48 protein-coding genes and 1 pseudogene (1 of these 49 only partly in view) are annotated in these 57,671 nt (G+C 44.4%); 23 read left to right on the plus strand and 26 right to left on the minus strand.

What is annotated here, in order from left to right; translation table 11 throughout:
* The first annotated feature begins 199 nt into the window (after nt 1-199).
* Nucleotides 200-451, plus strand: a complete 252-nt coding sequence (locus tag JMA39_RS09990; RefSeq protein ID WP_202721738.1) for a hypothetical protein — start codon at nt 200-202, stop codon at nt 449-451.
* A gap of 531 nt (nt 452-982) precedes the next feature.
* Here the strand turns inward: JMA39_RS09990 and JMA39_RS09995 are convergent.
* Entirely contained in the window at nt 983-1,321 is a 339-nt protein-coding gene (locus tag JMA39_RS09995) for a cytosolic protein (RefSeq protein ID WP_202721952.1), read from the minus strand.
* Between the two features lie 760 nt (nt 1,322-2,081).
* Here JMA39_RS09995 and JMA39_RS10000 point away from each other — a divergent pair.
* The 4 genes from JMA39_RS10000 to JMA39_RS10015 all read left to right on the plus strand — a co-directional run bounded on the left by JMA39_RS10000 (nt 2,082) and on the right by JMA39_RS10015 (nt 6,317).
* Entirely contained in the window at nt 2,082-2,522 is a 441-nt protein-coding gene (locus JMA39_RS10000; RefSeq protein WP_202721739.1) for a hypothetical protein, read from the plus strand.
* Nucleotides 2,523-2,560: 38 nt separating this feature from the next.
* Entirely contained in the window at nt 2,561-3,088 is a 528-nt protein-coding gene (locus tag JMA39_RS10005; protein ID WP_202721740.1) for a hypothetical protein, read from the plus strand.
* A gap of 396 nt (nt 3,089-3,484) precedes the next feature.
* Nucleotides 3,485-4,801, plus strand: a complete 1,317-nt coding sequence (locus tag JMA39_RS10010) for a DEAD/DEAH box helicase (protein WP_202721741.1) — start codon at nt 3,485-3,487, stop codon at nt 4,799-4,801.
* Nucleotides 4,802-5,102: 301 nt separating this feature from the next.
* Complete coding sequence (locus tag JMA39_RS10015) at nt 5,103-6,317, plus strand: tetratricopeptide repeat protein (RefSeq protein ID WP_202721742.1); 1,215 nt, start codon at nt 5,103-5,105, stop codon at nt 6,315-6,317.
* On the opposite strand, the gene JMA39_RS10020 is transcribed toward JMA39_RS10015, so the two are convergent.
* On the minus strand, nt 6,314-7,648 hold the full coding sequence (locus JMA39_RS10020) for a M20 metallopeptidase family protein (RefSeq protein WP_202721743.1): 1,335 nt from the start codon (nt 7,646-7,648) through the stop codon (nt 6,314-6,316). The genes JMA39_RS10015 and JMA39_RS10020 overlap by 4 nt on opposite strands.
* Before the next feature lie 383 nt (nt 7,649-8,031).
* On the opposite strand from JMA39_RS10020, the gene JMA39_RS10025 reads away from it, so the two are divergent.
* On the plus strand, nt 8,032-10,311 hold the full coding sequence (locus JMA39_RS10025) for a TonB-dependent hemoglobin/transferrin/lactoferrin family receptor (protein WP_202721744.1): 2,280 nt from the start codon (nt 8,032-8,034) through the stop codon (nt 10,309-10,311).
* 57 nt (nt 10,312-10,368) lie between these two features.
* Here JMA39_RS10025 and JMA39_RS10030 read toward each other — a convergent pair whose 3' ends face one another.
* The 4 genes from JMA39_RS10030 to JMA39_RS10045 all read right to left on the minus strand — a co-directional run bounded on the left by JMA39_RS10030 (nt 10,369) and on the right by JMA39_RS10045 (nt 13,744).
* Nucleotides 10,369-10,878: a hypothetical protein gene (locus JMA39_RS10030; RefSeq protein ID WP_237732758.1), complete on the minus strand. Its 510-nt coding sequence runs from the start codon at nt 10,876-10,878 to the stop codon at nt 10,369-10,371.
* Between the two features lie 97 nt (nt 10,879-10,975).
* Complete coding sequence (locus tag JMA39_RS10035; RefSeq protein ID WP_202721745.1) at nt 10,976-11,920, minus strand: choice-of-anchor H family protein; 945 nt, start codon at nt 11,918-11,920, stop codon at nt 10,976-10,978.
* 1,087 nt (nt 11,921-13,007) lie between these two features.
* Nucleotides 13,008-13,406, minus strand: a complete 399-nt coding sequence (locus JMA39_RS10040) for a hypothetical protein (RefSeq protein ID WP_202721746.1) — start codon at nt 13,404-13,406, stop codon at nt 13,008-13,010.
* A 14-nt stretch (nt 13,407-13,420) separates the two neighbouring features.
* Nucleotides 13,421-13,744, minus strand: coding sequence for a hypothetical protein (locus JMA39_RS10045; protein ID WP_202721747.1), 324 nt, complete (start codon nt 13,742-13,744; stop codon nt 13,421-13,423).
* A 1,676-nt stretch (nt 13,745-15,420) separates the two neighbouring features.
* On the opposite strand from JMA39_RS10045, the gene JMA39_RS10050 reads away from it, so the two are divergent.
* The 4 genes from JMA39_RS10050 to JMA39_RS10065 all read left to right on the plus strand — a co-directional run bounded on the left by JMA39_RS10050 (nt 15,421) and on the right by JMA39_RS10065 (nt 19,435).
* Nucleotides 15,421-15,741 carry a PepSY domain-containing protein gene (locus JMA39_RS10050; RefSeq protein ID WP_202721748.1) on the plus strand — a complete coding sequence of 107 codons (321 nt, stop codon included), beginning with the start codon at nt 15,421-15,423 and terminating at the stop codon, nt 15,739-15,741.
* 57 nt (nt 15,742-15,798) lie between these two features.
* On the plus strand, nt 15,799-16,488 hold the full coding sequence (locus JMA39_RS10055) for a response regulator transcription factor (RefSeq protein ID WP_202721749.1): 690 nt from the start codon (nt 15,799-15,801) through the stop codon (nt 16,486-16,488).
* Between the two features lie 4 nt (nt 16,489-16,492).
* The gene (locus JMA39_RS10060) at nt 16,493-18,043 is read left to right on the plus strand and encodes an ATP-binding protein (RefSeq protein ID WP_237732759.1); all 1,551 of its coding nucleotides are present in this window, start codon (nt 16,493-16,495) and stop codon (nt 18,041-18,043) included.
* A 93-nt stretch (nt 18,044-18,136) separates the two neighbouring features.
* Nucleotides 18,137-19,435, plus strand: coding sequence for a DUF3300 domain-containing protein (locus JMA39_RS10065; protein WP_202721751.1), 1,299 nt, complete (start codon nt 18,137-18,139; stop codon nt 19,433-19,435).
* Between the two features lie 91 nt (nt 19,436-19,526).
* On the opposite strand, the gene JMA39_RS10070 is transcribed toward JMA39_RS10065, so the two are convergent.
* From JMA39_RS10070 to rsmS, 3 genes are all read right to left on the minus strand, one after another.
* Nucleotides 19,527-20,906 carry a leucine-rich repeat-containing protein kinase family protein gene (locus JMA39_RS10070; protein ID WP_202721752.1) on the minus strand — a complete coding sequence of 460 codons (1,380 nt, stop codon included), beginning with the start codon at nt 20,904-20,906 and terminating at the stop codon, nt 19,527-19,529.
* A gap of 219 nt (nt 20,907-21,125) precedes the next feature.
* Nucleotides 21,126-21,860, minus strand: coding sequence for a DUF599 domain-containing protein (locus JMA39_RS10075; RefSeq protein WP_202721954.1), 735 nt, complete (start codon nt 21,858-21,860; stop codon nt 21,126-21,128).
* Nucleotides 21,861-21,965: 105 nt separating this feature from the next.
* The gene (gene rsmS / locus JMA39_RS10080) at nt 21,966-22,127 is read right to left on the minus strand and encodes a pleiotropic regulatory protein RsmS (protein WP_202721753.1); all 162 of its coding nucleotides are present in this window, start codon (nt 22,125-22,127) and stop codon (nt 21,966-21,968) included.
* Between the two features lie 330 nt (nt 22,128-22,457).
* Here rsmS and JMA39_RS10085 point away from each other — a divergent pair, with 330 nt between their 5' ends.
* Nucleotides 22,458-22,685 carry a hypothetical protein gene (locus tag JMA39_RS10085; RefSeq protein WP_202721754.1) on the plus strand — a complete coding sequence of 76 codons (228 nt, stop codon included), beginning with the start codon at nt 22,458-22,460 and terminating at the stop codon, nt 22,683-22,685.
* A gap of 94 nt (nt 22,686-22,779) precedes the next feature.
* Here the strand turns inward: JMA39_RS10085 and JMA39_RS10090 are convergent, their stop codons facing one another.
* The gene (locus JMA39_RS10090; protein ID WP_202721755.1) at nt 22,780-23,550 is read right to left on the minus strand and encodes an ABC transporter permease; all 771 of its coding nucleotides are present in this window, start codon (nt 23,548-23,550) and stop codon (nt 22,780-22,782) included.
* A 205-nt stretch (nt 23,551-23,755) separates the two neighbouring features.
* Here JMA39_RS10090 and pepT point away from each other — a divergent pair, with 205 nt between their 5' ends.
* The 4 genes from pepT (at nt 23,756) to JMA39_RS10110 (ending at nt 27,353) form a co-directional block, all read left to right on the plus strand.
* A complete protein-coding gene (pepT, locus tag JMA39_RS10095; RefSeq protein WP_202721756.1) occupies nt 23,756-24,979 on the plus strand; it encodes a peptidase T in 1,224 nt (407 codons plus the stop codon).
* A gap of 152 nt (nt 24,980-25,131) precedes the next feature.
* Nucleotides 25,132-25,872 (plus strand): Rossmann-fold NAD(P)-binding domain-containing protein, encoded by a 741-nt coding sequence (locus JMA39_RS10100; RefSeq protein WP_202721757.1) that lies wholly within the window; start codon nt 25,132-25,134, stop codon nt 25,870-25,872.
* A 127-nt stretch (nt 25,873-25,999) separates the two neighbouring features.
* Nucleotides 26,000-26,749: a tRNA (adenine(22)-N(1))-methyltransferase gene (locus JMA39_RS10105; protein WP_237732760.1), complete on the plus strand. Its 750-nt coding sequence runs from the start codon at nt 26,000-26,002 to the stop codon at nt 26,747-26,749.
* Nucleotides 26,750-26,822: 73 nt separating this feature from the next.
* The gene (locus tag JMA39_RS10110; RefSeq protein ID WP_202721759.1) at nt 26,823-27,353 is read left to right on the plus strand and encodes an NUDIX hydrolase; all 531 of its coding nucleotides are present in this window, start codon (nt 26,823-26,825) and stop codon (nt 27,351-27,353) included.
* 60 nt (nt 27,354-27,413) lie between these two features.
* Here the strand turns inward: JMA39_RS10110 and JMA39_RS10115 are convergent, their stop codons facing one another.
* The 3 genes and pseudogenes from JMA39_RS10115 to gltS all read right to left on the minus strand — a co-directional run bounded on the left by JMA39_RS10115 (nt 27,414) and on the right by gltS (nt 29,748).
* Nucleotides 27,414-27,806: a DUF6768 family protein gene (locus tag JMA39_RS10115; protein WP_202721760.1), complete on the minus strand. Its 393-nt coding sequence runs from the start codon at nt 27,804-27,806 to the stop codon at nt 27,414-27,416.
* A 29-nt stretch (nt 27,807-27,835) separates the two neighbouring features.
* A pseudogene (locus JMA39_RS10120) lies at nt 27,836-28,201 on the minus strand (RNA polymerase sigma factor); the annotation flags it as partial.
* A 317-nt stretch (nt 28,202-28,518) separates the two neighbouring features.
* Entirely contained in the window at nt 28,519-29,748 is a 1,230-nt protein-coding gene (gene gltS, locus JMA39_RS10125; protein ID WP_202721762.1) for a sodium/glutamate symporter, read from the minus strand.
* Between the two features lie 610 nt (nt 29,749-30,358).
* On the opposite strand from gltS, the gene JMA39_RS10130 reads away from it, so the two are divergent.
* A complete protein-coding gene (locus JMA39_RS10130) occupies nt 30,359-31,627 on the plus strand; it encodes a dicarboxylate/amino acid:cation symporter (protein ID WP_202721763.1) in 1,269 nt (422 codons plus the stop codon).
* Between the two features lie 110 nt (nt 31,628-31,737).
* On the opposite strand, the gene JMA39_RS10135 is transcribed toward JMA39_RS10130, so the two are convergent.
* The 6 genes from JMA39_RS10135 to JMA39_RS10160 all read right to left on the minus strand — a co-directional run bounded on the left by JMA39_RS10135 (nt 31,738) and on the right by JMA39_RS10160 (nt 39,533).
* Nucleotides 31,738-32,652, minus strand: a complete 915-nt coding sequence (locus JMA39_RS10135) for a pseudouridine-5'-phosphate glycosidase (protein WP_012278114.1) — start codon at nt 32,650-32,652, stop codon at nt 31,738-31,740.
* A complete protein-coding gene (locus tag JMA39_RS10140) occupies nt 32,646-33,737 on the minus strand; it encodes a PfkB family carbohydrate kinase (protein ID WP_202721764.1) in 1,092 nt (363 codons plus the stop codon). The genes JMA39_RS10135 and JMA39_RS10140 overlap by 7 nt, the downstream gene beginning before the upstream one ends.
* A 595-nt stretch (nt 33,738-34,332) precedes the next feature.
* Nucleotides 34,333-36,072 carry an aspartate:alanine exchanger family transporter gene (locus JMA39_RS10145; protein ID WP_202721765.1) on the minus strand — a complete coding sequence of 580 codons (1,740 nt, stop codon included), beginning with the start codon at nt 36,070-36,072 and terminating at the stop codon, nt 34,333-34,335.
* Between the two features lie 462 nt (nt 36,073-36,534).
* Nucleotides 36,535-37,929 (minus strand): glutamate decarboxylase, encoded by a 1,395-nt coding sequence (locus JMA39_RS10150; protein WP_202721766.1) that lies wholly within the window; start codon nt 37,927-37,929, stop codon nt 36,535-36,537.
* A gap of 653 nt (nt 37,930-38,582) precedes the next feature.
* Complete coding sequence (locus tag JMA39_RS10155) at nt 38,583-38,789, minus strand: AbrB/MazE/SpoVT family DNA-binding domain-containing protein (protein WP_202721767.1); 207 nt, start codon at nt 38,787-38,789, stop codon at nt 38,583-38,585.
* 288 nt (nt 38,790-39,077) lie between these two features.
* On the minus strand, nt 39,078-39,533 hold the full coding sequence (locus JMA39_RS10160) for a YaiI/YqxD family protein (protein ID WP_202721768.1): 456 nt from the start codon (nt 39,531-39,533) through the stop codon (nt 39,078-39,080).
* Nucleotides 39,534-39,698: 165 nt separating this feature from the next.
* On the opposite strand from JMA39_RS10160, the gene JMA39_RS10165 reads away from it, so the two are divergent.
* Entirely contained in the window at nt 39,699-40,376 is a 678-nt protein-coding gene (locus JMA39_RS10165; RefSeq protein ID WP_202721769.1) for a DUF2461 domain-containing protein, read from the plus strand.
* A gap of 128 nt (nt 40,377-40,504) precedes the next feature.
* Nucleotides 40,505-41,854 carry an RsmB/NOP family class I SAM-dependent RNA methyltransferase gene (locus tag JMA39_RS10170; RefSeq protein ID WP_202721770.1) on the plus strand — a complete coding sequence of 450 codons (1,350 nt, stop codon included), beginning with the start codon at nt 40,505-40,507 and terminating at the stop codon, nt 41,852-41,854.
* Nucleotides 41,855-41,995: 141 nt separating this feature from the next.
* Here JMA39_RS10170 and JMA39_RS10175 read toward each other — a convergent pair whose 3' ends face one another.
* Entirely contained in the window at nt 41,996-42,535 is a 540-nt protein-coding gene (locus JMA39_RS10175) for a YfaZ family outer membrane protein (RefSeq protein WP_202721771.1), read from the minus strand.
* A gap of 417 nt (nt 42,536-42,952) precedes the next feature.
* Between JMA39_RS10175 and JMA39_RS10180 the strand changes: the two genes are divergently transcribed.
* Both JMA39_RS10180 and JMA39_RS10185 read left to right on the plus strand, forming a co-directional pair.
* Nucleotides 42,953-44,029 carry a DUF4382 domain-containing protein gene (locus JMA39_RS10180; protein WP_202721772.1) on the plus strand — a complete coding sequence of 359 codons (1,077 nt, stop codon included), beginning with the start codon at nt 42,953-42,955 and terminating at the stop codon, nt 44,027-44,029.
* 172 nt (nt 44,030-44,201) lie between these two features.
* Nucleotides 44,202-44,684: a glutathione peroxidase gene (locus tag JMA39_RS10185; protein WP_202721773.1), complete on the plus strand. Its 483-nt coding sequence runs from the start codon at nt 44,202-44,204 to the stop codon at nt 44,682-44,684.
* 1,776 nt (nt 44,685-46,460) lie between these two features.
* On the opposite strand, the gene JMA39_RS10190 is transcribed toward JMA39_RS10185, so the two are convergent.
* Nucleotides 46,461-48,242, minus strand: coding sequence for a M1 family metallopeptidase (locus JMA39_RS10190; protein ID WP_202721774.1), 1,782 nt, complete (start codon nt 48,240-48,242; stop codon nt 46,461-46,463).
* Nucleotides 48,243-48,384: 142 nt separating this feature from the next.
* Between JMA39_RS10190 and JMA39_RS10195 the strand changes: the two genes are divergently transcribed.
* Nucleotides 48,385-49,257 carry a collagenase gene (locus JMA39_RS10195; protein ID WP_237732761.1) on the plus strand — a complete coding sequence of 291 codons (873 nt, stop codon included), beginning with the start codon at nt 48,385-48,387 and terminating at the stop codon, nt 49,255-49,257.
* Between the two features lie 495 nt (nt 49,258-49,752).
* Here the strand turns inward: JMA39_RS10195 and JMA39_RS10200 are convergent, their stop codons facing one another.
* The 4 genes from JMA39_RS10200 to JMA39_RS10215 all read right to left on the minus strand — a co-directional run bounded on the left by JMA39_RS10200 (nt 49,753) and on the right by JMA39_RS10215 (nt 54,164).
* On the minus strand, nt 49,753-50,724 hold the full coding sequence (locus JMA39_RS10200) for a PstS family phosphate ABC transporter substrate-binding protein (RefSeq protein WP_202721776.1): 972 nt from the start codon (nt 50,722-50,724) through the stop codon (nt 49,753-49,755).
* Between the two features lie 192 nt (nt 50,725-50,916).
* Nucleotides 50,917-52,227 carry a phosphate regulon sensor histidine kinase PhoR gene (gene phoR, locus JMA39_RS10205; RefSeq protein ID WP_202721777.1) on the minus strand — a complete coding sequence of 437 codons (1,311 nt, stop codon included), beginning with the start codon at nt 52,225-52,227 and terminating at the stop codon, nt 50,917-50,919.
* 69 nt (nt 52,228-52,296) lie between these two features.
* A complete protein-coding gene (gene phoB, locus JMA39_RS10210) occupies nt 52,297-52,986 on the minus strand; it encodes a phosphate regulon transcriptional regulator PhoB (RefSeq protein WP_202721778.1) in 690 nt (229 codons plus the stop codon).
* Nucleotides 52,987-53,213: 227 nt separating this feature from the next.
* The gene (locus tag JMA39_RS10215) at nt 53,214-54,164 is read right to left on the minus strand and encodes a porin (RefSeq protein ID WP_202721779.1); all 951 of its coding nucleotides are present in this window, start codon (nt 54,162-54,164) and stop codon (nt 53,214-53,216) included.
* A gap of 290 nt (nt 54,165-54,454) precedes the next feature.
* Between JMA39_RS10215 and rdgC the strand changes: the two genes are divergently transcribed.
* Nucleotides 54,455-55,366, plus strand: coding sequence for a recombination-associated protein RdgC (gene rdgC, locus JMA39_RS10220; RefSeq protein WP_202721780.1), 912 nt, complete (start codon nt 54,455-54,457; stop codon nt 55,364-55,366).
* A gap of 48 nt (nt 55,367-55,414) precedes the next feature.
* On the opposite strand, the gene JMA39_RS10225 is transcribed toward rdgC, so the two are convergent.
* Entirely contained in the window at nt 55,415-57,220 is a 1,806-nt protein-coding gene (locus JMA39_RS10225) for a M61 family metallopeptidase (RefSeq protein ID WP_202721781.1), read from the minus strand.
* Between the two features lie 124 nt (nt 57,221-57,344).
* Here JMA39_RS10225 and JMA39_RS10230 point away from each other — a divergent pair, with 124 nt between their 5' ends.
* Nucleotides 57,345-57,671: the 5' portion of a tetratricopeptide repeat protein gene (locus tag JMA39_RS10230; protein WP_237732762.1), read on the plus strand. Its footprint extends 1,854 nt past the window's final position; 327 of the gene's 2,181 nt are visible here — the first part of the coding sequence; the start codon lies at nt 57,345-57,347; its stop codon lies off the right edge, out of view.

Raw genomic sequence — 57,671 nt, forward strand, 5'->3', positions numbered from 1 at the left:
CATCATAAACTCGGTTACAAAAATGTTAAACCGTCATTCGAGTTTTATCCTCAAATCGATCAAATTCAGCGCATCCTACTAGTGATTGTCTCAATGACAGTTAACTGAACTTTTCTGCTGAGCAACAAAATAGCTTACTGCTTACGACCAATTTAAGGGGTATTTATGGCAAAATAGCGCCAATCAATGAGGGAGTAATATGGCGAAACCCAATAAGAAAGGGCCAACACAAACCGTCGAGATTTTCTGCGCTAAATGTAAAAGCCAACTGTTTAAGTATCGAAAAGGTGGCAAAGGTGCATTGGTTAAGTGTTTTAAGGAGCGCATTGTCGATGACTACACTCAAACACCTTGTCAATGCCCGAGCTGTGAGCAAATATTTGCCCGCGACACGCTTATTCGCGGTGCACCAGCGTTTAAGATGATTGGTGGCAAGGTCACAATGAAGTAGCTAACCTTCGAATGAAGGCTGATTACATTGTTCTTTGGGGTTGGTGCTACCGAGTAGCGAGTTTGAGTTTGGTACTTAGTCGCTATTAATCGCTTGCAGCGGGTGCTGAACAGGATGTCCGAATGTCGTGATCACATGGTCAATGATGTTCCCTACATCATAATGACATCTGACCCATATCCCTATGGGTCAGATGTGAAAGAACGACCTTATGTGCAGACACTGCTGAGACACGCCTCTAGTACGTCTGACCTCCATGGATGGAGGGAATGCCAAATTCAGTATGGAACTGAATTGGCCGTGTAGGCTCAACGAAAACAAACAACATCCATGTTTAAAGGCCAGTTCAGCATCCTGCTTCTCGTTCGAAATCTTGATAACTTTGTTACCTCTCACCATGTCATCGAAGCCCGCAGCCGTATCTGCACTAGGTTAGACAAGCAATATTCTGATGATTAGGAGTAATGGCTGCAAGGCTAGCTAATTATCTGTCTCTAAGTCACTTCGATGCTTTTATGCACTGAATAATTTTCACCCCATTTGGGTAATAAAGGTTTGCTCGTCATCCACAAAAGCCACAAAGCCGCCGTGATAGATAAATACCCGACCACGCCCCTCAACTAGGCAGGCAAGCTGTGGGTTCAAATCTTCTTCGTTATCCTGACTTTGAAAAGTGCCTGTATCGGTGATTACGCCGCTGAGTGTAGGCAAATATCCATAACTGCGCTTGGCTTGATCAATCAGGCTCAATTCACTGGCGGTAGAGAAGCAAAGTGGGATCGCACCAGCTTCTTCAATAAATAAAGTTTTCAGTTCTTCAAAAGCTGTAATCACCAGCCAGTCGATGCCGTTAACATGATGGATATGCATAGTGTTTCTCGGTAATTCTGATGCGGAGATTCTATCACTATCAGCGGCTGAACGTAGTAGAGATTTAGTTACTAAACGTGGTAATTCGGTGCCACTTCCGGGCATTAATTAGGCCAACTTGAAACACACTTTTGCCCCAAAGTTGGTTAGCCTTGGAATGAAGGCTGATTACATTTTTATCTGTGCTGTTGCTACAGGGAAGTGTGTTCTGCATTGTAGCTTCATGGTTGCTAATCGCCTCCAGCGGGGTATGTGCAGACACTGGGTTATTTGCGTACTGATTAGGGCTCGTGGTTTTGGGTCTAACTTGGAAATGCCCCAAAATCATTTTTACTACAACAAGTGTTGAGTAGCAGACGTGAACTTTTGCTTATAGAAAACCTAATATGAAAAGCTTATGCATAGTCTCATCTTTTGACGACATAGCGCATTTTTACACTAGCTGTACATATAAACAGTTATAATAAGCATTGTGAATTTTCAGTATTTTTTTGGTGTAAGAAGGAAAGCAATTTAGAGTTAATAACTGCTAAGTGGCTGTTTAATAAAATTTATCCCAAATAGTTAAATCAAATCTCGTCACAAATAAGTAAATTCTGGTTTTCACCATCAGAAGAGTCAGTGGGCTCACAAGACTATGTACATTAAAGTATTGATTAAAAAGACATTTAAAGTTACCTTGTTCGCATAGGATTAACTAGGCTAACTGTTCTTATTCGGAATTCAGCCTAATATACTGTTAAGTTTTAAGGAGGGTTGAGTGCAACTTAAACTTGAAGGTGCAAAGGAACATAAAGGTTTTCAATTACAAAACCCTATCCTTATCTATGACATTAATGGCTCAGGACTTGCTGATGATATAGATGAGTTTTCCATTGCTAAACTATCCAGCAGAGTTGGAGGTAGCGACTTTGATGGGTTGCTAACTCTAGATACTAACAATGATAATTTACTTACAGCTGAAGATTATAATTATGAATCTTTATATGCATGGTTAGCCAACGGAGATGGAATCTGTACCGAAGACGAAATGAAATCATTCAGCGAACTCGATATTGAAATGAATTTAGCTAGCAAGAAAGAAAAAATAATGTTAAAGAATGGTAACATAGTCGCAAATAAAATTACGTTCTCAATTTCTGGAGTAGAAAGAATTGCACATGATGTTTTTCTATATACAAAGTTAGAAGAAGTAAAATAATATAAAAATGTAATTATTTGATGGGATAACCATTTACTATGAACTTCATAAAAGAAAGCTCTAAAAAATATGTTTTTGCAATAATTTTATTGGTTGGCGCTATAACAATAGCCCTAACAGAGCGCTTGGGGTTCTCTAATCCTGATTATGCATTTAGAACATGGTTAACCATTATTGTAACTCCGTGGGCTCTTGGCTATTTAATTAATGAATTAATTAAATACCAAAAGCTCCCTTCAATAATAAAGTTAAAAAAGGATACAATTGAACACCTAATCGACGAGGAAAATAAAGAATATTCATTAACTGACTTAGAGTGGTTAATAATATACCAAAAAGATGACTGTTATAAATTCAATTTCAAAACAATTGAAGGTGAAAATTTAAAAACTGGGTTTGATTATTCCAAAAAAAACAGAACATTAGATCATGAAATAAAAGTGTCACCCAAAAATTTAGATGAAAAGATAGAAATAAATACCTTAGATAATCACCCATACTTTGAGTCTAATTCTAATTGGAATACAGATGAGGTGTTAGTCTATAAGCTAAAAACGGCAACCTAATTATACGTGTAATAATAAGGCCCGAATTCAACTGCACAAACATAGTATGTGGAGTATGTGGGGTCAGAGTAAACTTTATTTGCTTGCCATATTTTTTCTTATCCCACGACCTAGCTTTAGACTCCTTACTCTAACCAATTTCTGTCCAAAAATGAGTTAGTGCTTTAGTCATAACTCTACATGCCAAAGGTTATGTTGTTCAAACTACTTTTAGATACGGCTTAGACCTTCGAAAACAAGGATCTTTGCTGCGATAGCAAGCAACATCAATAAAGCGCACGGTGCAACAAGCTGTTATAATGGCAAACAGCAACACAGTTATCAGCGCCAATCAGCGTCTATCTACGCCAAACCGATAACTGCAATAGATAACCAGACACCTAATTGAGACTCACCATGCCGTTTTCTAAGCTTGGATTAAGCACACCTATCGTTAAAGCTGTTACCGAGCAAGGCTACACTAGCCCAACTCCGATTCAAGCTAAGACCATTCCCGTTATTTTAAGTCAGCGTAACTTAATTGCTGCAGCGCAAACTGGTACAGGTAAAACCGCCAGTTTTGTATTGCCAATTTTAGAGATGCTCAGCCGCGGCGAAACCCAGCGTAAGAAGCGTGTCCGCGCCCTAATTCTTACGCCGACTCGCGAACTCGCGGTGCAGGTTGAAGATAACATCAGCAAATACGGCAAGCATTTAGCGCTGACCTCTATGGCCATGTATGGTGGCGTCGACTCCAAGCCTCAGCGTGCACGCTTAATTGAAGGCGTCGATATTCTAGTGGCGACACCAGGCCGCTTGCTCGACATGTATACCCAGCGCGCCATCCATTTCGATGAGATAGAAATCCTGGTTCTCGATGAAGCCGACAGAATGCTGGATATGGGCTTTATTGAAGATATCAATAAGATCATCGAAAAGCTGCCTGTCGATAGACAGAGCCTACTTTTCTCGGCGACCTTATCACGCCAGGTAAAAGAGCTAGCAAGAGCCACGATTACTCGACCAATCGAAATTTCGGTCACTCATAACACCGACAATAAGCCCAAAATTGAACAGTGGCTGGTCACGGTTGATAAAGACAAAAAATCGGCCTTGTTAAGCCACTTAATTCAAGAGAATAACTGGCAACAAGCGCTTATTTTTATTGAAACTAAGCAAGGCGCTGCCAAGCTGGTCAGCCAGCTTGAAAAGCGCGGCATTACCGCTGAGTGTATTCACAGCGGCCGCAGCCAAGAGATCCGTGAAAAGATCTTAGCTGACTTTAAGTCGGGTAAAATAGGCCTATTGATTGCTACCGGAATAGCCGCTCGTGGTCTAGATATCGATGAGCTGCCATTAGTGATTAACTATGACTTACCTTACCCTGCGGATGACTATATTCACCGAATCGGACGTACAGGCCGCGCTGGTGCCAGCGGTGAAGCGGTTGCTCTAGTCTCGAAGGATGACTTTAAAAATCTGTGTATGATTGAAAGCCGTTTAGGCCACCTAATTGAGCGCAGAGAAGTTGAAGGATTTGCACCACGCAAAGAGGTGCCAGTCTCAATTTTGAACTATAAGCCTAAGAACAAGCCAAATGCTGGCGGCGATAAAAAGCCCCATCGTGAGGCTAAAGCCAAAGAGCCTGTGAGCCGTAAATCGAACCATAGCGGTGAGCGTAAAGAACACGCTAAAAACAGCAATAAGCTACCACCGAATCCGTGGAACTTATAAATTTTACCCACGAGTGACTCTCCTTAGGTTGTCACAAACTTTGTGCTAGCGGCTTATCAAAGCCGCTTATGCTACAGCCAGCAGCTAACTCATTTAGCAATGATCTATTGCCCTACAAAGCGGCTTAACCCTAAGCTGCTTTCCTCTCCTGCATGAATAACACTTTCTTTACAATATATTTCCCATAGGCTAGCTTACAGCTTCGGCTAATCTATACTCAGCTTATGCATGTATTTAATCTGTTTATCTTACTCTATGTCGCGAACCACTTTAGTTAGACTAGACTCAGCCTAGGAGCGTCATGCTTGCTTTTATGCAAAAAATCAATTCCAAACAACGGCTTTTAATCATTCTTGTCACCTTAGTTTGTGCCATTCTGGTTACAGCTCTTCTAGTCTTCAATAAATTTCAAGCTCAGCCAGTGCCTACTGGATCAATTATCGTGCTACCCATCAAAGCGCCACCTGCAGTTGGTGCCAACGACTGGCAAGAGTACGCGCAGATGGAGCAAGTGATCGCAAACCTAGGAACATCAGCCCAGTATCCGGTGCTACAAACTGAAGATGTGATTGCTATGCTTTCCCAAGCATCTAGCTTTATCCAAGATCAGCAAGCTATCGATCTTGAGCGACTCTTTATCGTTTCAGGAGCATCATTAATAGTAGAAACGACGCTCTCAATAAATGATAACAGTTACCAGCTCGACTACCGTTTATTAAGCGCAAAACAGGTAAAGAGTGGAACCATTATAGATAGATCTCTATCAGAGGCGAATACTCGGCTGGCTATGCGAATTCAACAGTTCGTAGACCTCCCTCCTAGCCAAATCAAGGGGAGCGCCAATGCTTGGTTTTCTCAGCCACAACTCATTCAAGCGCTTAAACAGATCCAATATAGTGAATTAGCCGATGCACAAACAAGCCTCAACGAGCTACTGACGCAAACGCCCAACAATCTTATCGCCATAAGACTATTAGCCGAGTTGCTCACGGCACAAGACAGCAGTGAAGACGGAACTGGCGATGCACTCATCCTAGCCAAGCGATGGCTTGATAAGGGCATAGCCCATGGGGTTGCGAGCGGTGACTCACGACAAGTAGCAAGATTAAGGCTCACTTTAGCCCAACTCCTACTGAAAAAAGGATTGCCAGAGTTAGCGATTACTCAGTTGTCTCAAGCAAGAACATTAGCCGCCAATAGCCAAGATTGGCTCTACCTAGGCTATATTTCCAACTGGTCAGGGCACATCTACCAACACCTTAATCGCTATCAAAACGCCAACGCACAATACCAATACTCTCTAAACTATCATCAAAAAGCAGGCTACCCCGCAGGTCAAGTTATGGCACTAAACAACCTTGCGGAGTTGGAAGTATTGCAACATAACTATTCGCTCGCATATAAAGCGATTAATCAGTCAGTAGCAATAGTGACTCAAAGAGACTTAACTCAACTTCGTGAACCAACATTTAAGCTATTAGCTCAGATTGAAAATAAGCTGCAACGCATCCGCTAATTGTTAGCCTGCTTTGTAAACAAGTCCATGGCGCTGTTTGTCATGGCTCTAACACCTGTATTAATCGTAGTCGGATAGTCTGGGGCAAATTTACTGGAGTGCAATGACGGCAAAGCTTCGCCAGATTTAAGGCTAGATTGATACTCGCTCAGCTCCACAGCGCCTAACCAGAAAAGTGTAATGGGACGCTTATCCTCAGTTAAACCGTAAAGCCCAAAGTCTTCTCCCGCCATCACAGGTGTGGCAGCAATGACGTTTTCTGCGCCGATCTCTGACTCGATACTTGCCTTTACTAGACCTGCTAATTCAGGATCATTATAGGTTGATGGAATACTCTCGCCTTGATGCACAACGACCTCTGGATACAAGGCTTCATCTAATCCAGCACTCATCGCAATTCCTTTTGTTAAACGCTTAATGGCAGCAATTTGCTGCAGGCGAACCTCTGGATTATAGGAGCGCAGGGTAAGCTGTAACTTCACCTCATTGGGGATGATATTGTGCTTTGAACCTCCGTGAATCGAACCGACAGTGATAACATTAGGTTCGAGCGGCGACAGCTCTCGACTCGCTACCGTCTGCAATGCCAAAATGATTCTCGCCGCTAACACCACAGGATCCTTAGTTTGGTGCGGATAGGCGCCGTGACCGCCCTCGCCTTTAACTGTGATATCGACGGAGTCGACATTCGCCAATGCATAGCCTGAAACGATCCCTACCTTGCCAGCAGGTATCGACGCGCTAACATGTAAACCAAGCACATAGTCAGGGGTGGCAAACTCCTCAAACAAACCTTGCTTTAGCATGGCTTTTGCGCCACCACCGACCTCTTCGGCAGGCTGAGCCACCACCATCAAGGTGCCCTGCCAATGCGCTTTATTGACCACAAGTTGCTGAGCGGTACCCACGAGACTGGTCATATGTATGTCGTGACCACAAGCGTGCATGACCCCGACCTCATTGTTATTGGTATCCAAAGATGTGACTTTCGAGGCATAGAACTTACCTGTTTCTTCAGTGATGGGTAGGGCGTCAGTATCAGCCCTTATCATGACCGTCGGCCCCTCTCCATTTCTTAAAATACCCACCACACCATAACCAGCAAAATTTTCAGTAACTTGGAACCCCAAACTTGCTAACTCTTTGGCTATACGCGCGCTACTGTGTTTTTCTTGATAGGAGAGCTCTGGATTTTGGTGCAGATGTAGATATAAGGCTTCAAGACTTGGCATCGCCTTAGCGGTAGAATCTACCAAGTTGGTGGCATAACAAGCATTAATCAAATTACAACTAATGATGAGTGCAAACGAGGACAGCAGAGGTAATCTCATGATATTTATCTCTTATTTTCTGTTAGGCCATCAATGGCTTCTCAACAATCACTCGCACCAAGCTAGCATAATGACGAAACATGTAAACCAGCTAACACTAAATTAGCGATAAAAATCAGGAGGGATTTACAATAAAATTATCCGCCAGAAAATGTATCACGCAAACTACATTTGTTAACAACAAATGACAGCAAGACGAATTAGTAGGCATCTGTTTTTCCGACAGAAAAGATAAATGTGATCCACTTTCAAGATTTGTTTTTTTGTTATGTAAAGCCTGTAAATTCACTCAATTCAAGCGAGACCCTACCCAAATTAGAGTATAAGATAACGCGCGTTTAAAAAAGAGAATAATTCTCATTTGGTTAAAGTTAAGGTGCGTCATGAATAAGCTCAAAGTTAGTGTACTGGCTATAGCAGTAAGTACAGCGCTCAATGCTCAGGCTCAAGAAGCCACGGTAGAGACTCAATCAAACCAACAGGCCAGTGCACAAAAGCACGAGGTAATCGTTATTTCAGGTTCGCGTATGGAGCAGGAAATTGAACAGGTTGCTGGCTCGATTGTGGTCATTGATGAAGAAGCTATTGAAAAAAGCATGAGTAATGACTTTGGTAGTTTGTTTAGAAATGAGTCTGCCATCGGCGTTAAAGGCGGCGCAGGCAAGCCGACCACTGTGACTATTCGTGGTATCGGTGGCAATCGTGTAATGATGGTCAAAGACGGCGTACGCGTTAATAACCAGTATGCATCACCACTAGGCCCTGGCGCAGAAGGTACTGGCCGCGGTCTTACCGAAGTGCAAAGCCTAAAGCAAGTTGAAGTCGTTAAAGCTGCAGCCTCAACCATGTATGGCTCAGATGCCTTGGGCGGCGTTGTTGTAATGCGCACCAAAGACGCCAGCGACTACCTAATGGGCGATGACTATTATATGTCGGTTAATGCTGGCTATGCGGGCATTAACAACGAATACGCAGCCGGCTTTACCAGTGCTGCAGCCTACGGCGGCTTTGAAAATCTGCTGACCTACCAGCACCGTAAAGGTGAAGAGCTGCCTAATTTTTATGACACTCAGCCAGACAGTGATCTAGTGCAAGACAGCGTGCTGTTTAAGAGCAAATACCATTTCAACGAATACACCTCAGTTCAGCTGACCCTAGACTATCTAGAGCAGACCCTTAAGCGCTGGGACTACGAATTTGATAAAGACAATGTTATTGAGGAAAATGTCGATACTGACCGCGACACTCAAGTCATTAATGGTGCCCTGCAGTTAGTCTCAAACAAGCCAACCCAAATGCATGACACCTTAACGGTGACAGCCTATTTTGGCCAAACTGAGCAGTTAGAGCATAGGGACTATTTTGAGTGGGATAAAGCTGGAACAGCAAGCAGCTTAAGTGAAATCCGTGATTACAGCTTTGAAGATCAACGCATCGGTATCAACAGCACCTTCAGCAAGTATGTAGGCGGTGACAGCTATGGTCATCAGATCACCTATGGTCTGGACTATGAGTTTTCTACTATGTCACGTCATCGCGAAGTCAATGATACCGCTACAGGCGAAACGACGACCCCATTCACCTTTGCCACGACCGACAGTCAACGCCTAGGTATTTTTATACAGGATGATGTCACTCTGCTTGATGGCGACTTGAATCTAATTGCGGGTCTACGTTATGACTATTTCCGCAACTCTCCAGATCAACAGCAAGCCGTTGACGCAGGTAAAGATGCTGCAGATTTCCAGACAATGAGTGACAACTTCTGGTCGCCTAAACTGGGCCTAGTCTACCAATTATCAGATTCTGTTAGCGTCTATGGTCAGTACGCCTATGGCTACAAGATGCCAACCCCAGATCAAAAATGGGGTGAGTTGGAAGTCGATGCGGGCTCGATGACTGATGTGATTATTCAGGCTAACTATGACTTAGAGTCTGAGCAATCTCATACTTGGGAAGTCGGCGTTCGCGGCAATCACAGTGACACCAACTATGAGCTAACCGCCTTCTATACTCTGGCAAAAGACTATATTGACTGGCAGTATGTTAGCTTCAAACCGCCAGTATTTATTCCAGGCTTCCCGCCAGTGATGGAGCCTATGGAGTTTAAGTACCAGTACTACAACCGCGATGAAGTGACCTTATACGGCGCAGAAGCTCAGGTCAATCATTGGCTAACTGATAGCGTTGAGCTATGGGGTAACATCTCTTACACCTACGGTGAAGATGAAAACGGCGATTACCTAAACAGTGTCAGTCCACTCAAGGGAACCGCAGGTGTTAACTGGTATACCGACATTGCCGATATGGAAGCCGATTTTGGCGCAGTCGTACGCTGGGCGGATGATATGAACCGTACCAATGATATCGAGCTAGCCGAAGAAGATATCTGTGCCATGGGCATCTGCATCCCTAAAGAGAAGTTTAATGAGGTATACGGTACTGCTGGTTATGCGGTAATGGATCTTACCTTTGGCTTACGCATTGACGATAACTGGAAGTTAAGAGCTGGCGTATATAACTTGTTTGACAAGGAATATATCGATTATGCCGATGTCGCAGGTCAATCAGTATTCTTACTAGGTGCTAGCATGGATCTAGAAAAAGAAGACTTTACCCAGCCGGGTCGCTACTTCAACGTGAGCGTGAACTATCAGTTCTAACGCGTAGCTTGATGATATAGCACCAATAAAAAATGCAGCCTAGGCTGCATTTTTTTATCAATCGAAAGTGAGCGGCAATAAAGTACGATGATGGTGGCAATAACTCACAAGGTGACCCGCCAGACGATCATACAAGTCATCTTTAATATAGGGCAGCTCGTCACTGTAAATACGACTGTCGAGTTCTGTTGGTAATACAAAATGAGCGAGGCGGTTAATATCAGCCTCTATAGATAGCCTAGTCTCAATAGAGAAGGTTTTTGCTAATGGGTAATCCGATGACAGGAAAGCCCTTCTTAAGAACACTAACATCGCATCGAAACTAGCATCCCAATTAAGGTTACCGTTAGCCTGCGCTTCCCAAGCCAGTAACTCTAGCACGCGAATCACTTCACCCTGTAATGTTTGGCACTGACCCGATACGGGCACCAAATGCTCCCACAACCAGAGCACGGTATCGGCGCTATTACCAACAATTTCAACCTCACTCTTGTGTGTCGTATAGCGCTTTTCCTTTACGATGCACTGGCTTGCATACTGTTCATTGATATCCGCCACTTGCTCCATGTTTTCGCTCCCTGCTGCTGTCTGACCGGCAACTGATTGTTGCTAGCGAGTACAATCTTTGCTCAACATTTTAACGGCCCGAATTAAGATATCAATGCTAGCTTTTGGTTGGATCGCTCTTGAACCTTCTTAGGGCGAGTAAGCTAAACAGCAACAATAGCAAACCCAGTGACAGGCTAGCGCCATGATAATCCTCATCAATATAGATATCATCTCTGTCGCTGCTCTCCAGCGGCAGCGCATAAAGACTGTCAAAATCGTAGGAGCTCACCGTTGCCACAATATCGCCATAACCCACCTCATAGAGATCGATTAGCACATCGTAGTGATCGGTCGGGTAACCATAATCCAGCGTGGTTAATACTTCAAAGTCATCATCGGTAGCATTGCCATAAATGCTAAAGATATCTGTGGTGTAGTAATGCTCCCATGGTCCACCATTACGGCTCAAGTAAAGCTCGGCAAACACGTCTGCTCGTTCATTAACATAATACCCTTGTACATCGGCATCGAAGGTCACGCTAAAGGTCTGATAGAAGCCATCATAATCGTTGTCGACAAACAGACGGCTATAGGCATCGTAAATATAAAAATCGCGGTAGATGCCGTTGGCAAATTGCTTAGACGAACCACTCTTTGCTAAGTCAAGATTGCCCTGCGTCGCCTTATCGATATGGGCTTGGACTATTTGCTCACGGGTCAGTTTTTCTCGAGTAAGTGGCTCACGGATAGTTCTAGCCTCGCCTTTCTCCTCAAAGCTTGCCTGTTGCTCTGCTTGCTTCACTCTTTGTGCATCGAGCTGACTTATTTGCAGCTCAGATAAAGTATTGCCGTATTGAGCCGTTTGCGCACTTTGCTCATCGCTAGTAACCGTTTGCGTAACTGAGATGCTTTGCGGCTGCGAAGGCAGACTCATATCCGAGCTGGCACTCGCAGGCTGTATTACTGTCATTGGCAGCATCAGCAGTGCGAATTGAGCTAGTCGCGCCATAATGGGATTTTGATTACAAATTTGGGTCTTATGATTTTGTTTTGTGTTCATTTTCACCTCGAAGTTCTTGCTTAATGAGGCCATTAGAGTCCATTGAGTGTGAACACAAGCTGAACGTTATGAAGCGGATGCGCTTCATCCATATCTGAGATTTAAAGCATCAGGCTACGTTTGACCAAAGTCGAGGCGCTTCGCCCACACCCGAGAGCTAAGCAATCAAACTTCGTTTGATAAAGGTCGTGAGCTTCCAGCTCACACTCGGCCAAGATAAGTTAGCCTTCGAATGAAGACTGGTTACATTTTCTATCGGTTCAGTTGCTACATGGACGCGAGTTCTGTGTTTTAGCTTCATAGCTATCAATCGCCTGCAGCGGGTGCTGGACAGGATGTCCGAATGTCGTGATCACATGGTCAATGATGTTCCCAATATCATAATGACATTTCCCAAATCCCTATGGGTCAGATGTGAAGGAACGACATATGTGCAGACACTGCTGCGAGACGCTGTACTGCTTTATGAAAGAAAAGGTCCCTATACGCTCTGCGATGACATCTGATGTGAATGGATTCACAAATGCCGCGGTGGAAATGGATGCCATAGAGCGGCCCTGAAACCGAAGCCCGCAGCCGTATCTACACCGGGTAATTGGTGCCTTCATTTAGCCATGGTGATTCGATTTCTAAATTGAAAATGCCCAATTATCATTCAGAGTAAAAGCTCATTCATATCGTTTTAACGAGATTTTGGATTAGTTTTATTTGCTGTATATATGAACAGCCATAATGAAACATGGTGATTTTATCGCTTGAGTTCTGTTTTTATTTCTTACTTTATAAGTTGGTCAAAAAGCATTTTAAAGATAGAAAAAGCAGAGCGCCAAGTGCATGAAAGAGTTGGCGAAAGCCGAGCCAGATATCGATGCACTGCTGCCTTGGAACTTCAAACACTAATAATATCGACCCGTGGGTTCATGGGGCGGATACGTAGTACGGGAGAGATCTGCCTTTATGAATCGCTTATTCAATATAGAGGTCGTTTTTCAATAAGATTGGGGCAATAGTAGGGCTTATTTACCAACTCAGATTATTTGCAACAATCCCCTCCATCAAGGGGTAATCGAAACAAAACGTAAAATTTCTAATGCCCAAAATAAAGTACAGAAAGTGCTATTTGACGATCAATATCTTCTTGTCTACCTCCGATAGGAAGCGATGACATCATACATATAAAGGTATCATCAGAATTTGAATCATGATGACTTTCAATGGTAAATGGCATTTCATTCGCAGAAGTAAGAAAGGGCACAAATTCAGGATTTGAGTATGATCCTGAAATTATAGGGTGGTCATTAGGATCCAAGGTGATTTCATATACCTCTTGAATCTGATAGTTATTTATAGATGTAGGTATAACATACTCTTGAATTAAGTCTGGGCCTGATCCATCTAAGATGGGAGGGATATAAGTAGGATTATGTAGAGCATAATACTGTAATGATTCAACTGCAGGATAAAAACGAGAATCTGGCTCAATCACATAAACATAGATTTTTAATTTTTTTTCTCTTCTTTAGTCATATTTTGTGATAAAAATTCAATCTTGGCTTCTGCTGCACTAATAACACCATCTTCATTTGCTCCTGTAGATATAAAGCCTGAGTCTCTCGCTTCTCTCGGTCCTGCACATGAATCGCCTGAAATATGAGCCAGTAAATCCATGTTATCCCCCCAACTCTTAAATCCCTTTTTAAATATCTCTTCTGGTGGGCGGCTATCAAACCTGTAAACTCTATTCACATCGAATGGTGCCCCTACGGATAGGTCACTGAACAGTAAAAAAAAAGAAAATAATATTATTCCAATAGTATTTTTCATTTTGATCCCACTACTATATGAAACTCATCATCATTTCCCATGCAATTATCATCCTGACTGTCAATCCTGATTCTTTTGTTTAATGAAAAAGCCATTAGTAATATATCTCGCTTGTGTTTCCACCTTTGATATGAACTTCCTTGCTACATTTGAATTCTTCCATTGTTATAAGCAGATTGATCCAAGTTAATACTTTGGGTCTTAATCCGTATTTCTGTCCTATTAGAATTAGGGATCAGGATGGAGGTTATCTTACTGTAGTTCACGCATGTTACTGCATTTGAAGCAAAAGAGGCGGACATTAAAATTGGTATTAAAAAATAAGTTGGTTTCATTAATAGATAATCCTATGGTAATTTATTTTTTAGACCTGAATAATATTAGAGGTGATTACAAATAATTCAAGATAGCAATGCTACGCATCGAGCGCTGAATTTGACTTCAATTTATCAACCGATAAAATCGTTGAAAGTCATGCGGTAAGATATGTGGGATCAAAGATATGTGGGGTCAGTGTAAACTTTTGTTACCATAAATTTCCTAATTCTACGGCCTACCTTTAGACCCTTTGCACTAACGCATATTTGTCCACTAATGAGCTAACGCTTTAATCATAACGCCCAAAGCCAAAGATTGTGCTTTTCTAATTCGGTATAGATACGGCTTAGCCCGTCGGAAACAGGGTGAGAGAAAACGAAGTTATCAAGCTCTCGAGCGAGAGGCATGGATGTTGAACTGGCGTTTAAACATGGATGTTGTTTGTTTTCGTTGAGCGGTCAGGGCAAATTCAGTTCCCTACTGAATATGGCATTTCCTCCACTGACCCATAGGGATATGGGAAATGCCTTCAAAGCGTATGGAACGCTTAAGGCCATGAAGGTCAGATGCGCTTGCAGCGTGCCTAAGAAGTGTCTGCACATGCGCTGACCGCAGGCCATTGGAACCACTTCTGTTGGATGTAACTCTCAACCTAAAGGTATTTCAAGTCGTTTAGGACTTTGCTATCAATCGAGGTTTCATTGATGTGACTTTTGATGCAGCAGAGAAGCAAGCTCCTACAAACTTTAGAGTCCAAAAGCGAGTTAGAAGCTTCTTTAATCTTTAATCTTTAATCTTTAACCATAAAGCTAGATAATTCCCGCTGGCCTACAGAAAACACCAATTCCCCATCGAAGTTGCCGAAATACGCAGATAAAAATGCCGCAGAGCCATCATGGATGATGGTTCAGGCTCGGGGGACATGGATGTCCCATCTGAGCCGTTAGGCGATTTTTGTTGGAGTATGAGGCCCGTGTCCAATGCATGTAACTTCGTCGGGGCGCTGAGGGTTTACTCTTATGAAATCAATAGCGGGGACAAGCGCTTTCCCCCTTGGCTCGACTCTTTACTACAGAAAGGGGCGAAGCGCCACGACGTTTATCAAGCGTAGCTTGATTGCTTCAAAGCCTAGTTGTTAGACGCAGTCTAACTTGAAGTCATCTGTGAGCAGGAAGCTCACAACCAGCCACATTCAGCCAGTGTTCATCTAACCTTATGTATACCTATACCCGAACTTGGCATAGACAGGATAGTTCTAGCCTTATGCTGGTCTAGACCTTGGTTTAACATAGGCAAGATAATGACTAATCGAATAGGATCTTTTAAACTGGCTGTATCTCAACCCTTTGGTACCTTTAATGAAAACTGCTTTATTTATCGTATTGTTCTCGCTCTCACTATTAGCCGCAAAGCCTGCAGCAGCTAGCGCGGTGCAGGCAGTCACATCTATGGTGTCTGTCTCGATGGCGGCTAGCAATAATAAGCAGCAGAAATTAAAGGTTCGCAGCAAAGAGCAAGCTGTACAGTTAGCAAAAAGGCAGTATCGCGGCAAGGTGCTGAAGGTTCAGTCCAGCCGGGTCAATGGCAATCCAGGTTATAGGGTAAAGCTACTATCGAGTGACGGTGTGGTTTTTTATGTCAATGTCGATGCCAAAACAGGCCGCGTTTCTCGCAACTAGCTTTAGGCTATTGCTTGCAACGCTTTAATATCGAGCCGAACAATAAGGACCCAGACCATGAGATTGTTATTAGTTGAAGATGATTTAGAGCTGCAATCGAATCTTAAACAACACCTTATCGAGGCGAATTATACCGTCGACACCGCCGATGACGGCGAGATAGGCCTATTCCAAGGCCGCGAATATAATTATGATGCGGCCATTATCGATGTTGGCTTACCTAAGCTTGATGGCATCTCCCTCATTAAAGAGCTTAGAAGCCTAGATATCGGCTTTCCTATTCTCATTTTGACCGCCCGTGATAGCTGGCAAGATAAGGTCGAAGGCTTGGATGCGGGTGCCGATGATTACCTCACCAAACCCTTTCATCCTGAAGAGTTAGTCGCGCGCTTAAAAGCCCTTATCCGTCGCTCAGCGGGTAAAGCCAGCCCGATTATCACTAATGGCCCTTTTAGTCTAAATACCAGCAGTTTAGAGATCACCAAGTCCGGCGAGACCATCACCTTGAGTGGCTCTGAATACAAGTTATTTGAATACTTCATGCTGCATATCGGTGAGGTAAAATCGAAAACCGTACTGACTGAGCACATCTATGATCAAGATTTTGATTTGGATTCTAACGTGATCGAGGTGTTTATCAGGCGATTACGTAAAAAACTCGACCCCGATAATCAGCTAGGCCTGATTGAAACCCTTAGAGGTCAAGGTTATCGTCTTGTGTCACTTAATGACGGCGCTAAAAAGTAAACCAATGGTAAACCTTAAGCGCTTGCCCACTCTTATGCACTCTTTAAAGGCGCGTCTTATCGTCAGCGCCATGCTGCTAATCTTAGTCTTAATTCCCATCGTTGGCTTAACCCTTAACGATGCCTTTAAACTGCAGGTCAAGAGTGCCTCGGTCAAAGAGCTGAAAGCCTACGTCTACTCTATCTTGGCGGTTACCGAGGTCGATAATCAGCAACTGTTTATGCCTGAGGCATTATTAGAAAATCAGTTCAATGTGATCCAGTCTGGTCTATACGCCTTAATCACCGTTCCCGCGACTCAATCACAACTTCAACCTCTGACTACGCCAAGCGTCAGCGGTGAACCTCATCAAGCTAGTAGCTTCGATGCTAAGTTTGTAGAAGCGACTACCGCAAAACCAGTCGAGGACGAAGTGCCTGATAATGCGCAAGTCAATGATGGACGAAAAGTGGCTTGGCGCTCCAACTCATTGCTTGGCATCGACCTCACTTCGGCAATCACTACCGCGGTTCATACTGATCCGGCCTTTCCACAACCAGAAAAAGGCCAAGGTCAGTTCAGTGAGATAATTCTTAACGACGAACCTCATTTGGTTTATGGCTTTAGCGCGAGTTTCGAAACCCAGCATGTCGATGACCAAGGCAACGAGCAGATCACGCGCTTTCCTGTCACGGTTTATATCATTAAAGATCAGAGTGACTATCTGCTCCAAGTGAATGAGTTTAATCAGCAACTTTGGCGCTGGCTATTGATCTTGATGGCCGCCCTGCTAACGATTCAAATATTATGGCTATGGTGGACACTCAAACCCCTCACTCGTTTACAGAGTGAATTAGCCGCGATTGAAAACGGTAAAGCCGACCAGTTAGAGGGAAACTACCCTACCGAGCTGAGTGCCGTTGCCAAGCAGCTCAACACCTTACTCAATACCGAGCAAAACCAACGTAAGCGTTATCGTAATGCCTTAGCAGACTTGGCCCATAGCCTGAAAACGCCGCTGGCGGTCATTCAAAGCCAAAAGGATTTAAGCCCACAATCATTTGAGCAGGTAAGCCAAATCAACCGTATTATCGGCCACCAGCTCAAACGAGCGCAATCGGCGGCGGGGTCAGCCTGGCACTTAGGCGTTGAGGTGGTGGATGTTTCAGACAAGCTGGTGCGCAACCTGCCAAAAATTTACTGCCAGCCACCGATAGCGATCACCGAAGATGTCGACAGAAGCGCCATCTTTAAAGGGGACGCCAGTGATTTAACCGAGATCTTAGGTAACCTGCTGGATAATGCCTGTAAGGCCGCAGTGAGCAAAGTGTTATTAACCGTTAAATCTGTCGACTCATATTTAGTTATCAGTATCGAAGATGACGGTAAAGGCATCGACGAGGCGCTGCACGCACAAATATTTGAACGGGGTATTCGCGCCGACTCTTATCAACAGGGCCACGGCATCGGTCTGGCGATTGTGCGTGACTTAGTCGACAGTTATCAAGGACAACTCATCGTTAGCCGCTCAACAGCCCTTGATGGCGCTAAGTTCGAACTGCGATTCAAGTCCTAATCTCCTTCAAGCCCTAATCTCAGTGATTTTTTAGCTGTCAGCTTCTGTTCATCTTGGCTTTCTTATACTGGTGCTAACCGATAAGGAGAGCATATGAACAGATTCAACAGATGGTGTTGGTCATTGATCATCACACTTGCTATCGCAATGCCTTTGATGATGTCAGCCAACACAGTCAAGGCACAAGAACACGAGTACTCTCAATACACTGAGGGGCAACTGGCGCAGATGCTTGCACCTATTGCGCTCTATCCCGATAGCTTACTCACCCATATCCTCATTGCCTCAACCTACCCACTGGAAGTGGTGCAGGCTCACCGATGGCAAGTTGAGCATAATAATCTAAGTACACAAAAGCAGATCGACAAGGCGCAAGATAAAGACTGGGATCCCAGTGTGGTGGCGCTTATTGCCTTTCCGAATGTACTGCAAAAGCTCAGTGAAGATCTCAACTGGACTCAATCTCTCGGTGATGCCTTCTTGCAAGATGAAGCCCAAGTATTAGCGAGCATTCAAACACTGAGACAAGAGGCGGATAATGCCAATAGTCTAGAGCAGATGGACAATATGCAGGTCACTCGGATCAGTGATCAGATCATTATCGAGCCGGTGAGAAAAGAGATTGTCTATGTGCCCTACTACGACCCGAGAACGGTTTACGGATATTGGCGCTGGTATAACTACCCACCAATCTATTGGGCGGTTTACCCTGGCTATGTCAGACCCAGTTACGGTCACTTTTATTGGCGAGCTGGGGTGCACATCAGTTTTAACTATTACTTCAGTGCATTCCATTGGCACAAGCGTCATGTGGTAGTGGTGCATCACCATAACTCACATCGATATCGTCATCACGGCCGTATCGTCACCAGTCACGGCGCCAAGCGCTGGGCCCACAAGCCGCAACATAGGCGCGGCGTGGCTTACAGCAACAATGCATTACGCCACAAATATAACAGCCATTACCCAAGTCGCGCCCAAAGCAAAGCATTGCGCCATAACTCTGGCAAGCATGTTAACCACAAGATGAACAGCCATAAGCGGATAAACAGCCCTGAGCGAGTCAAAAGTCATGATCGGCTTAAGAGTCAGATCCGTGGGAACAGCCCTGAGCGCATTAACAGTCATGAGCGAGTCAAAAGTCATGAGCAGATTAAGAGTCAGATTCGTGGAAACAGCCCTCTACACAATAACAGCCATGAGCGGGTAAAAAACCATCAGCGAAATAACAGCCATCAGCAGCACTTTGTAAGAAGCTCACAGCCTAAAACCAATAAAAGCTATGACAACAGAGCTAAGCATCAAGGCCATACAGCTAAGCCAGCGAGAAACCAAGCACCTCGCAGCCATGCACCAAGAAGCAGTAACCAGCACAAACCAAGGAAAGAGTAACAAGTGACAGATGAAAGGGATCTGTAGGATGAACAGGCTTGATAAAAAACGCCGTCAATTGACGGCGTTTTTTATCTTTAATACTAAGCGGCTAAACGCTTTGGCATAATTCTGTCTCTAGCTGCTCCATCAATTGCAACAGCTGTTCTTCAACCTCTGTAAAGCTCGGACGTAACCCTAAGTTCGGCTGCAAACATGCCTGTTTTAACTTAAGCAACTTGGCAAGAACCGTTTGGCTTACTTCTGTTGGATTTTGTAAACAATGCTCGACTAAGTCCTCTATAAGGCAACCCAAGGCGCGAACCTCTATTGCCTCCATCGCCTCTCTTTGCAGTAAAGGCAGTTGGCTTAAATTCGTTGCCGCGCCAAAGTCGCCAAATAGGATCTCAGCATTGCTATTGTACATGGTGTTATGAGCGTAGATATCGCCATGACTGACTCGATTTTGGTGTAGATGAGTCAGTCCCGACGCCATCTGTTTCAAGATATTTAATATCGTTTGCAACTCAAACTGAGATCCATCACTAAAGGTATCTCGAGTACAAGTATCTAGTGAGGGGGGCAGACCTAAATTTTGGAAATGACTTGGAATAAGCTCCATGACAAGCCCAGATTTATCGGCCTGATTAAGCTGAGCGATGACCTTTATCAGATTGCCATGCTGCCCTGCCTGTAAACAATTAGCCAGCTCATCTTTGGGGTAACCGTCGCTTGTGACCTCCCCTTTAAATATTTTAACGGCAATATCGAGGGGCGTCCCGGTCAATTCAACAGGTTGCTTAAGCCATTTGGCTCGGTAAATCACACCCGATGCACCTTGGCCTATCACCTGTATCAATGCGAGATCGTCAAGGCTTACACTGGGCATTGAGGCAACATTTATAACCCCTTTATCGGCTAACTCTTGCTGTGGTATGAATGGGCTACCATCAAGCGCTAACCAGCTCAGGAGAGGTAATTGAAATAACCAATCTGGCAACACCTTAAAGGCATTAGCCGATAAGCGAGCCAACTCTAGCTTGGTGCATTTAGCCATGCTCTCAGGTAAGCAAGTGAGCTTATTGCCTGCTAGAGCTAATTTTTGCAGGCGATGCAGACGTCCCATATCCTCAGGCAAAGACTCGAGATGATTATCGGTTAAGATAAGCCAGCGGGTATTATCTGGGAGTGCTTTTTCAGGCAGTAGTGTTAACTTGTTCGATTTGAAACTGATCATTTCAAGCTTAGGGCATGAAGCCAATACCGAAGGAACAGTTTCAAAACAGTTATTGGTTAAAAAAAGAATTTTTAACTGATGCAAACGCGCAAAGTCATCGGGTAAGTGAGTGAGTTGATTATCTGATAGGTCGAGTATTTCTAGCGTGTCGGCAAGCTCAAATATCTCTTCAGGAAATGTTGTCAGCCCTTTTGAGAGTTGTAGCCGTGTAATCCCTTTTAACTGTCCCGATGTTAACTGCTCAATAGTATGCAAAACTCTTACCTTCACCCTGATAAAAAACAGCGCGCAATACTATACGATTCCCCGTCAATGAGAAAGCCAAATGCAAGAAGCTAGCGCATTATGGAGCTAATGTATTTTGGAGCTAATGTATCTTGGAGCTATAGCTAAGGGCCTCACCGAACAATTGAATAATCTTGTGGACTAGTTGGTCAGGCTCTCTTCTGTAGACTTGGCTTCTATAGCTTTAGCTTATGTGGATTTAGTAAGCCTAGCTCTTTCATCACGCTCAAGTTGTAATAGCTCTTGGCCCTCGGTAATCGCCATCACCGCTTTTGACTTAAATTCGCGGCGATAGAGTGTATATACCACGAAAATACTGGCGGAGATCAAGGCTAACGGATGAATAAACCAGCACAGTGCTGCCATTGAAAAGTAGTAAGAACGTAGACCGTAGTTATAGGAGTGGGTCGCCTGATCTTGTATTACAGCCATCTGCCTGGCATAACGGCGTAGATTTTCATTAGAGCCTGTCTTATCGACAGGAGCGGCCCCCACCATCACATTTAAGAAGCCATATTGACGCATCGACCAGGTGAACTGGAAGAACGCCATCACAAAGACGAAGGTCAACATACCGAGTTTAAGTTGCACCAAGGCATGGTTGGGAGATGCGGCAAATGGGATCGTTGCGATCACCGCCTCTAAACGCTCGACTTGAGCAAACAGGGTTAACACACCCGCAAGCACCAGCATGGTTGTCGATGCAAAAAAAGCGATATTACGTTCAAGGTTTGCCAACAGCGCAGCATCACTGACTCGTACCTCTCGACCTAATAGTTCATACATCCAATGAATGCGATGTTGATGCAAGCATCGAGCAATACAGTTGGTATTTTTCGCTTTGTGTTTAGCAAAATAGGTATAGCCAACCCAACTAGAAATAAAGCAAAAAGGCGCTACAAGATCGAGTAACGAAATGGTCATGCCGGTGTTCATCAAAAAATTACCTGTCTATCATTACCAGTCTATCAAAGTCAGCCACCAATATTTAGAAAACTGGGCTAACTCACCTATCCAAAATTTGCTTACTTATGCAAGCTTTGCTTGTAGATCTGTTTTAACTATCTCAAGGGCTGCTAAGGCAACACTTGGCTCTATTTGATGACTCTCTAGCAAATAAATAAGGTCAACTGCCAGTTTCACCTCATCAGGAGCCTTGTCTAACTCACTGGGTTGCTTGTCATCACTCATTTGGTTAACTCTAATTCGAGGGGGAAAGAGTGGGCTAGTATACTCAGAGAGTTTACGCTTCTCAATATCGTTGAACTAAGGTTAAGCTCGTTAACACAGCATCAGAATCGCTAAAACTCGCCAATCTGGAGCATGTTTGGCTGGTTAATTTTGCTCAGCTATTCGCCTTGCATTAGTTTGCCAAAAAACGCTCTGAGTAGATCAACTTCTGATACTGATTGGTATAAGGCTTTATTACCGCTCAAAGCCTAGATATACTGCGGGATAGATTAAGACTCAAAAAGCCACAATCAATATTGTGATTAGCAAATTCAAAGGCAAAAATTATTTATGGCAAAAATGGATTTCTCGGTGATCAATGACACCACAGCAAAATCTTTTAATGAACAAAAAAACCTGATCAAAAGAGTGTTTAAAGGTAACACTGTTCTCTGCCCTGTGTGCAATCAAGCACTTGAGATGAAATTGCCGGTAAAAGGTCAAGAAGACAGCGTTTCTGGGATCTGCTGTAAGAAAGGTTGTACCGATATTGAGCTGGATATGGAACTTGTGCTCTAAGCACGTCAGCTTTTCTCAACAAATAATCTTCCAATAAAAAATGGCTGCTAGCATCTGCTGTGTGGCCATTTTTATTTTTGTTACTTATTCAAGGTCACAGGCTGACTCGTACGCGTCCTGAAGCTGTAATTGTCGAACGAATACTGAGTACTAATGTGAGCGAGACTGAAACCGACAGGGTGACGAAAATCGCCACCGAGATCACCAGCTGATACTTAATGGCGATCAGTGGATCTATGCCCCCCAAAATCTGTCCCGTCATCATTCCAGGCAAGGTAACCAGTCCCATTGTCGCCATCGATGCCAAAATGGGCGCAAAGGATTGCTGCATCGCCGTCTGCACAAATGGCAGACTCGCCTGACTCGGCGATGCTCCCAGTGCTAGCGAGCCTTGGTACTCCTGCTTTCTATCATTAAAGGCACCAAATAGTCGCTGTAATGCGATAATGTTGCCGCTCAAACAATTACCAAGCAGCATGCCTGCTGTGGGAATTAAGTATTGCGCGGTATACAGTGGCTCGGGTGACAACAGATAGACAATCATCAGCCACAGCACCGGAAACATGCCTAAGGCTAGGCCAGAGAACACTGGTAGATAGAGTAACCTCTTAGGTAGTTTCGCCTTACTAATAATCGCGCTCGAGCCAACCAGTAACATCACCAGCAACCAAGCAAGGTTTACCCAGATATTATCGAGTAAAAAGAGGTATTGTAGATAGAGCCCCACCAAAATCAGCTGCGCCGTCATGCGCACAACTGCCCAGGTCATATCACGGCTAAGACCTAATTGAAAATATCGCCCTATCGCCATAGGTACCGATAGCACCAGCATAAATAAGCTTAACTGTAACCAACCGATATCCATTTAACTCTATCTCTTAGACAACAAATCTATTGCCTAATATAACCAAACCTTAGGCAAGGTGATAGCGCCATACTCACTGATATTTCTATCTAGACTAACCTGACTAATTATTCATCTATTGAGAAAAACTTGATCGATGTCTAATGAATTCCAGTTTTGCCTTGTTAGACTCAAAACACTTTTTGCTATTTTAGAAACTATGATTATGAAGCAGCAGCTACTCGAGCGATTTTTAAGTTACGTCAGTTTTAACACTCAATCTGACGGCCAAAGCCAGAATGTACCTAGCACTCATAGCCAATTTGTATTTGCTCAGCATTTACGTAAAGAGCTTGTCAGCCTAGGATTTGAGGATGTGCAACTCTCAGATAAGGGTTATTTAACCGCAACGGTACCTGCCAATGTAGAGGGCGTACCATGCATCGGCTTTATCGCTCATTTAGACACGGCTCCGGACTACAGCGGAGAAAATGTCTCTCCTCAAGTCATTGAAAACTATGATGGCGAAGATATTCAGTTAGGCCTAGAAGAGGTGTTATCACCAAAACAATTTAGCAGCCTAAACCAGTATGTTGGTCAAACGCTTATCACCACTGACGGCAGCACCCTGTTAGGCGGGGACGATAAAGCGGGTATCGCCGAGATTATCAGTGCACTGCATCATCTAATCACTCACCCAGAGATCCCTCACGGCAGAATTCGACTTTGCTTCACGCCTGATGAAGAGATTGGCCGCGGCGCCGACCATTTTGACGTCGAAAGCTTTGGTGCTCAGTGGGCCTACACCATTGACGGTGGTCAAGTCGGTGAACTTGAGTATGAAAACTTTAACGCAGCAACCGCGGTGATCACCGCAACGGGTAACAACTGTCACCCTGGCACCGCCTATGGCGTGATGGTTAACGCCCAAACCATCGCGGCGCGATTCCACGCTAAGATGCCGCTAAAAGACACCCCAGAGCATAGCCGCGACTATGAGGGTTTCTTTCACCTACTCGGTATGGAAGGCGTTACCGAAAAGGCGACGCTGACCTATATCATTCGTGATTTCGACCTAGAGCTTTTCGAGAAGAGAAAGCAATGGCTAACCGAGTTAGTTGAAAAATATAATGCAGAGCTGTCTATCGGTCAGTTAACCATAGATGTTCAAGACTCTTACTTGAATATGAAGCAGCAAGTCTTGCCGCATCCGCATATTATCGACATCGCCAAACAAGCGATGCAGAACTTAAGTATTGAGCCAATAATTAAGCCTATACGTGGTGGTACCGATGGCTCGCGCTTGTCCTATATGGGACTGCCATGCCCTAACCTATTTACTGGCGGGCATAACTTCCACGGTAAGCATGAGTATGTATGTGTCGAGTCCATGGTAAAAGCGACAGAGACCATAGTTGAAATCGCTAAACTCACGGCGCAGCACAAGTAACTCACTCTTGTATAACTAACAGATCGAACTTGCATATAAAGGCCTGCCCAGCAGGCCTTTATATTTTCCTGCTATTTAGCAAACAAATAGTATTTGCTTCCTTGGACACACTCTCTAAACTGACATCATTGATACCGTAAACTAAGACTGAAATGAACGCTGCTATCATTGGTGCTACAGGACTGATTGGACAACTACTGCTACAGAAATTAATCGACTCGGGGCAATATAAGAATATTCTCGTGCTTGGCAGAAACCAACCCCACTACCGTAACCTACATGACACGCAGGTCAGCTTTATCTCGTGTCAACTCAGTGAACTTCCCTCTCTTGAACTCCCCTTTGCAATCGAACACGCCTTTTGCTGCTTGGGTACCACCATTAAAAAAGCCGGTAGCCAAGCGGCCTTCATTGCGGTTGATAAAACGGCCTGTATCGACTTTATTGCTAAATGTGATGCAAGCAAAAACTATGTGGTAACGGCATTAGGGGCAAACAGTCAATCAAGCACCTTCTATAACCGTGTTAAGGGGGAAACCCAAGAGGCCCTTGCTGAGTGGCTAAACCAAAGCCAGAAGCCAGCAAACCCTAAGCGGTTATGGCTGTTTCAACCCAGCTTACTGTTAGGTGAGCGCAAGGAAAAACGTACACTAGAAGATATAGGTCAACTGCTTTCTAAGCTTATCTCGCCTCTGTTTATCGGCTCACTTAAGCAATACCGCCCTATCGAAGCCGAAAAGGTCGCCAGTGCCATGTTGGCTCAAGCACTGTCTGTACAAGGCCTTTCTGTACCTGCCGAGCCAGCACAAGCTCTGTCTACACAAGCAGCACCAACTCAGCTTGTCACCCTTGTCTCCAATGACGAAATGCTCAAGTCACTAATGCTCAAGTAACTAACTCTCTAGAAACTCGTGCCCTGACTCGCACCTTACACGCGCTCTAGTTCAACCGCTAGAGCTTGCGGCTATTGACTCTACCCCCTAAAATAGCCGCCCTTATCTGATGTCACCGAGAATCCACTTGAAAATTAGCCAGCGCCTGCAGCACATAAACACCATGATTAATGACCATTACGATCATATTTGGGATTGCTGCTGTGATCATGGCTTATTAGGGGCTGCACTGCTAAAGCGAAAGGCTGCTGACAACCTACATTTTGTTGATGTTGTGCCAAGTTTGATGCATGAAGTGAAACAAAAGCTGCAACGATTTCATCCTGATGCTGAGCTAAGCAAGCAGACCGCCTTAGCCCATGACCAAAGCCACTGGCAGGTACATTGTCTCGATGTCGCCAAGCTAGCATTAGCCACAAAAGAGCAGCGTCAGCTCATTATCATCGCAGGGGTTGGCGGCGAACTCACCATTGAGTTGGTGCAGCAAATTATGGCCCGCCATCCACAGCACTCATTGGAGTTTATTCTCTGCCCCGTGCATCACATCTATAAAGTGCGTACGGCGATGCAGCAACTTGGTTTAGGCTTAGTCGATGAGCAGCTAATGCAAGAGAACAAGCGCTTCTACGAGATCTTACACCTATCGACCGCGAGTCAAGTCCCGCTAAGTCCTGTAGGCTCTAGCATGTGGGATTTGAGTCGTGAGCTTGATAGGGATTATCTACAAAAGAGTGTTAAGCACTATCAAAGAATTGAGCAAGGCCTATTAAAAGCTCAGCAAAACGGTCAGTTAAGCGCTGAGCAGCAAAAGGAAAAAACGATGATAGGTGCCATTATTGCCGCCTATCAGGGCGTGCAAAACCTATCGCCTCTATGATTTAAGGTATAATCCAGCATCTTTTATCTATCATGCGCCAACTCACATTAATCAACACGAGCCGAACTAATCAATGCGTCTGTTAAAATCTACCGTTCATGCCGATATTGCTCACCTTACCGCAGATGAACTTACTGCTAAAAGCTTTCACCGCCAAGCCGCTCGCGGCATTATTCTTAAAGGCGAAGAGATCTTAATGCTCTACACCGAGCGTTATCATGATTACAGCATTCCAGGTGGTGGCGTTGATGAGGGGGAAGATATTCGCAGCGGGCTTATTCGCGAACTAGAGGAAGAAACGGGGGCGCAGCATATCGAGATCATCGCTGAGTTTGGCCGTTACCAAGAGTTTCGCCCTTGGTATAAAGATGATTTCGATGTGGTGCACATGGAGTCATTCTGCTTTGTTTGCGACATTCATGCCGAGCTTGGCGAGACCAAGTTAGAAGCTCATGAGATCCAAAATGGCATGACCCCAGTTTGGATCAATATTCATCAAGCCATCGCCCACAATGAGCACACCATGGCCAACAGCCCTAAGAAAGGCATGTCGATTGAACGAGAAACCTTTTTGCTCAAGCAGATCGTGACAGAGCTTTTATAATCAACATTACCCCATAACTAAGCTGTATGAGCTGTAATCACTAGGCCAAAAGCGCGTGAATTATTCACGCGCTAATAACTCCTCCCCCTTAGGCTCAAGCTTGGCAATAGCCAGCTCCAAACGCTTTATCTCACGGGCGGTCGCGTTGCGGTTCATCTCATTATAGATCCACATCTTAATCGCAATTTGCATCATGCTTGCCAACAGCAGCGTCACGCCCCACTTGATTAGTGCTGCCGGACTGACCACAACAAAAAAGAACTGATAGCCCGACCATAGCATCAGCAAGCTCAATAGAAAGGCAATGATGCTCATTAATATCAACCAGCCACCTAAGCGGCCCTTGTAAGCATCGCCTAGCATGGCAAATAAGCTTGGGTCGCGCTTAAGTCGACTATTTATCTGCTCCGACTCCTTTAGCAACTGCTGACGGATCTTTTTATCGATATCCATAATCTCTACTCCTACTCTTGATCTAATACTTACTCTAATGCAGAGCCTAATGTTTGCTTTAAGCGCTCTCTTGCTCTGAACAAGCGCGACTTAACGGTTCCTTGTGGGATCTCAAGCACCTTGGCGATCTCCTTTAAACTCAACCCCTCGAGATAAAAAAGATGAATAACTTGCCCCTCAACCTGTGGCAGGTTGGCTATCGCCTGAGTCAGTTCATCATTTTCAACGACAGCAGATACTGGCTGAAGATCGCTGGGCTGCAATGCTTGATAACGACTCTCGTGCTTAATCATGTCTAACACTTGCCAGCGAACCAGTTTAAATACCCAACTATTTATCGCCGCAGGATCTTCTAATCGCGTAATTGTCTTAGATAAGCGGAGCAATGCATTGTGAGCCGCATCTTCGCAACAGCTAGCTCACCACATAATTTCACCCCAAAGCTAATCGCGCCCGGGTAAAAGTGCTGACACAAGGCAGAAAACGCATCGCGACTTCCCACCTGTGCTTCTAATACCCAAAGTTCTATCTGTGCCTGTGGGATGCTGATAAGAGCTCTCCAAAGTTTGTTTTATTAAAGACGATGCAACAGCTAAAAAGGTTCAGGCTATTTTTTAACTCTATTTCCATCTAAGTAAAAAGGGAGCATTTGCTCCCTTCTCTCTGCCGCGCTGGCAATGTAACCGGCGATTTAGCCTTAAAAAATTAAAGCTTAAAAATAAACGAATAAATTAATGATCATCGCATTGATAATATCGATAAAGAAACCGCAGACTAGCGGTACGATAATAAAGGCCCTGTGAGCCGCACCGTACTGCTGCGTTACCGCCGTCATATTCACAATCGCCGTTGCAGTAGAGCCTAAGGTCACGCCGCCAAAGCCTGAACAGATCACCGCCGCCTCATAGTCTTTCCCCATCATTCTAAATACCACAAAGATGGTAAAGACTATCGATAACAATACCTGCACGGCCATCACCACAGAGATATAGAGCAAGCTGCCCTCTAGCTCCCAAATCTTAAGGCTCATCAGCGCCATCGTCAGGAACATACCCAAACAGATATCTTGAATCAGCGACAAGCCTTGTGAGGCATCATCTAAGTAGGCTCTATCTTTGACCTCTCTGCGATTAAGGATGGCCCTGCCGATATTGCCGATGATAATACCAGCCAATAAACAGGCAACAAACATCGGCAGCTTAACCCCAGCCTCTTGCAAGGTTAAGTCGATAAAGTAACCAATGATCAAGGTGACGTTTAACCATAGCCAAGCTCGCAGCACGCCAAAGTAGTCGACCTTTATATGCGAGGAACCAGCCTGATGACTAGTACCAATATCGAGATCAGAATCATGGTTAGCCTGAACCTTATGCCGCTTCATCAAGTACGCAGCAATCGGGCCGCCAATCACACAGGCAGAGATAAGCCCTAGGGTATTAGAGGCGATACCCAGTTCACTCGCATTGACGATACCCAGCTCTTCAACAAAGGTTGGCGTCCAAGCCATCGCGGTACCAACACCGCCTATCAGTGCAATCGAGCCTGACATCAAGCCCGCCTTAGGATCTAGGCCGAACAGTGAGGCGATTGTCACACCAGTAAAGTTTTGCAGGAAGATAAACACACTCGCCAGCGTAATTAGGATAAGTAGCGGTTTGCCCCCCTTTAATAGAGTGGCAAAGTCGGCTTTCAAGCCAATTCCCGCAAAGAAGTAAAGCAACAGCACATCGCGAACTTCGAGGTTAAACTCGATCTGAATATCGAAAGCATAGTAAAGAATACCCACGATAGCGGCGCAAGCGAAGCCACCAACAACGGGCTCAGGAATACTGTACTTTCTAAGTAGCTCGTATCGAGAGATGATGCTTTTACCGATAAATAGCGCAATTATCGCTAAGGTAAAAGAGACAAAGTCTTTTATTTCAATTAACTGTGTTTCCATGACAACTGATTAATCCCTTTGGAAGGTTAATAAGAAATACCTGTAAAGAGAGACTCCCTCCCCCTCTTGCAGACAAAACCAACAGATAGTCTTTAGACTTGGTTACTTGGCTAAGGACATCACTCAAGACATAGCTTAAGACATAACGCATTGGTATCACTCGGATCAGATAGCACCATCATAGAGACATTACGCTAATTAATCACCCTGTTATTTTACAATAATTTAACCTAATGATTCAGTAATCCAAGCCTCTCAGCGAGCATAAACCTATGCCTCGTTAGTTGGTGCATCTGCGATGGCCGCCCCCCAACCGCAGCGACATTCAAACTCCACCATTAGCCGTATTAGACAAAATAAGCCAAATCGCGCCAGCGCAACAAAGCGCCAAACTTGCAAACAAACATCGGAACATATACGGTAAAACACACAAAAAGGTTAACAGCTTGATAACAACAAGTTTTGTGGTTGAGTGTAATTTAGACAAACTGCATCAAATAGCTTGGTCGGACTTGTGAACCCCGTCTCTTTAGTTGAATACTTTTTATACCAATCAAGGAGCGTTTTTCTAAGGAAGGAAGTAACCAACATCATTGAAGGCAGCAGACTTATGTTCAAATCATTATCATCCCGTATATTCGTCGGTTTATTTGCCGGCCTCATATTAGGGACACTGATCCAATACGGCTTTGGCGAAAATAGTTTTGCCAATACCACCCTTGTCGATATCGCATCCGGTGCGGGTAGCATGTTTGTCCAGCTCATCATGATGCTGGTTGTGCCGCTGGTCTTTTTTAGTATCGTTAGCGGAATTATCGAGCTTAAAGACCTAAAATCATTTAGCCGACTCGGCAGTAAAACTTTTGGCTTGTACCTAGTCAATACGGTTATCGCGATTGCCGCGGCCATCGGTCTTGCGTTAGTCATCGCCCCCGGACAAGGTATGCAACTAACGGGAGAGGACGGCGCAGCCCTTACCTCCACCAGCCTACCTAGCTTTATCGATATGATTGTTAATATTATTCCAAGCAATCCATTCCAGGCGTTTGCAGACGGTAATATGCTACAGATTATCTTTATGGCACTGTTAACTGGCGGCATCATTAAGGCATTAGGAGATGATGTAAAGCCTATTGTCACTTTCTTCAAGTACGGCAATAAAGTCATGCTCAAGGCGATAACTGTGGTTATGCAGGTTGCGCCAATTGGTGTCTTTGCACTAATGGTTAAACTTGGCGCGACCTTCGAGCCTTCAGCATTTGTCAGTGTGTTAAGTTACATGGCGGTGATCTTAAGCTTGTTAGCAGTATGGGCTCTGGTGGTTTACCCAGTTGTAGTCGGTATGACAACCAATATATCTGCAGGTGAATTCCGCCGTAAAACACGTGAGCAGTTTCTGTTTGCTCTCTCGACGGCAAGCTCAAATGCAACGATCCCTGTCACCATGCGCACCCTAACCGATAAACTAGGCGTTAAACCCAGCGTGGCAGGCTTTGGCGTGCCAATGGGGGCAACCATGAACATGAGTGGCGTTGCGATATACATCACCGTCGCTGCTTTCTTTGTCGGCAATGCATTTGGCTACCCTATCACCACGGAACAAATTCCAGCACTCGCCTTTAGTGTATTTCTTCTGTCTATCGGTGCCGGTGGCGTTCCTGGCGGTGGCATTGTGATGATCGGCGTACTTATTCATCAGATGGGACTGCCAATCGAAGCCATCGCACTCGTTGCTGCTCTCGATCGCATCATAGATATGTTCTGTACCAGCACCAACGTGGTCGGTGACTCTGCTGTGGTCAGTATTGTCAACCACAGTGAGAAGTACGACTTATCTCCTGAGTCGTCTCTGGAACTTAATGCACAAACGCGTACTTAATCGCCTTACTTAGTCGCCTATAGTCGCGTACATAAACACGCATAGAGTCAACAACCGCTTAAATAAAAAAGGCACCGCAAGGTGCCTTTTTATTTACTTTGACTCTAGAACTATTTCGCGTATTCAACCGCAATATTAGCCGCAAGTTTTGCGTTATTAAATACAAGCTCGATGTTCGCCGCTAAGCTTACACCTTTAGTGGTTTCAGCCACTTTAGCCAATAGGAATGGCGTCGATGCCTTACCAAAAATACCTTTGCTGTCCATTTCAGCAACAGCATCAGCAATCACTTGATCGATCATCGCACGGTCTAGCTGATGCGCTTCTGGAATTGGATTTGCAATCACTAAGCCGCCCTTAAGATCCATATCCCACTTCGCCTTCATTGCCGCTGCAATTTGAGCTGGAGTGTCGAGCTGATAATCAACACCAAACTCACTCTCACGAGTATAGAAGGCAGGCAGAGTACTTGTTTGATAACCAACAACCGGTACACCTTGAGTTTCAAGGTACTCTAGTGTTAAACCGATATCTAAGATTGACTTTGCGCCAGCACAAACCACTGCCACATCGGTATTCGCCAGCTCTTGAAGATCGGCAGAGATATCGAAAGTCTGCTGCGCGCCGCGGTGAACGCCACCAATACCACCCGTTGCAAACACTTTAATGCCCGCCATCTGCGCCAAAATCATGGTAGAGGCCACGGTTGTTGCACCATCAACGCCTTTAGCAACAATAAATGGAATATCGCGGCGGCTCGTCTTAATCACATCTAGACCCGCTTTACCTAAGTACTCAATCTCTTCATGGGTCATACCCACTTTTAAACGGCCTTTTAAAATTGCGATTGTTGCAGGCACAGCGCCGTTGTCACGGATGATCTGCTCAACTTTAAGCGCCGTTTCTACGTTTTGCGGATAAGGCATACCGTGAGAAATGATGGTCGATTCCAATGCAACTACAGGCTTACCTGCTGCTAATGCTGCTGCAACTTCTGGATTAATATCTAGGTACTGCTCTAACATAACGACTCCTTGATAACGCGCTTAACGGTAATTTCAGACATATTAGGGTTTATTGTGGCTAAGTGAGACAGCGCAACGACTGCGGCTCCCATAGCAAATTGAGTAGACTCTTCGGTGGTCCACTGCTGGATCCAGCCATGAGCGAGACCGGCAAGAAACGCATCGCCGGCGCCGTTGGCATTCACCATAGAAACTGGCATCGCAGGGATTAAGGCTTGCAAGCCTTCATCGCTATAAAACACCCCATCACAGCCTAGACTTAAGAAGATGCGCTTCACGCCTTGGCTATGGAACCAGTTAGCTAACTCTGGTAACTGCTCGTGGCTGTTGATGTTAATACCTGACAGTTGCTCTGCTTCTTTAAGGTTGGGTTTTAAGGTGTGAACGGAGCTTAAGAACGGCTTAATTTTCTTGGCTTTAGCACAAGAAACCGTATCGACAAAAATCGGTCTATCTGAGAAGTTACTCAGTAGGTACTCCAAAGACTCTGCCGATAGGTTGGCATCGACAATAATAAGCTCTGCCCGGCGCAGTACTTCCTCATGGGTCTTCAACACGGCAACGCTGAGTCTATCCAAAATAGCCATATCATTAATGGCAACATGCATATCGCTGTCACCATCGAGTACAGATAGGTAGGTAGAGGTTGCAAACTCATCGAGATGAATACAGGCCTTCATATCGATACCGGCCTGCTGACACTGAGTCATGATCATCTGACCATAGGTATCTTTACCTAGTGCGCTAATCAGATGGGTCTCTGAGCCAAGTCTTGCTAAGTTTTCTGCGATATTGCGTCCCACGCCACCTGGTGAGCAGGTCACGCTGCCAGGATTAGAGTCGCCGACTTGTAGGGTATGCAGAGGACGGCCAAGAATATCCATATTGGCGCCACCAATCACGATGGCATATCGTGATTCGGCAAGAATATAGCCTTTACCTTTAATCACGCCTTTATGGGTTAAATTCATAATATGACCGGCTACAGCGGAGCGGCTAATTCCCAGATGATCCGCTATATTTTGCTGCGGGATCAAAGGGTCTTGTTTAAGTAGTGCTAGTATCTCGAGTTCGCGTTCTGTCATTGTTATTATCCAGTCGACACGGCCAAACAAACATTTGTTTGGATACCAAACTTTTGTTTAAACTTGTGCTAAGGGTATTCCTTATTACCTGAGTAATCAAGGACAACAATTTTTCATTGGAGGAAATTGTGATCAGGATGCTAAAAGAATCCTATCTAAAATAACGCTAAATTAGGCTTAGATTAACAAGCTATTATCAGCAGGCAGATTAAAATACCTCGCGATTTAAGGCCCGGCTCCCTGTCAGACCAAGAGCTGAAAGCCGTTAGAATTTCTCTGTTTTTTTACGTGTGATGACTGGAGATAAGGCACTTTGATTTGATTGAATTAAGAAATACTAGAGGGAGATGCACCTAGATATGAGAGCGTATAAATATGGTGGCTGAAAAAAGTTGAAACCGATTGGCGTAAGATGGGACGATATTCACACTCTATAAGGACCATTTCCATAAGGAGTATTTCAATAAGAAACCTCTCCATAAAGATATGAATATCGCAAATGTATTATCTATCTTCTCACCCTAGAGAAGCACTATTTTGAAGCTAAAGCTAAATGCTTAAACCAAGCCCTAAATCCAAGCCCTAAATCTAAGTGCTAAAGCACCATCGATAAGTATCCTAATACCAGCACTATCATAGAGGTAATCGCATAAGGCACCGGATAACCTATCGCAGGCATATCGCTTTGACAGACATTTTGGGCCCCTTTCATTGCAGAGATGCTATTACGCCCACCAGCACAAGCCCCCGCCAATATGGCTGGATTCATCTTGCAGAAATACAAGCCATAGATCCAAGCGAGTAAGGGAGGAACCAGCGCGGCAGTGGCTCCCAAGGCGGCGATCTTTATGGCCACCACACCTTGAAATGATGCCAGAATCTTAGGTCCAAGCGTTGAGGCGAGCACTGCAACAAACACGCTCAAACCGATATCTTGCAAGAAACTTCTAGCGCCTTCACTCATCGCCCCACCAAAGTTTGGATTACGGGCCCTTAAGAATGAAAAAATAATCCCCGTCAACATGCAGCCTGCCGAAGTCCCTAAAGCAAAGGGGATCCCCCCAAAAGTTACACTGAAGTGACCGCAAACATAGCCAATGAGTAAGGACAATGCGAGATAAAATGTTTCAGTGAGCGTGCTCTCAACAATAGGGGTGCTATTGAGTTTCTTGGCGACCTGTTGGACACACCAATCCGAGCCTGCAATACGAATGACATCACCGACTTCTACAACAGCTTGCCCAGTAACGGGTAATTGGTGACCTTGTCGAAACAGGGCTTTAATGTACACACCGAATCCCACTTCATCGCTAATTTTAGCAATGGTTTTACCTGTATAGCAGGACTTACCTAGATGGATATCGGCCACTTCAATATCAACGTTTCTTGCTCTGGGTTCATCGACCTCGACACCGACAAAAGCGCCATCGTCTATCAAAACATGATAGTCGCCTCGAATACCGAGCACATCACCAAGCGCAAGTTTTGGATTATCTGCGGCATCAAATACTTGCTTGCCCCTAACCACCTTTAAGATGGCGGCATGGGGAAAGCGTTGAAATAGAGACTCAACACTCTGGCCAACTAACTCTTGATGCTCTACACGGTAGGCTCGAATATCTAACGGCAACACGCCAATATTTGAAAAACCATTAGTACTGGGCAGAGCCTCGATATCATCACCGACCCCAAATTCTGCTTCAGCATCTTTACCCGCCTTAATCGGATCAATGCCAAACATCGCAGGTAAGTATTTTATAAGTAAAATAATGAAAAAACTGGATAAGACATAACTGATGACATAGCCCACAGCAATATTGGCACTCACTTGATCTAGAGTCATTCCAGCTGGCGCCTTAAATGCACCGGAGGAGATAGCAGATTGCGCCACTCCCATCACAGCCGTGACGGTGTAACTGCCCGAGATGATCCCAGCAGCATAACCCGGTGCTAAGCCGAGTAATTTAGCGCCTAAGAATACGATAAAAAAATTACTGAAGACCACTATCAGGCCTATGACGACAAAATCGAGACCGTCTCTGGCAAGGCCTGAGAAAAACTGTGGCCCCACCTTCATGCCTATCGCGTACATAAACATCATCAAGAAAATGTCAGACACTAACCCGGGTTCCTCTATTTTCAAACCATAAACAGAAAAAGCGATCAGGGCGATAGCAAGGCCAATGACTAAGGTTCCTGCCGTTGAACCTAGGGCTACTCCCTTGATAGAAACCTTTCCAAGTGGATAGCCGATAGCAATGGCTATAAACAGGAACACAAAGGGGTTATGAGCGATATAACCAAACAAAAAACCAAATAACTCAGAAATATTCATGATCATTTCTCGTACTAATACCAATCGATATAAGAAGCTGAGCGACTCAAAGTGTTTTTGGCCAACTAATTCAAGGAAGGTGGATGATGGAATGGTTATTCCCTTACGAAGCCATCCAACGCAGAAGCCGCCCGCAAAAAGCACTCCTAAAAGGCGAGTTTTCGCGCATAACAAGCTTAAACCTAGTTCAACTATGTTCTTCACTCGTTGTAATCAATATGGCCTTATATGTTTCCGACATGCATAAGATATTTCCTCCATATATGGAGGTCATATTGTGGATACCATTAATGTACGACTATATGGATATAGGAGGTAGAGTAACGCTGGAGACGTTACCGAGGAGCAATTAATGGCTTTGCCTCAAAAGCGCTAAACTCTCGCTGAGTAAGCACACCTTTGATACCGATTGGTATAAGCTGGATAGAAAAAAGCCGTCTTTGCGGACGGCCTCTCGACTAGTTAACCATGATTGAAACCGGATGACTCTTTAGCATCACTGCCGTGTGAAATCGGATGGGAGGCAAAGAAGTCGACACAATGCTTCAGATCTGCCACTAGGAGATCAGCCTGATCTCGACTAAAGCCATGACGAACCAGAATACGCATAATGACTAAGTCCTCTCTTTTTGGTGGCATTGCATAGGCTGCAATCTGCCAACCTCGAGAGCGGATACGATCCGAGAGATCAAACAGATTGAACCCAGGATCAACGCCCTCTTTTAAGGACCAACTCATCGCAGGGATCCCGCCATGGCCATCATAGATAATCTCAAACATGCCCAATTTTTCAATCTCGCTCGACAGGTATTGCGCCGTGTCGTAGCAAGCCTGATGGATCTTGCGGTAACCTTCTTTACCTAAGCGTAAGAAATTATAGTATTGCGCAACTATTTGCCCACCTGGGCGAGAGAAGTTCAATGCAAAGGTCGGCATATTACCGCCTAAGTAGTTCACATTAAAAATAAGGTCTTGATCTAGAACTGAAGCATCACGCCAAATCACCCAGCCCACCCCAAGAGGACTCAAACCAAACTTATGTCCTGACGCATTAATCGACTTAACGCGTGGTAGTTTAAAGTCCCATTCAAGATCTGGTTGGCAAAATGGTGCTAAAAAGCCACCGCTTGCAGCATCAACATGCATTGGAATATCCAATCCAGTATCTTTTTGAAGCTGATCGAGCGCATCATGTACAGCCTTTACAGGCTCATACTGACAGGTAAAAGTAACACCTAAGGTTGGCACCACGCCTATGGTATTTTCGTCACAACGCTTGATCACTTCTTCAGCATTCATGATTAAGCGATCGCCTTCCATCGGGATCTCACGTAACTCAATATCCCAATAACGCGCGAATTTATGCCAGCAAACCTGCACCGGTCCACAAATCATATTGGGCTTGTCAGTAGGTTTACCCAGCGCTTTCATTTTCTTGCGCCAAGCCCACTTAAGTGCCATACCGCCTAACATCGCAGCCTCACTAGAGCCTGTAGTTGAGCAACCTAATGTGTTTTCTGCATCAGGCGAGTTCCATAGATCGGCAAGCATATGCACACAGCGGGCTTCAAGTTCTGCAGTTTGAGGATATTCGTCCTTATCGATCATATTTTTGTCGATACATTCATCCATCAATTGATGAACTTCATCCTCAACCCAGGTTTGGCAAAATGTCGCAAGATTTTGACGGGAGTTTCCGTCCATCATCAGCTCGTCGTGTACGATTTGATATGCATGGCGAGAATTATTTTCCTGCTCTGGCATCTTATATTTAGGCATGGATAAAGCTAAATCTGTCGATGAGTAGATATCATCTAAGAGGTCGTCTCGCACAGTATCTTTTGAGTGAAGAGGCATTATATTTTACTCCAATGAATTAAATAAAATTTCCTACTAGCTGGCGATGGTCAGCTGATGTAAACAACATAGAAGATAGTAAGACTCCCTGCAATACTCAAATTAAAATAAATCTGTAAAAACAACCCCAAAGCCGAACAAAAAAACCAACAAAGACCAAATGGGCAGCCAAAAATAACAGTGAAATAACCACAAGCAGCATTTCACCCCATTACAGCAACCTTAAAATAACCTTAAAACCTGTTCGGTAACCCTACTAAAAAGCTAAGTTATCACTCATTAATTGCGACTTTACGTTAGACCGATACGAATTGAGGTTTGAGGTGCGAATATTCCCCCGCTAAGACAAGTTAGTCGCAGTATTCCAATTAGCTTGTGACGTTAGCAATACTCACCGAGCAATTTTCACATTCAAAAACTGAACTTCAAGAAGGCTTTGGCAAGCTTATATTGAGTTCACCTCATCTCAAGGGCTATGTCACAACAACCAAGAGAATGGTTGAAGCCTTTACTCTCAATGAGGTGAGCTTCATCGGTTAAGTGAGTATAGCTTAAGCGAGAAGAAGCTAAAGACAGCCCCATGCCTCGCTCACTCGCAACAAGATAGAGAATAGAGAGTGTCCTGTTCTCAAATAGCTTTCTTACACTAAGGCTTATGCATCCTCTTCATGCATATAGCCCTCAATCAGCTCCATCTGTTCAGAGAGTTTGTCATCTAAGTTAGCTAAGCGGTAACCTCCATGGGGCAGTTTATCTAAACGAATAGTATCCCCGTCCTGAATATGTAACTGCTCGACGACCTCTTTTGGTAGTGTAAAACCTAAGCCTTCACCAACCACCTGTATTTTAAGTTCAGCCATAATCCCTACCTACCTAAATCAATTGACCAAATAATGTTTTGTCTATTACTACGCGCTATAGCCACAGTACAGCTAACATTATAGTTGAACAATCCATTTATTAGGCGAGCACACATTCCGTCTAACAATGAACAGATAAAGCCAATAACGACTCATTCGTTAGCACGAACTTAAACCCCATACTAAAAAGGAGAGCATTTGCTCTCCTTTTTCTATATCAGCCTATTTTAGGATTAGATCTATTTTAATGCCCGGTAAGTCGAACATTAATTAGGGGAAAATAAGGCCTTAACTAGGCTTATGATGCTTAGTAATAAACCGGTCTAACTGATTACCAAAGGCTTGCTTCTCGCTAGCACCGATCGCAGAAGGACCACCGGTTTGCACACCACTGGCGCGCATGGTGTCCATAAAGTCGCGCATATTGAGAATCGATTTGATGTTCTGCTCGGTATAGAGCTCCCCACGAGGATTGAGGGCGACTCCGCCTTTATCGATCACCTCTGAAGCCAGCGGAATATCGGCGGTAATAACAAGATCACCAGCCGTTAAGCGTTTAACAATTTCATCATCGGCAACATCAAACCCTGAAGATACGCTCACTAAGTTGATATAAGGCGATGGAGGTATACGCATCCAATGATTAGCCACTAAGGTCACTTCGACTTTAGCCCTGTCTGCTACTCTAAATAAAATCTCTTTAATCACACCCGGACATGCATCGGCGTCAACCCAAACCTTCATTTATGCTCCTCTTTGCGCTGTTAGATTTGCGCCATAAAAACGAGCGCTGATTATAACAGCTATTTTGTATTAATCTTAGCGGCGCACACGGCTAAAGTAGATCAAGCCCTACCACTAAGATATGCTCTATTCTAATTTTCTTTTCAAAGCTAGGATGTTACTTCTATGAGTCTGTTTTCTCCTGCGTGTTTTGAGTTTTTAAACCAGCTTTCAGTCAATAATGACAGAGAATGGTTTAAGGCTAATCAACAAACATATGAAGACAAGGTGCGAACCCCTGCACTTAAGTTCATCGAAGCGATGCAGCCACAGATCCTTGCGCTATCCCCCCGTTTGACTGCAGTGCCCAAAAAGGTCGGCGGTAGCATGATGCGCCCCCAGCGAGACAGCCGTTTTAGTAAGGATAAGACTCCCTATAAGACCAATGTCGGCATTCAATTTAGGCACTTTCAGGGGAAAGATGTGCATGCGCCAGGCCTGTACCTGCACCTAGCCAATGATGGCTGCTTTTTGGGTGCGGGGATTTGGCACCCAGAATCAAAAGCTCTCAATGCAATTCGCAGTTGTATCGATGAAAACCCTAACGGTTACAAAAAAGCACTACGTGAGTTAACGAGTCACGGTTTTGAGATGCAAGGCAGCAAGCTTATTCGCCCACCTAAAGGCTATGATAAGGGGCATCCATTGCTAGAGGAGCTAAAGCGCAAAGACTTTATCGCAATTAAGCCATTAAGCATCGAGCAGGTGTGTGCTGCTGATTTTGCCGATATTTGCGCCCAAGAGTTTGCCGCCTGCCAGCAACTGATGCACTATCTCTGTTTTGCGTTAGATCTCGATTTTTAACGCCCCCCTTCCTAGTAACAACAGAGCGAGGCGTTTCTTACAAGCGCCTCTACACTCCAATGCAATCTCTGCTACAATTGCGCCAGTTTTTATTTCCAGCCAATTTAGGCAAGTTCAGGCACATTTTAATGGTAGAACCTTCATCATCTCCACAAGACGCTTTTCAAGCAGAGACTCCTGCGCAAAAAAGAGCATTAAGCTATAGCAACACCATACATCAGCTGTTTGTCAGTGTGATGAATGAAAAGCTACCTGCGGATCGCATCGTTGGGGAGTACTTTAGAACCCATAAAAAGCACGGTTCTAAAGATAGACGCGTCATTCGCGAGAGCCTGTTTGCATTATTTCGTTGGTGGGGCTGGCTCAAAAAAGTCCATACCAGTGAGCAACAAGATGCGAGTTGGTTTGCCAGCTTGAGCCTAGTCGCCGAACTTGAAGGGCATCAATGGAGCCAATTTAGTGATGCATGGCGAGAGTTTGCCAACCTGTCACCCGAGTTTAGTCTAGCCCCTGCCAAGCATGCATTGGCAAGTATTAGCGACAAGTGTGAGTATTTAAACCAGCAACTTGCCAATATTAGCTTTAATGATGCCGAGTTATTACCTGAGTGGTTTTGGCAGCTTGCCAATGTCGAAAACAGCGATAAGCAGGCGATTATCGAAGCCATGTGCTCACGCCCTCCAATTTGGGGTCGAGCACAAACAATCACTCAGCAACAACTTATTGAGTCACTCGCTAACGATGAGATAACAGCCGTTGCCAGCGAGTTCTTTGATGATGCAGTGAGCCTTGGGCATAAGAGCGTTAACCTCAATGCGATTACGGCTTATCAACGTGGCAAGCTGGAGATCCAAGATCTAGGTTCACAGGTTATTGGCCAAATTTGTGCGCCGAAAGCAGATGAACAGTGGTGGGATACCTGTTCAGGTGCTGGAGGTAAAACACTGCAGCTACGCTCTTTAATGCTAAAGCAAAACGCCTCGGCGCAAGGCTCGATAGTATCCTCAGATATTCGCCGTAAGCCGTTAGAGGAGCTAGCTAAACGCGCTAAACGAGCAGGTTTTAATGGGATTACCACTGCGCCATGGAAAAGCGATGACTTACCCGTTAAGGCCAATGCGTTCGATGGAGTATTAGTCGATGCGCCCTGTAGCTGTACCGGTACCTGGCGACGTAACCCCGATATGCGTTGGCTTGATGATGCGAGTGTCGTCACCGACAAACATGCCCTGCAACTAGATATCCTGAGTCGCAGTGCCAACGCGGTTAAGTCGCAAGGTCAGCTGGTTTACGCCACTTGCTCACTCTCGCCTATCGAAAATGAGCAAGTAGTAAACGCTTTCTTAGCTGCAAACCCGGAGTTCGAACTACAAACTGTGACACATCCGTTTACTGGACAGCAAGCACAGATGCTCACCATCTGGCCTCACGAGGCCGATACCGATGGTATGTTCGTCGTGAAGATGAAAAAGCACTAGTTGCGATACATTAACAATAAAAAACGCCATACACTGTATGGCGTTTTTTTGGCAATATATTCTCGCCCATCTATATGCTTAGATGGTTATGCAGCTCTTTTGAACACATCAAAATAGTAGCATAAGTAGGCCAAATGCAATTTAGAATGAGGCTTTGGCACCAAGATAGAAGCCAGAATCTAAGCTAGTGTTTGACGCATTATCATACTGCAAACGGATATCTCGGTAGCCCACAAATAGGGCTAACGCTGGGTTCAAGTTATACTGCACTCGACCATCTAACTGCCAAGAGCCGTCAATATCGCCAAACGACAATACCGATGGCGAATAGTAGCCTGAACCATGGATAGAAACATTAGAACCTAAGTGCATCGCATAACGACCGCCAATTCCGACGAAGTTACCGTTTTGGCTCTTCTTTGACCACACCTGAGAAAACTTAGCCCCCAGCTCAAAGTGGTGAGCTCCCGCATCATGCGCTATATGCAGTGCGCCTGATAACATCTGGCCACCTTTATCGGCATAGATATACTCAAGAGAGCCGTTAACATCTTTATTAAGATCAAACTGTAATTCAGTCGATAAGGTGTCGTCATTGAGACCAAATGTAAAATCTGTCGCATGTGCATTGATAGACAAGGCGCTCAGTACAAGCGTTGCCATTATGGTTTTAACTGTCATTGATAATTCCGAAACTATAAGCTTTCGGCAAGCATACACAAAGCCTTAGCGCTTTTTTATAGAAACCTGAACTCAAACTGTGCATTTAAATAAACACCGACAACTGAAAAACTTCAACACAACAAAAACAACCACATCCTTGCAGGTGTATCCAATTGCAACACGAAGAAGGAGTATTAATTTTACCTGTTAAATCTTTATGTTAGCGCTAGCTTTAACAGAACTAGCGCCTTTAGCGTAAAAAAACACAAATATCTTATTTTCTATGTGGTAATTTAACCCTGACTTTATCAAGTATAAGTCCTCAAAGCCTTGCCTTCTCTAGGGTTGAAGCGAGTTTTTATTCATTTCAAACTCCGCAAAAATTATGGCAGCGACTATACTAAATTATCAAAAGAAAACTGCTTTGGAGTACAGATGAAACAGTTAAAATTAACATCACTCACTATCGCTATCGCAACAGGCTTGATGCTATCAGGTTGCGGTTCAGACAGTGATTCTAATGAGCCAGAACAAGCTCTGTTTAGCCTTGGTGTTTCAGACAACCCTGCTGACGCTAACATAGTTAACGTGGCTTTTAAGCAAGTTGTCTTAAAGAACAGTGAAGGCGCTTTCTCATTCGATGTATCCACTGGTGATGATGGTTTACAACATGTCGACCTATTAAGCTTTCAAGGGCAAGCTGTCGAAACATTAGTCAGCGGCCAATCTGTGCCAGTGGGTGAATACCAGATGTGTATTTACATGGAAAATAACACCATCTCTAGCGATGAAAGCTCTTATGTACTCAGCGGCGCCACCGAAGATGAGAATGGTGAGTTCGTAGGCGGTGATATTGAGGGCTTAGTCACCAACAGTAACGGCTCTTGTGGTGGTGTTGGTGCCGATGAAGAAAATACTGGCCGCCTATTCTTCAATAAATCATTTACTATCGCTGCGGGTAATAACAGCTTTGTTGCCGAGTTTAACCTCGCCAAAGGACTACAAGCACCCCATGGCAATAAGAATTACTGGACACTAAAACCTACCTCAGTGCAGCTTGTTAATGCCTCCGAAGTCGGTGCAATTAAAGGTCAAATTAGCCAAGAAACTATGGTTAGCTGTGAAGCAGAAGCTGGAGGCTCTGAGTTTAGCCCTGCAGTTTATCTATACCCAAGTGAGACAGCACTCGATCAGATGGCAGACTTTAGAACGGGTCCAAACGTCTTGACACAGGTTGCTCCCATCACATCGGCAAGAGTCAATCCTATCCTTGATAGCAGTGAAAATGTCACGGGTTATGAATACGAATTTGGTTTTGTCGTAGCCGACACCTATAGCCTTGGCTATACCTGCTTAGCGCAAAATGATGATCCTGAAGAGTCTAACGTGCGTGAACCTGAAGATGACAGTGCACCATTCTTCATCGACTCAGCCGAGCAAGATGTCATTGTGACCCTTGGTGAAACAACAATACGTAATTTTCCAGAGTCATTTGAGCCAGTAACTCCTTAACTCAAAATTACAGCAACAATCGTTATAAAGGGGCGATTATCGCCCCTTTCTTCTCAGCTTTACATTCGCCCAATAGCACTTCTCCACAGCAAACCACCTTCTCCAGTAAATTCTCTGCACAAGCCGATAAAATCACGCTAGAGTATCCCTAACGCAACGAGGGGAAGAAATAATGACAACTTCTATTTATGACTTTTCAGTTAACAATATTCAGGGGCAAGCTATCTCAATGGCGGAATTTAAAGGCAAAGCCATTTTAATTGTCAATACCGCTAGCGAGTGTGGCTTTACCCCTCAATATAGAGAGCTTGAAACTTTGTATCAAAAACATCAGTCTCAAGGGCTCGTGGTGCTAGGGTTCCCCTGCAATCAGTTTGGTGAGCAAGAGAAAGGCGATAACCAGGCCATTAGCACTTTTTGTCAATTGAACTTTGGCGTGACCTTTCCCCTATTTGAAAAAATAGAGGTCAATGGTGCTAATACCGCACCGCTTTACGCCTACTTAAAACATTCCGCTAAGGGTTTGCTCGGTTCAGAGCGGATCAAATGGAACTTTACTAAGTTTCTAGTCAACAAACAGGGCAAAGTCACTCAGCGTTTTGCGCCAACAACCAAACCTATGGCGATTGAAACTGAGATCTTAAAGCTACTTTAATCCATAAAATTAGCGACTTAAAATTCCCTTAAAAAAAGATAAAATAATCTAGGTTATTTTTTGAACTTTATCGAATTACTCGCCTCTAACTTTTTGAGCATTGATTTTTTATGTTCATCATTCTCCCTGGGGCTTCTAGCGCAGCCCCCTTGATCTCCATGTAGATCAATCTGGCAACCCTTTGGGTTGCCCTTTTTTTATCCATTTTTCGCAAATTTTCTGCTTTTGACCTTTTTTTAAAAAAATTTTTTAGGCCGGATTGAACTAAAGCTGAATTGACGAGTCTGACTATATGAACCGATTCTCTTTAAGTGAATATATTAAGGATTAACGACTTAATATATTGGCTTGATCTTAGTTTCATTGTTCATCATCATTCCCTTAGGCATTCCTATTAGGTTTGCCATAAAGTTAAGTGTTTTAGCTAGCGCATTAAAGACTTAACTCTTGAACTTATACTTGATGGCAACCTGATTAGGTTGCCTTTTTTTTCATTTTAAAACGACACCTTAAGCATTACTCCCTTCTAACCTAACGTGCTAGCCAGTTACCCTTTCTTGTTGCGAAGCCTAACAAGTGTCTCACTCTCACTCACACCCAAACCAAAACATGAACTAACCATTTAGGGAACCTAGGGAACCAAAAAATAAAATAAAAAATCAAACCTAATGGGAACTAATTCGAATTAATGGACTCTGACTATATGAACCGATTCTCTTTAAGTGAATACATTAAGGATTAACGACTTAATGTATTGGCTTAATCTTAGTTTCATTGTTCATCATCATTCCCTTGGGCATTCCTGTTAGGTTTGCCATAGAGTTAAGTGTTTTAGCTAGCGCATTAAAGATTTAACTCTTGAACTTATACTTGATGGCAACCTGATTAGGTTGCCTTTTTTTTTGCCCTTCTAAAACTATAATTCAATCAATCAGTTTAAGCATTACAGCCAGCATCTAGGCTAAAGTGCTATTACCTATTGCTATAGGAAAGTTCTAACCTGCTAGCCTTTTCCTGTAGCACAGCCAAGCAAACGCCCAACTCATATCTAGAAAGAAGCAAATATCAAATACTAACTAACCATTTAGAGATATAAAAAATTAAAATCAAAAAAAATTGAACCTGATGGGAACTAATTATAATTTGTCGACTCTGACTATATGAACCGATTCTCTTTAAGTGAATATATTAAAGATTAACAACTTAATATATTGGCTTAATCTTAGTTTCATTGTTCATCATCATTCTCCTTGGCATATCCCCTCTTGGGTTTGCCATCAAAATAAGTGTTTAGCTAGCGCATGAACAGTTATTTATAAATAGATTATTACGGCAACCCATTGGGTTGCCTTTTTTTTGCTCGTCATTTATTGCAGCGATAAAACGTCTATATAAACAAAGAGATAACAGGTGTACCAGCGAGCAACATCAAGTAATCGATGCTAAAACCCTCCAATATAGCAACTAACCATTTAGGGATATAACAAATTAAAATAAAAAAAATTAAACCTGATGGGAACTAATTTGAATCTATCGACTCTGACTATATGAACCGATTCTCTTTAAGTGAATACATTAAGGATTAACGACTTAATGTATTGGCTTAATCTTAGTTTCATTGTTCATCATCATTCCCTTAGGCATTCCTATTAGGTTCGCCATAGAGTTAACTCTTTCGCTAGCGCATTAAAGAGTTAACTTTCAAACTGATACTTTTATGGCAACCTGATTAGGTTGCCATTTTTTTTACCTATTTTTCACTTCATCTAGCTTCGACTACAGCAACTGCTGATCTAACATCACCACAATCGATGGATGGTAACCGTCACGAGCCAAGGCATAGATCTGCTTAACCTCCTCCTTAAACCCGGCCTTAAGTAGTTCAGCATAAAGAGGTTTTACAAACTTTCCTCGACCAATTTTTACCAAATAGTCGCTAACTGTCGTTAATACGGCGGTATAGCGATTACGAATCGCCACTCTAAACCAGTCACAAGCAATCTCTGCATTAGTCGATTGAGTAAACTTAAATACCGTATCTAAGTCTGCAAGCTGCTCATGGGAAAGCGCTTGAGGTAAGTTAGTTAAGAAGTATTGCCAGTGGTGAACACGCCAGCCATCGGTTAACAAACTCTTGGCGGATGCACCATCATCGAATGCCCGTAATGCCATTGTCACTTTGTCTAAGCTTTTAGACTGAGGCTCGATAAACCAACTCGGCATCCCCTCACCATAAATCCACTCGAGCATCTCTGCCTCTGATAGCTTTTGTGAATGCTGCTTCAGCAATGTTTGTTTAGCATAATCGACGAAGGTTTCTGTGGTGATAGCTTCGAAAGCAAAAGCTTGCACATATTCATACAAAAACTTATCAAAGGCCTCACGCCCTAATCGCCTCTCTAAATCGTGCACAAACATCGAAGCTTTATCATAGGTAAAACGGTTAAAGGCTTCATTTGGATCTTGCTGCTGCATACTAGCAGGCAGTGTCTGAGCATGGAGTTCAGTTGTCGACATCGCCTCCTGCAAACGACCATTTTCGAGCACTAACTCAAGTTCCGCGAGCTCCTTACCGTAAACCTCTTCCACAATGCGATTAGTAAAATAGGTGGTAAAGCCTTCATTAAGCCAGAGATCACGCCAAGTGGCATTACTCACTAAGTTCCCCGTCCAGGAATGCGCTAGCTCATGAGCCACCGTCGATACTAGACTCTTATCACCAGCAATCAGCGTGGGGGTCATAAAGGCAAGGCGTGGGTTTTCCATGCCACCAAATGGGAAGCTTGGCGGCAAGACTATCATGTCATAACGCCCCCAGGGGTATGCTCCGAGTAGCGACTCGGCCACCTCGACCATGCTCTCAGTATCTTCAAATTCGGCTACCGCCGCATCAATAACCTCAGGCTCGGCATAGACTCCCGTTCGCGCGCCGAGTTCGCCAAAGGCTAAGTCACCAACGGCAATCGCCAAGAGGTGAGTCGGCATCGCTTTTTCCATGGTAAAGCTAAACTGACCCGTTAATGGTGCCTTAGCGTCATTCATCGCACTCATCACTGCACGCATCCCTTTAGGAGCGTTCACCACGGCATCAAAGGTGATCCGTGCTTTTGGCGTGTCTTGTAGCGGGATCCAGCTACGGGCATTAATGGGTTGAGACTGGCTAAATAGAAAGGGCTGTTTCTTACCACTGGTCTGCTGGGGTGTCAGCCACTGTAGCCCCTGTGCTTGAGGCGAGGTACGATAACGAATTAGGACACTGGAAACGCTGGAATCGATTTGAATGTTTAAACGCTGGCCCAAGATCTCATCTTGCTTATCTAGGCTATAGGCTAGTGGCTGCTGAGTATTTGACTCAACACTCTCAATCGTTAAGTCCCGACAATCTAGCCAAAGTTCTCGGCTCTGCTTATCAAGAAACTCAAGCTGTAACTCCACCAGACCTGCCAACTGTTTCGCCTCAAAATCAATATCGAGGGATAGCGAAAGATGCTTAACTCTCACCTCATCGGTATTGGCAAACGAGTGGTAATCATGATTATTATCCCATTGCTTTAACACGGCATATCCTTTTTATGTGGCTGGTTAATTAATTGTATTCTAACGCTATTCGCTATGAATAAAAGCTCCATTTGACTTCAACAGAGCGAAATGAAACACTTGTGAATATTGTATGCAAAACAACAAATCAGAGAAACCCTCTATGAAGAATAAATACACCCTACTCTCGCTAACACTCGCTTCACTGCTGCCCATAACGGCTCAAGCTCAGCAAGACGCTAGCATTGAAGAAGTGCTCAGTCAAAATCATGCCTGTAGCGATACCATCGTCATTCGTTCTCAGGCCTTAACGGAAGCGCAGCTCGCTTCAGCTTGTGAGCTATTAGTAAGACAGGAAGCGAACTTCCACCAGCTCTTTGGCACACTTAACAAACCCGTTGCCGATGATAACAACCACAGCATGCGCGCCAATGTCTATCACTCAAGAGAAGACTACGTGGCCCACGTGACTAATCATTTTGATGTCCCCAGCGATAACGGTGGCATGTATTTAGAAGGCTTACCTTGGAAGAGCGATAATCAAGCCGAGTTTGTGGCCTATGAGAAAAAGGGCCAAGTGTGGAACCTAGCTCATGAGTATGTGCACTACCTCGATGGCAGGTTCAACCTCTATGGTGACTTTTGCCTCTCGCTGCATGATTCCCACAGCGGCCCAGAGTACTGCCCTAAACCTGCGCCCCTTTACCCACACACTGTTTGGTGGAGCGAAGGTGTAGCTGAGTATATTTCTGTTGGTGATAACAACCCTAAGGCGCTTGCCTTAATTGGTGAGCAAAACCTTGATCTAAGCGAGATCTTCGATACCAGCTATGAGCAAAATGGCGGAACCGACCGTGTTTATCGTTGGGGCTATCTCGCCGTGCGCTTTATGATCGAAAACCATAAAGACAAGGTCGATGAGATGCTTGGCTTCACCCGTAAAGGCGATTACCCAAGATATCAGGCTTTGCTTAAGCAGTGGGATACTAGTATGGATGATGAGTTTCAAACCTGGCTCAAGACTCTGCAATCCTAATAATTTGTAAAATTAAAATCCGATAAAGGGAAAAGAGTACAGCTCGTCACCAAGCTTAATCCAATTTTTGAATTTAATTTTGAACTTTACGCAATATGACGACTCTGACTATATGAACAGAATGACAATCGATGTGTTTTACGAAATGGGTCGATCTATTTTCACCGTTCATCATCATTCCCTTTAGATAGTGTCTAGCGCCACTGTCCCAGTGATTCCTAATTGGAACCTTAGCGACCTCATTTAGGTCGCTTTTTTTTATTCTTTTCCAGCCACTTTGCCGCTGTGAGAGGCTGTTCAGATAAGCCATTGCTTTAAGCGACGAATCACGAACTATGAATTTCGAGCAATGAAAAGCGCAATGAGTGCGCGACTATGGCTATTGATAACCACATTCTATGCGCCAGCCTATCGGCTAAATACCCCAAACAAAAAAGGCCTCTATTGAGGCCTTTACATTAATATTCACTTGTATCATTTGTGGTTAATTCGTAGCTAAAGACGAATACCCGCTTTCGCTAAATCTTTAGCAATAACGCTGCGCGGAAGTGCAACATAACCGTCTTTTTCTACGATTTGCTGACCTTGCTTAGATAGTACATAACGGATAAATTCACGATCCATTGGTGCAAGATCTTTATTTGGATGCTTATTCACATATACGTACAGGTAGCGTGCCAGAGGGTACTTACCCGTTGCTGCATTTTCAGCGGTCGCGGCGATATAGTTTGTGCCTTTCTTAGCAATCGCAACCGCTTTCACCCCGGCAGTCTTGTAACCAATTCCAGAGTAACCAATCGCATTCAGTGATTGAGAAACTGACTGTACTACGGACGCTGAGCCTGGCTGCTCATTTACGTTTGCTTTGAAGTCACCTTTACACAGTGCTTTCTTTTTAAAGTAACCGTAAGTGCCCGATACCGAGTTACGACCGTAAAGCTGAATATCTCTCGCCGCCCAGCTGCCCTCAAGGCCAACTTGGCCCCAGCGTGTCACATCGCCGCCACCGCACTTATCTGTAGAAGAGAAGATGCCGTCGATCTGCTCGATGCTCATGCCTTCAATCGGGTTATCTTTATGGACAAATACCGCTAGCGCATCGATTGCGACGCGGATAGGTGTTGGCTGATAGCCATAATGCTTTTCAAATGCCTCAACTTCATTCGGCTTCATCTTACGGCTCATTGGACCGAATTGAGAAGTTCCTTCAGTTAATGCGGGTGGCGCAGTAGAAGAGCCCGCCGCTTGGATCTGAATATTAACGTTTGGATAGAGCTGCTTAAAGTCTTCAGCCCATAGCGTCATCATGTTCGCCAGTGTATCTGAGCCAACAGAAGATAAGTTACCTGACACGCCGCTTGTCTTTTCGTAAGTGGGTAAAGACTGGTCGATTTCAGCCATTGATGCTGCAGAAAATACAGTCGCTGCAGTAAAACTTACCGCGCCAACAAGTTGTTTCAGTTTCATTCTTTGCTCCAGTGTTTATCTATCTTCGTTTTTAAAACGCTGTCAGTATTGACTCCATTGATGACAAGTCTATTACTCATAAGTGACACTGAGATGACAAACCGATTGAATCGCTATTTATTACTAAAAAAACAGGCCTAAGCCCATCCTTCATGACAACCCGATGGAAAAAGTTAAAGTGTGCGGAGGAGATTAAGCCAACTCTTGCTTGGTAAACTCGACCAAATTAGCCGGGATAACAAAGCTGAAGGTACTGCCCTTACCTAGCTGGCTCATAATATTAAGCTCACTCTGGTGATGACTCAGTGCATGCTTGGCTATAGCCAGTCCCAAACCTGTACCACCACTTTGCCTTGAACGAGCGCTATCGACCCGATAGAAGCGCTCGGTTAAGCGGCCAATATGCTGCGGAGCAACGCCTTCACCGTTATCTTTCACGCTAAATAGGCCCCCAGAGGCAACTTTTCGCCAACTAATCTCTATGTTACCGCCGGGCTCTGTGTAACGAATCGCATTTGAGATAAGGTTGGAGCAGGCACTGCGCACCAGTAACTCATTACCATACAGGTCCAGTCCTGGCTCACAGTAAAAGCTCACTTCGTATTGATCTTGTGCTAGCGCCAAGGCTTCATCACGCAGAATATCCATCATTTGAGACATACTGACTTTGACTTCAAGATCCACATCACTGGCATCTTCGATTCTTGATAGAGCCAGCAGCTGCTCAACCATAGAGCGCATACGGGTAGTTTGTTGCAGCATCTGATCCATGGCTCGCACATTGGGGGAGTCAGGCTCAGCCATCGACTGCATCATCTCTAAATAGCCCTGCAATACCGTCAATGGAGTCTTAAGCTCATGTGATACATTAGCAACAAACTCTTTTCGCATCCCCTCTAGTTGGCGTACACGAGTAATGTCTCGAGCAATCAGTAATTGCTGCCCAGAGCCATAAGCCATGATACGGATCTCAAGAATATGCCTATCCGATTGTGGCGAGGCTAACTCTAGGGGCTCATGATAATCTTTGTTTTTCAGGTAAGCTGAGAAGTCAGGGTGGCGAATGAGGTTATCGATCCGTTGGCCATTGTCTTGCGGCCATACAAATCCCAGCAGCAACTGCGCCAGCTTGTTACACCATAAAATATTATTATCAGAGTCGAGCACGACCGCCGCATCGGGCAGCGCTTCGGCCCCCTGCCTAAATCTACCCAGCAAAAATGCTAACTGAGAGACTCGCTTACGATTCTTGCCCTGTAAGCGATAGATGCCATTAAACACGGCCTCCCAGCTACCACTGCCGTTAGGCGGAGTCAGGCTACGATCGTGCCATAACCAAAAATTTAAACGAGAAAGCTGACGATAGTGCCATAGCAATAGGCAAAGCGAACCCAACAATAGGAACAAAAGCACTTCACCAAATAGCAATCCAACTATCAAACATAAGGTTAGATAGATCACCAGTCGTGAAATTAAACGGTACCCTGAATATGAATCAAACATATAACGACCATAAGGGAGAACTAAGCACAAGATAGCCTAAAAGCGTCCTTGTGCCTAAGGAGTGTTAAGCTAAAGTCTCGTTGAGAAACGATAGCCTGCACCGCGGACGGTTTGGATCAGACGATCATGGCCCGAAGGGGTCACCGCCTTACGTAAGCGTCGAATGTGTACATCGACAGTGCGGTCTTCGACATAGACATTGGTTCCCCACACATTATCGAGAAGCTGTTCACGGCTATAAACACGCTCTTGGTGTGTCATGAAGAAATGCAGCAGTCGAAATTCTGTCGGTCCCATATCGAGTACCTGTTCTCCAACAGACACTCGGTGGCTCACAGGATCGAGCTGCAAGCCCTGCACATCGATGAGCTCTTCTAAGCATGTCGGTGCACTACGGCGCATAACCGCCTTAATACGAGCGACCAACTCTTTGGGGGAAAACGGTTTGGTAATAAAGTCATCCGCACCAACCTCTAGCCCTCTGACTTTATCTTCCTCTTCACCACGTGCCGTCAGCATAATGATAGGAATATGACGAGTGAACTCATCTTGGCGTAAACGCTTGGCTAACTGGATGCCATTACCACCTGGGAACATCCAATCAAGCAATACAAGATCAGGGTATGGCTCCGTTAACATCGCTAATGCCGAGTCATAGTCCTCTGCAGCAGCAGTGGTAAAGCCGTGTTGTTCTAAAACAAAAGTTAACATCTCGCGGATGGCTAACTCGTCTTCAACTATCAAAATCCTTGCAGTCATATTCGATCTTCTATCAGTGAATGTCTACGTTGGCTATTATTGGTCACTTTTATGACAGTAATATTAAACACCAAGATATTTTGCCATATTCAAGTGCATTTGGGTCATAAATATTATCTTTAGCTTATCTTTATATAGCGGCTTAGAACCTTTAAATAAAGCCAACCTCATGTTTTAGCATTAAAGTAAAAAAGGGCCCTAGGCCCCTTTTCACAACAGTGGTTGATTTAGAACTTATGTTCTAGACCCACACCGAAGTAGCTATCATCATTATCAACATTTTCGAATGAACGATTGGTGTAGAAAGCGAACAGCTTAGTTGGCTTACCTAGTTTGTAGTCGCCACCAACGGACCATGAATCACCTTTATCTTCCATATCTTGGAACTGAGCTTTTAATACAACCGCATCAATTTGGTATGCCGCGCTGACTAGGTAACCCGTCTTACTTTCGCCGCCAACCGTAGGCGAACCGTCTTTCTCATAAGTCTCTTCCTGCTGCTGATACATACCACCTAACTTAAGACCAGCAATTTTACCTTGAACGGTTGCACGAACGACTTCGTAGCCTTTCACATCTGCATCATAGGCAACAGAGGCATAGATTGGTGATTGCTTGAGTTTTGCGTCACCATACATAGCCGCAACGCTGAAACCGTCTTGCTTATACTGTGAGCTCGCACCTTCTGCGGCATAGGTCACACCCACTTTAAAGCCACTGAAAGAGGGAGTGATATAAGTGGCAGTTTGTTCGATACGGTTCTCACCTTTAAACAAGTTTTTCAAGTCACCAGATAGATCGTTAAACTGATCGACTTTACCTTGCGAGACTTTTAGCATTGTGTCGTTACGACCAACAGAGAAGGCACCAAAGTTGCCTTTTAAGCCTACAAACTGGTTGCGAGCCTTAAAATTTTCTTTTACGTCATCTCCGGTATCGACTTCATACTCAATAGTATAAAACGCCTCTAGAGAGCTGCTTAATTCGAAAGCACCTTTAACACCAAAACGAGAAGCATTAGATTGAATCGTTGTTGTCGATTCATCATTTACATCATTTGACTGAGCAGTCACATTTAGCTTGCCATAAACCGTTAGCGGATCAGCAGCGTGAGCAGAAGACAGTGTTGCTGTCGCAAGAGCAGAAGCCAGTAGAGTTTTACAAAAAACGTTCATCATTTAATCCTTTTGACGTTATTCGTCTTGGTTATTGGTTTGGACGAGCGCCATAATGCAGCCCCTTTGTTGCACTTTTATTTCAGTAAATCGTTAATTAAGGTCTGATTGGCCAACTTGAGGACAGAGGTAGACGCGAGCCCAGAGCCAATATGGCTTTAAGCGAGCACTAGAGAAATATGACACTTTGATGAAATATGACATTCTGATCATTCTTGATCGATTGCGAGGCGGTTTACCCGAATCGAACAATGGCTTACACTGCGCCTTTAATTTTGACTGAGCATTTATCTATGTGGTTTAAAAATTTAACTGTATACCGCTTCAATAAGCCTTTTTCTGTTGACCCAGATTCTCTCGAAAAATCACTGGAAGACTTCACCTTTTCTCCTTGCTCAAGCCAAGATATTAGTAAATTTGGTTTCTCTAAGGCGATGGGCAAGCATGGTGAAACGCTAATTCACACAGCCGGTGACAGACATCTAATCTGCGCAACGAAGGAGGAGAAAATCCTACCTTCTCAGGTGATCAAAGAAGCCGTTGAAGAAAAAGTGGCGCAAATCGAAGCCGAAGAGAATCGTAAGCTAGCCAAAAAAGAGAAAGACGCACTAAAGGATGAGGTTACCACCACCCTATTACCGCGTGCTTTTTCTCGTCGCAGTCAAATTCGTGCATTGATCTTACCTGAGATCCAGATGGTGCTTGTCGACAGCTCAAGTGCGGCAAAATCTGAAGAACTGATGGCTCTGCTACGTAAAGCGATTGGTACCTTGCCTATTATCCCTATGAGTTTTAAAACGCCAATTGAAACTCAGCTGACGGAATGGCTCAAAGAGGGCAAAACACCTGCTGCGTTTGAGATGCAAGATGAAGCCGAGCTAAAGAGTGACTCAGATGAAGGCGGTATCGTTCGCTTCAAGCAACAAGACTTGAGTGAAGATGAAGTATTAGCGCATATCGAAGTAGGTAAACAAGTTCATAAGCTTGCACTTCATTTCGGCCAGTCAATTGCTTTCTTGTTGCAATCTGATGCGGCTATTAAGCGCCTTAAGTTCTCTGAAGAATTTAGAGCTGGCAACGATGATTTAGGTAACGATGACCCAATGGCGAAACTCGATGCCGACTTTGCCTTGATGAGCAGCGAGTTGATTGCGCTGATCAACGCTGTCGTAGAGTCTCTCGGTGGACTAGAAGACAGTATCTAACCTAATAAACTAAAACAAAAAAGGCGCCATTTGGCGCCTTTTTTATGGCTATTGCACCGACTTAAATTGTCCCTGCTTATCGAATGGCCAATCTACTCCTAACCACGCCTTAAAGAAGGCCTTTTGTGCACGACTGGGTTTATCGACACTGGTAATCGACAGCTTACCGCTTTGCTGCTCACCCAGCTCAAGTGATAACTCTTTCAATCTATCGTTACTAAACAGCGTCACTTTTATCGTGTCTCCCGCCTTAAAGTCTTTAATGCGCGACTCAAAGCCACTCGCCGTCACCTTAAGGCCATTGATCGCGACGATTTCATCGCCTAGTACTATCCCCGCATTCCAAGCTGGACCATTGCGCAGAACTTGAGACAGGACTAATGAGCCAGACTTTAATGTGACACCGGTGAAAGGCTCAATTTTTGCGTCTTTGCCATAGGTGGTTTTCAGACCCGCTTGCGCTAAAAGCGCGTTAAAATTTAGGCTAACTGGCGAGTTGATATATTGCTGCCACCACGCCTCATAGCTCGTACCAGAAACCTCATCTAAGATCCCCTTCACATCGGCAATGGTGTAGCCCGCTGGAATGCGATAGTCATTATAGAGTTTACGGTGCACATCACGATATGAACGTTTCAGCTTGGTTTCTTCAAGCAGTGAAAAATCTAACGCTAAAGAAGTTAGATAACCTTCTGAATAGATATTAGTGCTGTGATTGACCGCATAGTCGCCGCCGCTGCTGGCCCACTGGTTTGCACTGGCACTGGCAATTGATTGGATCTCCCTGCCCGGCGTTTTCTCACTCTGCGCCACTCTTCTTGCTAAATCTTCAAAAAACTCTTTTGCCGTCATCACCCCAGCACGTAACAGCAACTGGCTCTGGAAATAACTGGTTGATCCCTCTGCAATCCAAAGTAGTTCGGTTATCTCTTCATCTTGATAGTTGTAAGGCACTAAGCCATCGGGTCGATAAGCCTTAACGTTCCAGGTATGAATAAACTCATGGGAGGCGGTTTTGATAAAACCTAAATAATCTTTACGCTCTCGATAGCTAAAACGTGGACGCTGAATAATGGTTGAATTCAGATGTTCAGTGGCGCCGCTTGCACCACTAGTGGCATGAACCATATAAACATAACGCTCAAATGGGTAATCGTCCCAAATCACATCGGCTTGACCACTGAGCTTAGTCAGATCGGTAACCATCTTATCGATATCGTAATTACCCTCCCCCCAAACCACTAACTCATATTGTCTACCATCGGCGCTGAACTCTCGGTGCTCGCTGATCCCTGTTTCAATCGGTGAGTCGACCAAGATGTCATAATTGTCGGCCGCAAATGAGTGCTCTTTTGCTCCTCTATCCATTCCCGAATAGCTGTTCCAGTTATTAGGCACTTTGAGAGACACCCTGATCGGTTCATCTCTAAATTCTGGGCTATAAACAAATGTGCCGCTGGCATCTAAAAAAGCATGAGATGCATCAATATGGTTAACTCTTTGTCCCAACTTATTGGCATATAACTGATAGTTCACGGTGACACTTGTCGGTTCCGATAGGGCGACAGTCCATTCTCCGCTTGCCGTCCGCGTCCAAGGCAATAGCGAACCGCTATCATCGGTTGCGGTAAATTTTCTCACCGCGTCAGCTAAAGGTAAGACTTGATACTTCCCCGTACGCCATACGGGTAAATTTACGACCAGAGAGTCAGATTCCGTTACGGGAAAGTTAACCTCTACTTTTGCTAAGTGATGTTCTGGACTCGTTAAATCAATCTTGTAATCGACATCGGCAACGGCGTTAGCACAAGCTAAGCTACTAAAAGTTAAGATAAGGGGAACTACAGGTTTCACTCTCGCGTCCTTCTGTTATTATTGTTTTCCTGAGTCGGAAAAATATAACATTAGACTTAGTTAAGCCAATAGAATTATAAAAATTAGCCTCTTAATTTAACGATTAAGCATAAGGAATGGCCTTTTGATACGCACTTTCATTACCCTACTCACCATCATACTGCTGCCCTTTTTCAGCAATCAGGCTCATTCAGCAGCAAGAGACGAACAACTTACAGAGATGCAGATACGAGAAGCCGCTAAAACACTCGAACGTTCTCTATCAAAAACACTGCCCTCTCTACCAAACTTCGGCTCTGTAGCAGAATTTAATCGTTTTGCCGAAAACCAGCGACTATCACAAGCTGAACTTAAGCGTGATATTCAGCTATTGGCTCGCTTAAAGATGGAGCTTTATAACAAAGATAAAGACCGCTACATCATAGCGAAAAGACTCATCGAGCAACTTGAA

This window comes from Shewanella schlegeliana, from assembly GCF_016765635.1.
Lineage (GTDB): Bacteria > Pseudomonadota > Gammaproteobacteria > Enterobacterales > Shewanellaceae > Shewanella > Shewanella schlegeliana.

What these genes read in the sequence shown, in the direction of transcription:
- JMA39_RS09990 (WP_202721738.1), top strand. Translation starts at nt 200, where the DNA reads ATGGCGAAACCCAATAAGAAAGGGCCAACACAAACCGTCGAGATTTTC.
- JMA39_RS10005 (WP_202721740.1), top strand. Translation starts at nt 2,561, where the DNA reads ATGAACTTCATAAAAGAAAGCTCTAAAAAATATGTTTTTGCAATAATT.
- JMA39_RS10130 (WP_202721763.1), top strand. Translation starts at nt 30,359, where the DNA reads ATGTTCAAATCATTATCATCCCGTATATTCGTCGGTTTATTTGCCGGC.
- JMA39_RS10180 (WP_202721772.1), top strand. Translation starts at nt 42,953, where the DNA reads ATGAAACAGTTAAAATTAACATCACTCACTATCGCTATCGCAACAGGC.
- JMA39_RS10115 (WP_202721760.1), bottom strand. Translation starts at nt 27,806, where the DNA reads ATGGATATCGATAAAAAGATCCGTCAGCAGTTGCTAAAGGAGTCGGAG.
- JMA39_RS10200 (WP_202721776.1), bottom strand. Translation starts at nt 50,724, where the DNA reads ATGAAACTGAAACAACTTGTTGGCGCGGTAAGTTTTACTGCAGCGACT.
- JMA39_RS10010 (WP_202721741.1), top strand. Translation starts at nt 3,485, where the DNA reads ATGCCGTTTTCTAAGCTTGGATTAAGCACACCTATCGTTAAAGCTGTT.
- JMA39_RS10075 (WP_202721954.1), bottom strand. Translation starts at nt 21,860, where the DNA reads ATGACCATTTCGTTACTCGATCTTGTAGCGCCTTTTTGCTTTATTTCT.
- JMA39_RS10015 (WP_202721742.1), top strand. Translation starts at nt 5,103, where the DNA reads ATGCTTGCTTTTATGCAAAAAATCAATTCCAAACAACGGCTTTTAATC.
- JMA39_RS10150 (WP_202721766.1), bottom strand. Translation starts at nt 37,929, where the DNA reads ATGCCTCTTCACTCAAAAGATACTGTGCGAGACGACCTCTTAGATGAT.
- JMA39_RS10060 (WP_237732759.1), top strand. Translation starts at nt 16,493, where the DNA reads ATGGTAAACCTTAAGCGCTTGCCCACTCTTATGCACTCTTTAAAGGCG.
- JMA39_RS10020 (WP_202721743.1), bottom strand. Translation starts at nt 7,648, where the DNA reads ATGAGATTACCTCTGCTGTCCTCGTTTGCACTCATCATTAGTTGTAAT.
- JMA39_RS10160 (WP_202721768.1), bottom strand. Translation starts at nt 39,533, where the DNA reads ATGAAGGTTTGGGTTGACGCCGATGCATGTCCGGGTGTGATTAAAGAG.
- JMA39_RS10195 (WP_237732761.1), top strand. Translation starts at nt 48,385, where the DNA reads ATGAAGAATAAATACACCCTACTCTCGCTAACACTCGCTTCACTGCTG.
- gltS (WP_202721762.1), bottom strand. Translation starts at nt 29,748, where the DNA reads ATGGAAACACAGTTAATTGAAATAAAAGACTTTGTCTCTTTTACCTTA.
- JMA39_RS10045 (WP_202721747.1), bottom strand. Translation starts at nt 13,744, where the DNA reads ATGAAAAATACTATTGGAATAATATTATTTTCTTTTTTTTTACTGTTC.
- JMA39_RS10090 (WP_202721755.1), bottom strand. Translation starts at nt 23,550, where the DNA reads ATGGATATCGGTTGGTTACAGTTAAGCTTATTTATGCTGGTGCTATCG.
- rsmS (WP_202721753.1), bottom strand. Translation starts at nt 22,127, where the DNA reads ATGAGTGATGACAAGCAACCCAGTGAGTTAGACAAGGCTCCTGATGAG.
- JMA39_RS10025 (WP_202721744.1), top strand. Translation starts at nt 8,032, where the DNA reads ATGAATAAGCTCAAAGTTAGTGTACTGGCTATAGCAGTAAGTACAGCG.
- JMA39_RS10065 (WP_202721751.1), top strand. Translation starts at nt 18,137, where the DNA reads ATGAACAGATTCAACAGATGGTGTTGGTCATTGATCATCACACTTGCT.
- JMA39_RS09995 (WP_202721952.1), bottom strand. Translation starts at nt 1,321, where the DNA reads ATGCATATCCATCATGTTAACGGCATCGACTGGCTGGTGATTACAGCT.
- JMA39_RS10110 (WP_202721759.1), top strand. Translation starts at nt 26,823, where the DNA reads ATGCGTCTGTTAAAATCTACCGTTCATGCCGATATTGCTCACCTTACC.
- JMA39_RS10155 (WP_202721767.1), bottom strand. Translation starts at nt 38,789, where the DNA reads ATGGCTGAACTTAAAATACAGGTGGTTGGTGAAGGCTTAGGTTTTACA.
- JMA39_RS10030 (WP_237732758.1), bottom strand. Translation starts at nt 10,878, where the DNA reads ATGGAGCAAGTGGCGGATATCAATGAACAGTATGCAAGCCAGTGCATC.
- JMA39_RS10170 (WP_202721770.1), top strand. Translation starts at nt 40,505, where the DNA reads ATGGTAGAACCTTCATCATCTCCACAAGACGCTTTTCAAGCAGAGACT.
- JMA39_RS10185 (WP_202721773.1), top strand. Translation starts at nt 44,202, where the DNA reads ATGACAACTTCTATTTATGACTTTTCAGTTAACAATATTCAGGGGCAA.
- rdgC (WP_202721780.1), top strand. Translation starts at nt 54,455, where the DNA reads ATGTGGTTTAAAAATTTAACTGTATACCGCTTCAATAAGCCTTTTTCT.
- JMA39_RS10165 (WP_202721769.1), top strand. Translation starts at nt 39,699, where the DNA reads ATGAGTCTGTTTTCTCCTGCGTGTTTTGAGTTTTTAAACCAGCTTTCA.
- phoB (WP_202721778.1), bottom strand. Translation starts at nt 52,986, where the DNA reads ATGACTGCAAGGATTTTGATAGTTGAAGACGAGTTAGCCATCCGCGAG.
- JMA39_RS10145 (WP_202721765.1), bottom strand. Translation starts at nt 36,072, where the DNA reads ATGAATATTTCTGAGTTATTTGGTTTTTTGTTTGGTTATATCGCTCAT.
- JMA39_RS10085 (WP_202721754.1), top strand. Translation starts at nt 22,458, where the DNA reads ATGGCAAAAATGGATTTCTCGGTGATCAATGACACCACAGCAAAATCT.
- JMA39_RS10050 (WP_202721748.1), top strand. Translation starts at nt 15,421, where the DNA reads ATGAAAACTGCTTTATTTATCGTATTGTTCTCGCTCTCACTATTAGCC.
- JMA39_RS10100 (WP_202721757.1), top strand. Translation starts at nt 25,132, where the DNA reads ATGAACGCTGCTATCATTGGTGCTACAGGACTGATTGGACAACTACTG.
- pepT (WP_202721756.1), top strand. Translation starts at nt 23,756, where the DNA reads ATGAAGCAGCAGCTACTCGAGCGATTTTTAAGTTACGTCAGTTTTAAC.
- JMA39_RS10140 (WP_202721764.1), bottom strand. Translation starts at nt 33,737, where the DNA reads ATGACAGAACGCGAACTCGAGATACTAGCACTACTTAAACAAGACCCT.
- JMA39_RS10135 (WP_012278114.1), bottom strand. Translation starts at nt 32,652, where the DNA reads ATGTTAGAGCAGTACCTAGATATTAATCCAGAAGTTGCAGCAGCATTA.
- JMA39_RS10055 (WP_202721749.1), top strand. Translation starts at nt 15,799, where the DNA reads ATGAGATTGTTATTAGTTGAAGATGATTTAGAGCTGCAATCGAATCTT.
- JMA39_RS10215 (WP_202721779.1), bottom strand. Translation starts at nt 54,164, where the DNA reads ATGATGAACGTTTTTTGTAAAACTCTACTGGCTTCTGCTCTTGCGACA.
- JMA39_RS10035 (WP_202721745.1), bottom strand. Translation starts at nt 11,920, where the DNA reads ATGAACACAAAACAAAATCATAAGACCCAAATTTGTAATCAAAATCCC.
- phoR (WP_202721777.1), bottom strand. Translation starts at nt 52,227, where the DNA reads ATGTTTGATTCATATTCAGGGTACCGTTTAATTTCACGACTGGTGATC.
- JMA39_RS10175 (WP_202721771.1), bottom strand. Translation starts at nt 42,535, where the DNA reads ATGACAGTTAAAACCATAATGGCAACGCTTGTACTGAGCGCCTTGTCT.